The organism is Pseudomonas sp. PS01299 (assembly GCF_029960145.1).
Taxonomy (GTDB): domain Bacteria; phylum Pseudomonadota; class Gammaproteobacteria; order Pseudomonadales; family Pseudomonadaceae; genus Aquipseudomonas; species Aquipseudomonas putida_A.
The window spans coordinates 1-54,217 of record NZ_JASCPO010000008.1 but is presented as its reverse complement, the minus strand read 5'-3'; the positions used below and the strand labels follow the sequence as shown (position 1 = coordinate 54,217).

The 54,217-nt window shown below is 58.5% G+C and carries 68 protein-coding genes (1 of these 68 cut by a window edge); 18 read left to right on the top strand and 50 right to left on the bottom strand.

The annotated features are described in order from the left end of the window. The 8 genes from QMX91_RS03705 to QMX91_RS03670 form a co-directional block, all read right to left on the bottom strand. Positions 1-26, bottom strand: the 5' portion of a protein-coding gene (locus QMX91_RS03705) for a phage tail protein (protein ID WP_282412263.1). Its footprint begins 2,818 nt before the window's first position; the window shows 26 of its 2,844 coding nt (coding positions 1-26); the start codon lies at positions 24-26; its stop codon lies off the left edge, out of view. Then, the gene (locus QMX91_RS03700; RefSeq protein ID WP_282412262.1) at positions 27-662 is read right to left on the bottom strand and encodes a phage tail protein I; all 636 of its coding nucleotides are present in this window, start codon (positions 660-662) and stop codon (positions 27-29) included. Next, entirely contained in the window at positions 659-1,654 is a 996-nt protein-coding gene (locus QMX91_RS03695) for a baseplate J/gp47 family protein (RefSeq protein ID WP_282412261.1), read from the bottom strand. Before QMX91_RS03695 ends, QMX91_RS03700 begins: the two co-directional genes overlap by 4 nt. Further along, on the bottom strand, positions 1,651-1,983 hold the full coding sequence (locus tag QMX91_RS03690; RefSeq protein WP_003222189.1) for a phage baseplate protein: 333 nt from the start codon (positions 1,981-1,983) through the stop codon (positions 1,651-1,653). Before QMX91_RS03690 ends, QMX91_RS03695 begins: the two co-directional genes overlap by 4 nt. 14 nt (positions 1,984-1,997) lie before the next feature. Continuing rightward, positions 1,998-2,606 (bottom strand): phage baseplate assembly protein V, encoded by a 609-nt coding sequence (locus tag QMX91_RS03685; RefSeq protein ID WP_282412260.1) that lies wholly within the window; start codon positions 2,604-2,606, stop codon positions 1,998-2,000. Between the two features lie 3 nt (positions 2,607-2,609). After that, complete coding sequence (locus QMX91_RS03680; protein WP_098967477.1) at positions 2,610-3,131, bottom strand: hypothetical protein; 522 nt, start codon at positions 3,129-3,131, stop codon at positions 2,610-2,612. Between the two features lie 74 nt (positions 3,132-3,205). Continuing rightward, a complete protein-coding gene (locus tag QMX91_RS03675) occupies positions 3,206-3,547 on the bottom strand; it encodes a phage holin family protein (RefSeq protein ID WP_003222183.1) in 342 nt (113 codons plus the stop codon). Between the two features lie 526 nt (positions 3,548-4,073). Beyond that, positions 4,074-4,808, bottom strand: coding sequence for an XRE family transcriptional regulator (locus QMX91_RS03670; RefSeq protein ID WP_027611049.1), 735 nt, complete (start codon positions 4,806-4,808; stop codon positions 4,074-4,076). 768 nt (positions 4,809-5,576) lie between these two features. Between QMX91_RS03670 and QMX91_RS03665 the strand changes: the two genes are divergently transcribed. Beyond that, positions 5,577-5,906 carry a hypothetical protein gene (locus QMX91_RS03665; RefSeq protein ID WP_282412259.1) on the top strand — a complete coding sequence of 110 codons (330 nt, stop codon included), beginning with the start codon at positions 5,577-5,579 and terminating at the stop codon, positions 5,904-5,906. Here QMX91_RS03665 and QMX91_RS03660 read toward each other — a convergent pair. Together QMX91_RS03660 and QMX91_RS03655 are read right to left on the bottom strand one after the other, a co-directional pair. Next, a complete protein-coding gene (locus tag QMX91_RS03660) occupies positions 5,898-6,380 on the bottom strand; it encodes a lysis system i-spanin subunit Rz (protein WP_282412258.1) in 483 nt (160 codons plus the stop codon). The two genes, QMX91_RS03665 and QMX91_RS03660, sit on opposite strands and share 9 nt — an antisense overlap. Before the next feature lie 35 nt (positions 6,381-6,415). Beyond that, complete coding sequence (locus tag QMX91_RS03655; RefSeq protein ID WP_282412257.1) at positions 6,416-6,949, bottom strand: glycoside hydrolase family 19 protein; 534 nt, start codon at positions 6,947-6,949, stop codon at positions 6,416-6,418. An 87-nt stretch (positions 6,950-7,036) separates the two neighbouring features. Here QMX91_RS03655 and QMX91_RS03650 point away from each other — a divergent pair, with 87 nt between their 5' ends. After that, a complete protein-coding gene (locus QMX91_RS03650; protein WP_282412256.1) occupies positions 7,037-8,995 on the top strand; it encodes a hypothetical protein in 1,959 nt (652 codons plus the stop codon). Here QMX91_RS03650 and QMX91_RS03645 read toward each other — a convergent pair. The 32 genes from QMX91_RS03645 to QMX91_RS03490 all read right to left on the bottom strand — a co-directional run bounded on the left by QMX91_RS03645 (position 8,992) and on the right by QMX91_RS03490 (position 34,695). Beyond that, positions 8,992-9,411 (bottom strand): hypothetical protein, encoded by a 420-nt coding sequence (locus QMX91_RS03645; RefSeq protein WP_282412255.1) that lies wholly within the window; start codon positions 9,409-9,411, stop codon positions 8,992-8,994. The two genes, QMX91_RS03650 and QMX91_RS03645, sit on opposite strands and share 4 nt — an antisense overlap. 12 nt (positions 9,412-9,423) lie before the next feature. After that, positions 9,424-10,773 carry a hypothetical protein gene (locus QMX91_RS03640; protein ID WP_282412254.1) on the bottom strand — a complete coding sequence of 450 codons (1,350 nt, stop codon included), beginning with the start codon at positions 10,771-10,773 and terminating at the stop codon, positions 9,424-9,426. Between the two features lie 11 nt (positions 10,774-10,784). Then, positions 10,785-11,384 carry a putative phage tail protein gene (locus QMX91_RS03635; RefSeq protein ID WP_282412253.1) on the bottom strand — a complete coding sequence of 200 codons (600 nt, stop codon included), beginning with the start codon at positions 11,382-11,384 and terminating at the stop codon, positions 10,785-10,787. Beyond that, positions 11,375-12,412, bottom strand: coding sequence for a baseplate J/gp47 family protein (locus tag QMX91_RS03630; protein WP_282412252.1), 1,038 nt, complete (start codon positions 12,410-12,412; stop codon positions 11,375-11,377). The genes QMX91_RS03635 and QMX91_RS03630 overlap by 10 nt, the downstream gene beginning before the upstream one ends. Then, on the bottom strand, positions 12,402-12,800 hold the full coding sequence (locus QMX91_RS03625; protein ID WP_282412251.1) for a phage GP46 family protein: 399 nt from the start codon (positions 12,798-12,800) through the stop codon (positions 12,402-12,404). Before QMX91_RS03625 ends, QMX91_RS03630 begins: the two co-directional genes overlap by 11 nt. Next, positions 12,800-13,306 carry a phage baseplate assembly protein V gene (locus QMX91_RS03620; protein ID WP_282412250.1) on the bottom strand — a complete coding sequence of 169 codons (507 nt, stop codon included), beginning with the start codon at positions 13,304-13,306 and terminating at the stop codon, positions 12,800-12,802. Before QMX91_RS03620 ends, QMX91_RS03625 begins: the two co-directional genes overlap by 1 nt. Further along, positions 13,303-14,418 carry a phage baseplate assembly protein gene (locus QMX91_RS03615; RefSeq protein ID WP_282412249.1) on the bottom strand — a complete coding sequence of 372 codons (1,116 nt, stop codon included), beginning with the start codon at positions 14,416-14,418 and terminating at the stop codon, positions 13,303-13,305. The genes QMX91_RS03620 and QMX91_RS03615 overlap by 4 nt, the downstream gene beginning before the upstream one ends. 2 nt (positions 14,419-14,420) lie before the next feature. After that, positions 14,421-15,689 (bottom strand): DNA circularization N-terminal domain-containing protein, encoded by a 1,269-nt coding sequence (locus QMX91_RS03610; RefSeq protein WP_282412248.1) that lies wholly within the window; start codon positions 15,687-15,689, stop codon positions 14,421-14,423. Next, entirely contained in the window at positions 15,686-17,749 is a 2,064-nt protein-coding gene (locus QMX91_RS03605; protein WP_282412247.1) for a phage tail tape measure protein, read from the bottom strand. The genes QMX91_RS03610 and QMX91_RS03605 overlap by 4 nt, the downstream gene beginning before the upstream one ends. Before the next feature lie 130 nt (positions 17,750-17,879). Next, positions 17,880-18,176: a phage tail assembly protein gene (locus tag QMX91_RS03600; protein ID WP_198131966.1), complete on the bottom strand. Its 297-nt coding sequence runs from the start codon at positions 18,174-18,176 to the stop codon at positions 17,880-17,882. Beyond that, entirely contained in the window at positions 18,173-18,520 is a 348-nt protein-coding gene (locus QMX91_RS03595) for a phage tail tube protein (protein ID WP_282412246.1), read from the bottom strand. The genes QMX91_RS03600 and QMX91_RS03595 overlap by 4 nt, the downstream gene beginning before the upstream one ends. 60 nt (positions 18,521-18,580) lie before the next feature. Then, positions 18,581-20,077 carry a phage tail sheath subtilisin-like domain-containing protein gene (locus tag QMX91_RS03590; protein WP_282412245.1) on the bottom strand — a complete coding sequence of 499 codons (1,497 nt, stop codon included), beginning with the start codon at positions 20,075-20,077 and terminating at the stop codon, positions 18,581-18,583. Beyond that, a complete protein-coding gene (locus QMX91_RS03585) occupies positions 20,077-20,283 on the bottom strand; it encodes a DUF2635 domain-containing protein (protein WP_198131969.1) in 207 nt (68 codons plus the stop codon). The genes QMX91_RS03590 and QMX91_RS03585 overlap by 1 nt, the downstream gene beginning before the upstream one ends. Beyond that, positions 20,280-20,870 carry a hypothetical protein gene (locus QMX91_RS03580; RefSeq protein WP_282412244.1) on the bottom strand — a complete coding sequence of 197 codons (591 nt, stop codon included), beginning with the start codon at positions 20,868-20,870 and terminating at the stop codon, positions 20,280-20,282. The genes QMX91_RS03585 and QMX91_RS03580 overlap by 4 nt, the downstream gene beginning before the upstream one ends. A gap of 24 nt (positions 20,871-20,894) precedes the next feature. Further along, complete coding sequence (locus QMX91_RS03575; protein WP_282412243.1) at positions 20,895-21,416, bottom strand: hypothetical protein; 522 nt, start codon at positions 21,414-21,416, stop codon at positions 20,895-20,897. Beyond that, entirely contained in the window at positions 21,409-21,771 is a 363-nt protein-coding gene (locus QMX91_RS03570; RefSeq protein WP_282412242.1) for a phage head closure protein, read from the bottom strand. Before QMX91_RS03570 ends, QMX91_RS03575 begins: the two co-directional genes overlap by 8 nt. Before the next feature lie 2 nt (positions 21,772-21,773). After that, the gene (locus tag QMX91_RS03565; RefSeq protein ID WP_282412241.1) at positions 21,774-22,325 is read right to left on the bottom strand and encodes a hypothetical protein; all 552 of its coding nucleotides are present in this window, start codon (positions 22,323-22,325) and stop codon (positions 21,774-21,776) included. 3 nt (positions 22,326-22,328) lie between these two features. Beyond that, positions 22,329-22,616, bottom strand: coding sequence for a hypothetical protein (locus QMX91_RS03560; RefSeq protein WP_282412240.1), 288 nt, complete (start codon positions 22,614-22,616; stop codon positions 22,329-22,331). 48 nt (positions 22,617-22,664) lie between these two features. Continuing rightward, positions 22,665-23,984 carry a phage major capsid protein gene (locus tag QMX91_RS03555; RefSeq protein ID WP_282412239.1) on the bottom strand — a complete coding sequence of 440 codons (1,320 nt, stop codon included), beginning with the start codon at positions 23,982-23,984 and terminating at the stop codon, positions 22,665-22,667. A gap of 63 nt (positions 23,985-24,047) precedes the next feature. Next, on the bottom strand, positions 24,048-24,992 hold the full coding sequence (locus tag QMX91_RS03550) for a S49 family peptidase (RefSeq protein WP_282412238.1): 945 nt from the start codon (positions 24,990-24,992) through the stop codon (positions 24,048-24,050). Then, a complete protein-coding gene (locus QMX91_RS03545) occupies positions 24,989-26,260 on the bottom strand; it encodes a phage portal protein (RefSeq protein WP_282412237.1) in 1,272 nt (423 codons plus the stop codon). Before QMX91_RS03545 ends, QMX91_RS03550 begins: the two co-directional genes overlap by 4 nt. 2 nt (positions 26,261-26,262) lie before the next feature. Continuing rightward, complete coding sequence (locus QMX91_RS03540; protein ID WP_102595644.1) at positions 26,263-26,448, bottom strand: hypothetical protein; 186 nt, start codon at positions 26,446-26,448, stop codon at positions 26,263-26,265. Further along, positions 26,445-28,259 carry a terminase TerL endonuclease subunit gene (locus tag QMX91_RS03535; protein ID WP_282412236.1) on the bottom strand — a complete coding sequence of 605 codons (1,815 nt, stop codon included), beginning with the start codon at positions 28,257-28,259 and terminating at the stop codon, positions 26,445-26,447. Before QMX91_RS03535 ends, QMX91_RS03540 begins: the two co-directional genes overlap by 4 nt. Next, positions 28,222-28,713, bottom strand: coding sequence for a phage terminase small subunit P27 family (locus tag QMX91_RS03530; RefSeq protein ID WP_282412235.1), 492 nt, complete (start codon positions 28,711-28,713; stop codon positions 28,222-28,224). The genes QMX91_RS03535 and QMX91_RS03530 overlap by 38 nt, the downstream gene beginning before the upstream one ends. A 195-nt stretch (positions 28,714-28,908) precedes the next feature. Continuing rightward, positions 28,909-29,277 (bottom strand): HNH endonuclease, encoded by a 369-nt coding sequence (locus QMX91_RS03525; protein WP_282412234.1) that lies wholly within the window; start codon positions 29,275-29,277, stop codon positions 28,909-28,911. Then, on the bottom strand, positions 29,277-29,567 hold the full coding sequence (locus QMX91_RS03520) for a phage holin family protein (RefSeq protein ID WP_282412233.1): 291 nt from the start codon (positions 29,565-29,567) through the stop codon (positions 29,277-29,279). The genes QMX91_RS03525 and QMX91_RS03520 overlap by 1 nt, the downstream gene beginning before the upstream one ends. Beyond that, entirely contained in the window at positions 29,560-29,913 is a 354-nt protein-coding gene (locus QMX91_RS03515) for a putative holin (RefSeq protein WP_223554861.1), read from the bottom strand. The genes QMX91_RS03520 and QMX91_RS03515 overlap by 8 nt, the downstream gene beginning before the upstream one ends. A gap of 189 nt (positions 29,914-30,102) precedes the next feature. Further along, the gene (locus tag QMX91_RS03510) at positions 30,103-30,585 is read right to left on the bottom strand and encodes a hypothetical protein (protein WP_282412232.1); all 483 of its coding nucleotides are present in this window, start codon (positions 30,583-30,585) and stop codon (positions 30,103-30,105) included. Positions 30,586-30,913: 328 nt separating this feature from the next. Then, positions 30,914-33,613, bottom strand: coding sequence for a bifunctional DNA primase/polymerase (locus tag QMX91_RS03505; RefSeq protein ID WP_282412231.1), 2,700 nt, complete (start codon positions 33,611-33,613; stop codon positions 30,914-30,916). Next, on the bottom strand, positions 33,610-33,816 hold the full coding sequence (locus QMX91_RS03500) for a TraR/DksA C4-type zinc finger protein (RefSeq protein ID WP_282412230.1): 207 nt from the start codon (positions 33,814-33,816) through the stop codon (positions 33,610-33,612). The genes QMX91_RS03505 and QMX91_RS03500 overlap by 4 nt, the downstream gene beginning before the upstream one ends. Continuing rightward, positions 33,809-34,297, bottom strand: a complete 489-nt coding sequence (locus QMX91_RS03495) for a phage regulatory CII family protein (RefSeq protein WP_282412229.1) — start codon at positions 34,295-34,297, stop codon at positions 33,809-33,811. Before QMX91_RS03495 ends, QMX91_RS03500 begins: the two co-directional genes overlap by 8 nt. 140 nt (positions 34,298-34,437) lie before the next feature. Further along, complete coding sequence (locus tag QMX91_RS03490) at positions 34,438-34,695, bottom strand: chaperone (protein ID WP_282412228.1); 258 nt, start codon at positions 34,693-34,695, stop codon at positions 34,438-34,440. Positions 34,696-34,801: 106 nt separating this feature from the next. On the opposite strand from QMX91_RS03490, the gene QMX91_RS03485 reads away from it, so the two are divergent. From QMX91_RS03485 to fdxA, 15 genes are all read left to right on the top strand, one after another. Beyond that, positions 34,802-35,551 (top strand): helix-turn-helix transcriptional regulator, encoded by a 750-nt coding sequence (locus QMX91_RS03485; RefSeq protein ID WP_282412269.1) that lies wholly within the window; start codon positions 34,802-34,804, stop codon positions 35,549-35,551. A 134-nt stretch (positions 35,552-35,685) separates the two neighbouring features. Then, positions 35,686-35,880, top strand: coding sequence for a hypothetical protein (locus QMX91_RS03480; protein WP_282412227.1), 195 nt, complete (start codon positions 35,686-35,688; stop codon positions 35,878-35,880). After that, positions 35,877-36,449 (top strand): deoxynucleotide monophosphate kinase, encoded by a 573-nt coding sequence (locus QMX91_RS03475; RefSeq protein WP_282412226.1) that lies wholly within the window; start codon positions 35,877-35,879, stop codon positions 36,447-36,449. Before QMX91_RS03480 ends, QMX91_RS03475 begins: the two co-directional genes overlap by 4 nt. 10 nt (positions 36,450-36,459) lie before the next feature. Next, complete coding sequence (locus QMX91_RS03470) at positions 36,460-36,735, top strand: hypothetical protein (RefSeq protein WP_282412225.1); 276 nt, start codon at positions 36,460-36,462, stop codon at positions 36,733-36,735. After that, positions 36,732-37,115, top strand: a complete 384-nt coding sequence (locus QMX91_RS03465; protein WP_282412224.1) for a hypothetical protein — start codon at positions 36,732-36,734, stop codon at positions 37,113-37,115. Before QMX91_RS03470 ends, QMX91_RS03465 begins: the two co-directional genes overlap by 4 nt. Next, positions 37,112-37,354 carry a pyocin activator PrtN family protein gene (locus QMX91_RS03460; protein WP_282412223.1) on the top strand — a complete coding sequence of 81 codons (243 nt, stop codon included), beginning with the start codon at positions 37,112-37,114 and terminating at the stop codon, positions 37,352-37,354. Before QMX91_RS03465 ends, QMX91_RS03460 begins: the two co-directional genes overlap by 4 nt. A 58-nt stretch (positions 37,355-37,412) precedes the next feature. After that, positions 37,413-37,757, top strand: a complete 345-nt coding sequence (locus tag QMX91_RS03455) for a hypothetical protein (protein ID WP_282412222.1) — start codon at positions 37,413-37,415, stop codon at positions 37,755-37,757. A gap of 30 nt (positions 37,758-37,787) precedes the next feature. Continuing rightward, positions 37,788-38,609, top strand: a complete 822-nt coding sequence (locus QMX91_RS03450) for a DUF2303 family protein (protein ID WP_282412221.1) — start codon at positions 37,788-37,790, stop codon at positions 38,607-38,609. Positions 38,610-38,686: 77 nt separating this feature from the next. After that, entirely contained in the window at positions 38,687-39,112 is a 426-nt protein-coding gene (locus QMX91_RS03445; protein WP_282412220.1) for a hypothetical protein, read from the top strand. Further along, complete coding sequence (locus QMX91_RS03440) at positions 39,109-39,654, top strand: phosphohydrolase (RefSeq protein WP_282412219.1); 546 nt, start codon at positions 39,109-39,111, stop codon at positions 39,652-39,654. Before QMX91_RS03445 ends, QMX91_RS03440 begins: the two co-directional genes overlap by 4 nt. Next, positions 39,651-40,574 carry a DNA cytosine methyltransferase gene (locus QMX91_RS03435; protein ID WP_282412218.1) on the top strand — a complete coding sequence of 308 codons (924 nt, stop codon included), beginning with the start codon at positions 39,651-39,653 and terminating at the stop codon, positions 40,572-40,574. The genes QMX91_RS03440 and QMX91_RS03435 overlap by 4 nt, the downstream gene beginning before the upstream one ends. Positions 40,575-40,740: 166 nt before the next feature. Further along, the gene (locus QMX91_RS03430; RefSeq protein ID WP_056856218.1) at positions 40,741-40,938 is read left to right on the top strand and encodes a hypothetical protein; all 198 of its coding nucleotides are present in this window, start codon (positions 40,741-40,743) and stop codon (positions 40,936-40,938) included. 8 nt (positions 40,939-40,946) lie between these two features. After that, positions 40,947-42,182, top strand: a complete 1,236-nt coding sequence (locus QMX91_RS03425; RefSeq protein WP_282412217.1) for a site-specific integrase — start codon at positions 40,947-40,949, stop codon at positions 42,180-42,182. A 25-nt stretch (positions 42,183-42,207) separates the two neighbouring features. Next, complete coding sequence (mutS, locus tag QMX91_RS03420) at positions 42,208-44,778, top strand: DNA mismatch repair protein MutS (RefSeq protein WP_282412268.1); 2,571 nt, start codon at positions 42,208-42,210, stop codon at positions 44,776-44,778. A gap of 163 nt (positions 44,779-44,941) precedes the next feature. Then, entirely contained in the window at positions 44,942-45,265 is a 324-nt protein-coding gene (fdxA, locus tag QMX91_RS03415; RefSeq protein WP_003222178.1) for a ferredoxin FdxA, read from the top strand. A gap of 612 nt (positions 45,266-45,877) precedes the next feature. On the opposite strand, the gene rpoS is transcribed toward fdxA, so the two are convergent. From rpoS to QMX91_RS03375, 8 genes are all read right to left on the bottom strand, one after another. After that, a complete protein-coding gene (gene rpoS / locus QMX91_RS03410; RefSeq protein WP_007964304.1) occupies positions 45,878-46,888 on the bottom strand; it encodes an RNA polymerase sigma factor RpoS in 1,011 nt (336 codons plus the stop codon). Positions 46,889-46,993: 105 nt separating this feature from the next. Beyond that, positions 46,994-47,875 (bottom strand): peptidoglycan DD-metalloendopeptidase family protein, encoded by an 882-nt coding sequence (locus QMX91_RS03405; protein ID WP_098967475.1) that lies wholly within the window; start codon positions 47,873-47,875, stop codon positions 46,994-46,996. A 212-nt stretch (positions 47,876-48,087) separates the two neighbouring features. Next, positions 48,088-48,723, bottom strand: coding sequence for a protein-L-isoaspartate(D-aspartate) O-methyltransferase (locus tag QMX91_RS03400; RefSeq protein WP_169841266.1), 636 nt, complete (start codon positions 48,721-48,723; stop codon positions 48,088-48,090). Positions 48,724-48,764: 41 nt separating this feature from the next. Next, the gene (gene surE / locus QMX91_RS03395; RefSeq protein ID WP_047601272.1) at positions 48,765-49,514 is read right to left on the bottom strand and encodes a 5'/3'-nucleotidase SurE; all 750 of its coding nucleotides are present in this window, start codon (positions 49,512-49,514) and stop codon (positions 48,765-48,767) included. Next, on the bottom strand, positions 49,502-50,560 hold the full coding sequence (gene truD / locus QMX91_RS03390) for a tRNA pseudouridine(13) synthase TruD (protein ID WP_098967473.1): 1,059 nt from the start codon (positions 50,558-50,560) through the stop codon (positions 49,502-49,504). The genes surE and truD overlap by 13 nt, the downstream gene beginning before the upstream one ends. Then, positions 50,557-51,030, bottom strand: a complete 474-nt coding sequence (ispF, locus tag QMX91_RS03385) for a 2-C-methyl-D-erythritol 2,4-cyclodiphosphate synthase (protein WP_007964300.1) — start codon at positions 51,028-51,030, stop codon at positions 50,557-50,559. The genes truD and ispF overlap by 4 nt, the downstream gene beginning before the upstream one ends. 43 nt (positions 51,031-51,073) lie before the next feature. Further along, the gene (fghA, locus tag QMX91_RS03380) at positions 51,074-51,919 is read right to left on the bottom strand and encodes an S-formylglutathione hydrolase (protein ID WP_134785548.1); all 846 of its coding nucleotides are present in this window, start codon (positions 51,917-51,919) and stop codon (positions 51,074-51,076) included. 65 nt (positions 51,920-51,984) lie between these two features. After that, on the bottom strand, positions 51,985-53,097 hold the full coding sequence (locus QMX91_RS03375; RefSeq protein ID WP_027611042.1) for an S-(hydroxymethyl)glutathione dehydrogenase/class III alcohol dehydrogenase: 1,113 nt from the start codon (positions 53,095-53,097) through the stop codon (positions 51,985-51,987). A gap of 115 nt (positions 53,098-53,212) precedes the next feature. Here QMX91_RS03375 and QMX91_RS03370 point away from each other — a divergent pair, with 115 nt between their 5' ends. Further along, a complete protein-coding gene (locus QMX91_RS03370; RefSeq protein WP_282412216.1) occupies positions 53,213-54,109 on the top strand; it encodes a LysR substrate-binding domain-containing protein in 897 nt (298 codons plus the stop codon). The last annotated feature ends 108 nt before the right edge of the window (positions 54,110-54,217 follow it).

Genomic DNA, 54,217 nt, shown 5'->3' with positions numbered 1-54,217 from the left:
GTGAGCAGGGTGTAATAGTCAGCCATTCAGGCCCCCTGAGGATAAATAGTGGATGTTTCGACGGTGTACATCGCGGCGGCCATGAACGCCTCGCCAGAGGTTTCAAGCCCTTCGATGAACACCGGATAAACCGTCGTCAGCTCACCGCAGAAAGTCGCGGCGGCGATGGAGTGGCTGCCGAATGCGCTCAAGCCAACCGTCACCGAAAGGATGTCCCGTTCGCTCTTGGCATCGGCCAGACGACGGTCGAGACGGGCGTCGATTTCTTCGCTGTAGGGTTGCTCGCTGAAGGCGCGCACGGAGAAGCTGTAAGGCACGCCGGGCGGCGTCTGTTCGTACCAGGCGCGAACTTCCGGGCGCAGTTGCAAACCCTTGGCTGCGTTTTCCAGCGCCTTGCGAGTGCCGGCCTGGCGCGCGGTGGGCCAGGCCAGTTCGACGGTCAGGCGCTTTTCCGCTTCCGGAGCGCTGGTGCTCCATTCGGCGACACCGCGATCCGCTGCCAGATACGGCAGGAATGCGACCGGCGTTTCGCTCGGGTTCATCAGTTCGGGGAACGGCGGCGCGATGCGATCAAGCAGTGCGCCGAAGCCCAGATCCAGCCCGCGCTCGAGTGCCGAGCTGTTGGCCGGCAGCAACGTCGGGCTATGCGTTGACTCACTCATAACGTCAGCACCTCGACCTCGACTGCCGTGCAGTACGGCGCCTGAAACGCCGCGGTGACGATCGGCGCCAGCGGTTCAAGAATCTGCAGTTGCACGGCGCCAGCGCTGTGCAGCGTGTAGTCGATCCAGCTCGGATCGACCCGCCCTTCGAGGCGATGGCAACTGTCGGCGTAGGCCTGCAATTGCTGCTGTGCGGCGACTTTGGTCAGGCCCGAGTCGGGGCCGGAATTGATCTTGGCCACCACACGAATCTTGTAGCGTTGAATGTCGGCAGGCTTGACCGTGACCAGGTCGGTTTCCGGTCGCACATCAGGGCGGGCGAAGTGCTGACGCACGCCATCGAGCAATGCGGCGGATGGCGTGCCATCGCCGTCTCGCGACAACACCGTGACCTGCACTTCGCCCGGCGCCGTGCGCCGACCATTGCCGTCCTTGACCTGTGCCGCCAAGCCGTCCGGGTTGAAGGTGTAGGTGACGTTCACCACACCGCCATCGCTGGATTCGACCTTCACCGTTGGCCGTTCACCGAGGGTGAATACCTCGCGGCGATACTGCATCCGCGATCCCGCAGCCGGCGCATGCGGCGCCAGGTAATAGCGCAGCCGGGCGTCGTCATCACTTTCATAAATCGGCGGTACAGGCGGAAATGCCGCCGGGTCGCCGGGGTCGAGCAACTGCCGCTCCAGGCCCATGTCCGCCAGCCGTGCGTCGAGGTTGCTGCCAGTGGCCCACCACGCCAGCATCTGCTTGATGCGAGCGTTGTATTTGCGTTCGTGGGTTTGCAGGCGCACGCAGAAAGCCTCAAGCGCCAGGGTCAGCAGTTCGCTCTCGTTGTCGAGGCTGGTCTTGAGTTTCGCCGCGCTTTCGGGCGCTCGGGCGCCGACGTACTCGACGACGAAGGTCTTGAACTCGGCGAGCAGGTCTTCGAAGGCGTCGACGGTGATCAGCGCCGGTTCGGCCAATTGGTTCTGGCCGGGGATCAACATGCTCATGTCACTACCTCGAAGGTCTGTTGACGGTTTTTCCAGGTGCCGGCGAAACGCAGCAGCAGACCGGCGCCCTGACGGCTGGCGACGATCACGCTCGGCTGAAAATCGCTGATCCCGTTCTGCGCGTTGTAGAACGCCTGAGCCGCGTGGCTCTGGGCCAGAAGCAGAACGTCGTCACCGAGGTTCTGCCCCAGCAGCGTGGGGATCAGCGAGCCATAAAGGGGCCTTTTTTGCCGGGTGCCCAGCGGCGTGGTCAGGGCCCGGGTCGCGCGCTGCACAAACTGCAGCCAGTCGTCGACCGTGGCCCCGGAGTCTCTATCGATTCCGATCATGGGAAGCTCTTGATTCAGGGGCTGATGACGCGGCCCTGGTGATCCACCAACGGGCCGCTGAAGTGCACGCCCGAGGCGTCAATGCTCAGGCCGACGGCGCCGAGTTGCAGGCTGATCAGCTGTGGCGTCATCGTCAGTTGCGCCGGGCCGATGCTCAGTGCAAGCGACTCGCGAGAACCGGTGAAAGCCGCCGGGCCGTTCTGCCAGTGCAGAATGTGTGTGGCGTCGTCGTAGCCGCTTTCACTGCCATCAACGTGCACCCGGCGCGTCAGCGTCGGTACCGTTGCCGTCGGTGGAAAGCGGTCACTGTTCAAACCAAACAACGCCACGCTTTGCGCGCCACTTTCACCGCTGCCGTAGTTGAGCAGCAGGCACTGCTCGCCCACGCTTGGAATCCGCGATTCGCTCTGCGCTCCGGCGCTGGGGTTGAAGAACTTGATCGCCGGCGTGAGCAATCCTCCGTGGCTGACTTGGCAAGTGTTGCTCGCCGCATCGACAGCCTGACAGACGCCGATGCGACAGAAACTCTCGGCGCGGCGGTGCAGGTCGTCGATTTCCGCTTCCATCTCGGCCAGCCGCTCGATGATCGGCCCCAGTTGCATGCGCAGTAATGCGTCGAACATCGGTCAGGCCTCCAGCGCGGTGTATTGGTCCGGGTCGTCGATATTGCTGACTTCCCAGGTACGGGCGAATTTCGGCGTGCCGAGCGGGTCGTCGAGCAAGGTCGGGCCGAGATAGAGGGTCTGGTTGAACGTCAGAGTCCAGGCTTTGTATTGCTGCTCGGCGCGTGTGAGCACTGACGGCAAACCATCAATGTTCATCGGCAGATCACATTGAGCGCCGGGCAGGCTCCAACGGTTGTCGGTGATCAGGTTTTTCAGTACGGCGATCAGATCGCAGGCGGCAAATGCGCTCGCAGAAAGTGCCGGAATGACTTGCAGCGATACCGTCATGACGTGGGCAATTCGCCCGTCAGCGGCACGTGCACCGGGTGCATTACGGTCGAAGTCGATCAATGCCCAAGCCTGAGCGCCGGGTGCCGTGAAGTCGTCGTGATTGCCAACTTGCAAATTAAGGCCGGCGCTGTTGCGCAGGGTAGTCGCCATCGCCGTGAACAGCTGCGAAGGCTGCTGGATCGGTGCGGGCATGCATGACCTCCTTTTCAATTGTCCACGCGCAGCCCCGCCGCATGAGTTGTGCAGCGAGGCAAGAAAGTGTTGAGTTACTGTGGATCGCGCGGCGGGGGAACTTCGCAGACGCCGATGCGCTTGGCGGCCCAGCGTTCGTACAGACCGATGGCCACGTCGGCCCCGGCCATGGCGGTCAGGCAACCGAAGGCACCAGCGGCCCAGATGGATAGCCCGGCGGCGTACAGCAGCATGATCGCCGAGACGCCGCAGATCATGCAGGCCCCGGAGCGCAGGGCCAGACGCCGCAGCAATGACCAGCCACGGGCGCCCTCCTTGTCGGCGCGCCACATTTCGCCGGACACCCCGCCCACCACGGCAAGGAGGATGACCAGCCAGATCGGCATGTCCGCCAACGCTTGTTGCTCGTTTGTCATGTCACGCCTCCTGGTTCTAGTTGATGAGTGTTGTGTGTTGGGTTCAAGCGATGTCTCTTCAGGTAGGCATTCCGAAAAGCCCGGCGTTGAGGCCGGGCTTTTCAGTAATGCACTCCTTCGCCTTCCTTCAAATCCTGTATCCGAGAAGGAAGCTGACTTTTCGGCGCTACTGGCGCGGTACGAGTCCATTCAAATTGTTTTTCCGACCGCGGTCCCTGCCCGCCGGATAACTGCTCTTGGTGCTTTACGCTGCACACCCGGGTCAGTTGCCAACCCTCTGAACCGTTGAGGCCGGTTCATCGCTGCCTGTTCTTGTGGAACTAAAGAGCTGTTGTTGCCAGCCGCTTTGTCGAGCGGCTTGGTGGCAAGAATATGCATGGATGCATATACAGTCAATGCGTAAATGCATTTATTTATGCGCGAGAAATGCACGGACGCATGCAGACCGCATAAATCAAGGCGCCGAGGGTTTTGTTCAGGCGAAAAAAAACCCGCCATGAGGCGGGTTTTATGCGAAGGGGAGTACTTATCGAGCGTACATGCCCCACCAGAAGACGTGACCAAGGATGACGATCTGCTCGTCCTGCATATCCTGGAAGCTGTAGTCCTCGTCCGGATGTTCATCGCGGTTGAAGCTGCGCAGACGGATGCCGGTCGGCAGACGATAGAGCTGCTTCACGCGCAACTGACCGTTGTGATTGATCGCGTACAGGTCGCCATCAATGATGTCGCCGATCCCGCACTTGCCGGCGTTCACCCCGACCGTGGCGCCATCACGCAACACCGGCATCATACTGTTACCGCGCACCGTCACGCATTTGGCCTGGTCGAACTGCACACCGTTGTGGCGCAGGCTGCGCTTGCCGAAGCGCAGGCTAGAGCGTTCGCTCTCTTCGATGACGAATCTTCCTGATCCAGCAGCCAATTCAACCTCACGAAGAAAGGGCACCGACACCTCGTCGTCATCGACAGGGGTATCGTCGTCCCACAGGCTTATGTCCTTGAGTTCCGCATGCACGTCATCGCGCGCGCCACCGGTCGCGATCGCGACATCGGCGCGGCCACGCAATTGATCGGTGCTCACATTGAAGTATTCGGCGATCTTCGAGATATGTTTATCCGAAGGATCGACGATCTTCCCGCTGAGAATCCGCGAGAGCGTTGATTGAGGCACGCCGGTGCGACGGTGGAGCTCCGTGGGGGAGATCCCGTGCTGGTCGAGCAGTGCTCTTAAGACGGAGGATACGTTGCGTTTTTGCATAACGCGCATAGTGCTTGAAGTTTTTTCCGAAGACAAATGCTGATTTGCATAAATCGTGCATAAATCACAATTAAACGCAAAAAGTGTCAGCCGGCCGTCATGCCTGCGTCGAGCCGACCGCCCATGGTAACCTTGCGCCCATCGCGGAAAAGCCCGGCGGTTGCCCTCGCTTTTGCCCTACATCATTTAACGAGTTACCTGACAATCCGATGAATAAAGCCGTCTCCGACCTGTCCTCCCACACCCCGATTGTGTTGGAGTACTAATGCAAAAAAGCCCTACACCCCCGAATAACAAGGGGAATAGGGCTTAATTGACAAATCAGGCTTATTGTTCATTTGGCATTAAATGGCATTGATTGGCGTACGGTTTGCCCCATTTTTGCCCCATCAAGATTTCTTGCCCTGGCCGGGTGACCCTCCTTGCAACGGCCGATTGGAACCATGGACTTTCTCTTTGAGCCTGGTGAACGGCGTCGATGAAGTCTGCCGCTTCGCTACCATCTTACTGCCCCGACTGGTACGCCTCAGAGCCTGCATCGTCACAGCCCTTCGTTCCTTAATGGCGCACAACGCATCCTCGAAAGAAATCCCCTGCTCATCAACAAGAACCTGCGCTCTCTCCCTGTGCTTAGATTCCCGATACGCTGAATTTTTCCCCATCACATGTCCTCCTGGTTAAATGTGAATGCAGTTCGTCGCATCACCATCGCTGTCATTATCCCTTATCGATTACTGTATATATAAACAGTACAGATAAAGCGTTACTGTGGATCCCTACGAAATCGAAGACACCTCTGACTGGCTCGGTAGTCCGACGCAGCTCGACACCGTTAAGCATTACGCGCACATGCTCGAGGACGAAATCCGGGAGCTCAAGCTACAGCTGCGTACAGCCAAGGAAAACATATCAGGACTGGTGGAGATGCACGCCGAAATTACACGGGATCGGGATGAGGCTATGAGAAATCTTAGGGAGCAGTCTGGCGCCCTAGCAGTGCTGCGCTTGAAAGAGCGTGATCTTCAGACAGTATCTCGCGGCAAGGATCGGCTCATTGAGGACTTGCGGCGCCAGGTGCGCAACAAAGGCTCAGCGTGATACTTCCCGCACGTATGCCTGGCATGCGGCTAGCGCAATCAGTCCCTGGTCGCCGGCATCGGTGATGGCGACAATTCGTTGAGCATGCGCTGGGTCAAGTCGGGCGCGTGTTCCTCCATAAACCACGCCGCCGGCTGCGGTACCCGCTGGCACTGAGCAACCACTGGCTGGATCCGTGGAGTCGAGAAGGACTGACAACCGCAGATCAGCAGTGGCAAGGCGATCACGCAGGCGAGCCTGGTTGTGTTGAGCATTGCTCAATTCCTTATAGTGAGTTTGTTCGCTGAACGACAGGCGCTGCTCGAGGGCCAGACGATGGTCCTGATCGACGCGCACTTGAGCTAAGGCCGCGTTGCTGATGGCGGTCAAATCGGCCTGGTGGGAGTTCGCCTGCTCGGCCAACTCCCGGCCGTAGATGTTCGCCTGCCATCTCCAGGCCGCCGTTGCGCTGCCAGCCATCAGCAGTAAGATCATCAACAGTGTTCCGCTTAGCCGCCAGACAGGAGGGATCATGCCAGTACCTCCAACGCCTTCGCCCACAACTTCAGCCGATCGGCCTGGCCATTGAGCCCGCCATTGATCCGACGGGTGATGGTTTCGAACTTATCGGCGTCGGCTAGGGTGTTCAGCCCCTTGGTCGCCCAGAACCATGCGGCCGACAGACAGGCATACTGCGGCTGCTCCAGCAGCTCCGGCTGGCTGATCAGATCCAACCCCAGCGCTTCGCCGCACGCCGCATAGTTGGCCCGACCGGTGACCTGTATCAGGCCCCTACCCCGGTACTTGAAGCCGTCGGCCGGAACGGTATTGCCGAGATTTAACCTGCCTTCGTACCTGGACTGAGCAGCGGTCGGCCCCCATATCTCGCGGACGTAGACCAACTGACCGGACTCATGTCCGATCTGGGCAATGAATGCGGCCACGCGCTTGGGGCCCACAATCTGGAACCGGCCCATGGCCACATTTAGAACAGGTGCAAAAACGCCGGCTTGTTTGCCGGCGTTCGGGAGGATCTGCAGCAGCTGCTGCTGGGTTATGGGCATGGGTTTCTCCAATATTCTTGCCAGAAATAACGATGTTGTTACACTGCACGCCACTTAAAGCTGGCAGTAATCGTAAGGGAATATCTTTTGAAAAATCAGAAGCTGCATATAGGTATATTGTTTTCACTAATAATTATATGTGTCGCTATGTTCATGCAGAATGCCCCGCATATTTGGGATATTCAACTTTGGGATGAAACCCTATACATGGCGACTGGCATATTCAATTGGGATAATCACTTCCGATTTTATGAAGTCTCACCATTATATTCGTACATTTACAAAACAGCATGGTCTTTTATGGGGGATCCAGCCACATTACACCTTTGGATGGGCGTATCAGTAGTTGCAGCGGCCATTGTTTCCACCGCTGTTGCGGTTTTTATAGTTAGTAGAAATACGGCCCTATCAGCAATTACCGTCGCAGTTATGATAGCTTCAGGGTACTCAGAGGCGTTTCCAAAACTTGTATATGCTGCAATCTCCATAATGAGCATTGGCTTTGCAGTATCAACACTTGCCCCTCGACTTCATACGAAGATGGCAATAATTGCGCTCACTGCCTTCACGGCAACATTTATTAGGCCTGAATTCGTAATAGCATTCTATGCCGCAACAACTATTTCTTTTATAGCAGCATTGGCCAGCATAAAGTCATTTCGAAAAGATCGACTATGGTTTGGCTTGACGATCGCAGCACTGTCTTTCATTGCCTTACTTTCGAAACTTTGGATATTTCCAGTATTGAGCGGTGGTGCACGGGCTCTTATGGCTTTTGGCCAGCACTACAGCCTTTATCTTTTTGATACAGGGAAAATTAATAACACTGACCCATTTTTAAACTACGAAAAAATACTCGCACAATTTCTTCCTGGCGCTACTTCAGAGGTAGATGCGTTTCAAAAATACCCAGGAGAAATAATCGCCTATTTCTTATTTAACGTAGCAAGTGCTTTTAAAGCCGGCTTCAGCGCGATTTGGGAGACAGCTACAAACCACCCTATTTTAATTGTTGCCATCGCCGCTCTTCTTATTTATTGCGCATCAAAAAGAAAACGCGGCAATTTTAATATAGGGGATGCCGCATCCTGGCTAATCTTGTGCGCACCAACAGCCATGTCTATTGTTCTTATATTCGCTAGAGAGCACTATCTAGTTGTTGCGGCCACTCTAATCATGTTGATCGCAGCGTTGGTATTTCGCTGGACAGGACCTCGCGACACGATAGTTGGTGCTGCGGGCATCTTGGTACTAGCTACCATAATTGTGAAACCGATCCCGCCGACAGATCAGTTGAATCTTCAAACAGCGTTATCATTGAAAGCCCAAAAGCCTTTCGGATCGCTACTTGAGTTAGATGGTGGCTGGTGCTATTACGCACCAACCACATGCCACCCAGTGTTTGCGCTTGATGTAAAGACAACTAACCTGGCCAGATACCTTGATGAGGGGCATATAAACGGCGTAATGGCTAGTCCAAAACTTTTGGAGTGGGCTAAAGATAACGATCAACCAGAGCTTGTGAAGTTTATCAACGATGGCGCTTACGGGTGGACAAAAACAACATTATCCAAGGATCATGTACTTATTAGAAGAGATAATCTTGACATGACTGACTGGGGAACTGTACTGACCTCTAACGCCATGAAGTATGTTAGTGTAAATCATATTGGAAAATTGCATGGGAATGTATCCAAACTAAATAAGACTACAATTTATGCCCACCCCGGCGCCAGCGACCCTACATCGTTTTCGATCGACCTAGGGCGCCTTGCAAAAGACGCTTCATGTTCCGGCGCGAAAGTTACTGCTAAAATTGATGAAAGAGTTCCACCAGAAGCTATAGCCAGAGGAGGCGCTGTAATTGGCGTCGCCTTTGATGGCGGCAAGAACGATGAGCAGAGAGGTATTGTTCGCAGCGAACATGCCATGACCTTGTCATATCAGGCAGCCCCCCCAGTTTTGAAAGTTATCATTGACGATCATGGGAATCCTGATACCGACTGGCTAAACATTGATATTCAGCCAATCGGTTGTGGCGGCTAAGTGCCCGCAGGGTATTCTGGTCTTGCTGGAAGCGACTTGATAGACCCGTTTGAGGTTGCGGTCACGATAGAGCGCAACCCCTTGCGATAATCAACCCAAGTTGAAGGCACAGCGACGGTGCCTTCATAGCAACGAAGGACTGTAATGTCAGAAGCATAGAGAGCCGCCCTTGCCGCAGCCTGTAGCGCCGCCCAGGCTGCGGCCGCCTCCTGCGCCAAAACTTGTTCATCATCTATCGGAGCTGGCGCGACTAGCACGCCATCGTTTACCGTAAAACCTGGCGTGCTGATGCACTGCTGCCACTCTTCGTCGGTGATCTCAATGAATGAGCAACCATCAGGTGGTGGGCTTTCGACAGAATCATAAAAGGCGACGATGCCGCCCTGCGTGTTGTATGCAGCGAGTTTTTGTCCCATTTTATTCTCCCGTTATTTCCCGAGGGCCATCCAGTAAATGGTCGTGTTGATGCGCGTATTCGCGGAGTTGTAGGTACTGGCCACGAACCCTGAAAGCGTTTGGGCATTGAGCGTCGTACCATATATCGCACCCGCTGTTGCGCCGACACTGGTCGTGATGGAGTAGAGTGATGTCGGGAACGCAATCGGAAAAGTTACAGCAGTGTCCGAGGAAGAGGACGTCGTTAGGCTGCCCCATTGCAAGATCAACCCCGAAGGCAGCTTCTGATATCCAGTTACCCCGCTGAGCGAAGAGGCAAACGCGGCGCATGACCCAAGCACCCCCGCGACGTTTTGGCCGCCATATCCCTGTACAAGAACCGGGGCTGTAGCCCAAGTCCCAGCAGCAGCCTCTGTGATTGTGATGTAACCGACAATCCGGAATGGAACACCAGTCAGCGCTGAGCCGCTGTAAATGATGCTCGCGCTGCTGGATGCAGCAGAAATCGCTGTAGCGTTGACGAGCGACGTCTCGTCGAGGTTGACGCTACCAGCCATATTTACGATGCCAAGCTGAGGCGTTCCGCCGTTGTTAAGGGCAAGAATGGCGAGCTGAGCCAGGGCACCGTTTGAAGCCCCCAAAGTAGCGCCGGAAGGAACTGTCAGGGAAAGCGTTCCGCTTACAGATACAGGAGTGACGGTTCCGTTGTTCAGTGTCGTACTGCGAAACACCAGCGGTTGGGCGCTCCAAGTCAACGTTAAAGCATTTGAAGAAACCGATGCCGCAACAGACTGAAGGGAGGACGGGAGCGCCTGGGCCTGACCCAGCTGCAGGGCATGCTGGCTTTTCGTGGCGGGTGCGACTTGGGAGGAGCCACCCAGTGACTCGATGACGATCCAGGCGCCATTCCCACCATTGACTCCGGCCTGCACCAGGTACATCAGAACAGCTACACCCACTGGAAGCTCGCCCCCTTGTAGGGGTTGCAATCCAAGGCCGTAGAGCGGCTTGGCCGCCAGCCCATCCGGTGCGTAGGTAGAAGCGCCGGTGTTGGCATGCGCAATCACCAAACGCTGAATGTAACCACTTGCTGGAAACGCGGACAATGCCGGGGCATTGATAGCAGAATAAGCGTTCGCAGCACCAGTATCGGCAATCAGGACAGGTTGCTTTTGAATCAACCGGATTGCGGATACGAGCTGCGTATTGTTCACTTCATCCGGCGTAAGGCCTGCCGCAAGGATGACGTTCAGAATTTCATCAGTTGTAGCGTTCCCCCATTGAGCCGGTATCAGCGACCCAGGAGTTCCTACAAGTGGATCCTCATCCACAAACCTCCCACCCGCCAACCCCACGCTGGGTACACTTTTCGGATAATCCACGTTTCTACCTCTCAGTCATAATTGATGTGCACTAGGGTGTGCGCCGGCGCAGGCCGACGGATCAGGCATTCGAGTGCATTGCCGGGATTGGTGCCAAAGCGTTCACCCCAATAGCTGACGCCGAAGCGTCTGCCTTTCTTCTGTCGGCTGCCGGTGTTCAGCGTCCACATGAACTGTGCGTTCCAGGTGCCGAAATGCGCCGCGCCAAAACGAGAACGCCCCATTCGAGGGGCGCGTAGTTCGGTGATGGTGGCGCCTGGGTAGCCCTGGCTTATGGCGATCTCAATGAAGTAGCTCCTACTCTGCCCTCCCACCTCCACCAACCGCCGGCGTACTGCCAGGCGACGGTCTTCAAATGCGGGGTTCGGACCAAGGCAGTCGTCTGGCAAACCCATGACCGACTCCCAGTCGGGCACCAGCTCGCTGACGCTCGAAGGATCCATCTCGTTCAGCAGATCCACGGCTCGGGCATCAAGCCGCGAAAACTCGACAGCCACGCCGCCCAACACCCGGGCCACCTCTGGCACAAGCTCCGGATCCCATGCTGGGCCAGACGGCAAAAGCCCTTGGAGTTGCAGCCGATACTCTTCGGCCGTTCTGATCACAGCCATGTGATACCCCCGAACGTCAGCAGTTGATTGGTGGCCGGGGCAACATCCGTCGCCGGCGCAATCAGGTCGTGATCGGTTTCGCCTGATGAACTGCTGATTGCTTCAGCGATATGGGTCAACAGCAGAGTCTCGCCCAGCCCAGCTTCACGCTGGTGCAAATCAATCAGCTGCGCCTGAATGGCAGCTCGCACCGCAGTGGTGTCCGGCACCGCGTGAATGCTGTACAGCACCGGCAATTCGACCGGGGCCAAAACAAACACCTCGGCCGTCACCGGACGCAACGGTTCGATATAGGCTTTCACCTCGGCAAGCTGCGTGGGATTCGGCACAGGATCTACATCACCATCGCGCATCACAAACAAACCGACGGTGCCGGGGCCCATGTAATTGCGACGACACCAGGCCCGTGTGATCCCAGGCACCTCAAGCGCCCAGGTCTCATAGTCGGCGGCAGAGCCGCCATGCGGGATCACTCGATATGACCGCACTACCCTGGCCCGTAACGACTCGACACTTTCCGCCGCAATGCCGCCCGTTAACCCTGGAGCCAGTACGGTGAAGGCATTGGTGACACCTGCCACTGGTTGTACCAGCGTCAAGGTCAGCCCTGCGTCAGCGTTTCCAAGGGTGCCAGCGTCCACAGCCTCTATCGTGGTGGTATTGAGTCCAGCCACCGTAGTGACGCCGGTCGTCACCTTGTAGGTGCGTCCATCACCAGCCTGCAACACCACATCCACGTCAAGCACAGCACCCGCTGCCGCTGTGAAACTGACTGGCCCTTCTGCTGGCTGCGCTGGATTGCGGGGCTGGTCAAGGCGCAACAACGCCACTCGCTCCAGCGTTTCCTCATCCGCCCGGTCGGGCAGGATTTGCTCTGCGATCCAATCGAGGTACCCATACAGACCATAGGCCGTGCCGCCCAGTGTTCGGGCCAGCACCTGCGCATCAGACCGACGCAGCGAGTCGCTGGCCAAGTCGCTTTGGGTGCGGCTAATCAGGACAGGCAATGAAGGCGTGTCAAACGGCATAGATCACCTGCCATGAAGAGGGTTGTTTGATTTCAAGCCGCGCGCCGCTGGCGATCGTCAGCGTCGGCATCAGGTTCAGGCGATTGATATCCACCTTCTCGCTGACGATATCGATGGCGATAACCTCGCCATCATCCAGTAGCCATTGCAGGGCCTCGCGGGCATATACCTCAGCATCGCGCTGGGTTTGCGGCGTTAGCTTTACCCGTCGCAGTAGGTAAAGACGGGAGCCGATACGGTCATCAGCGATAGATGGGTAGCTGTCACCCCACCAGCCGTAACGCTCTTCGTCGTCGATAGGGTCATCTGTTTCCGCTCGACGCCAGGTATAGAGGCTGATCGTGACCGCCCTGATCAGGCTGGCCTCAAGACTGTTTGAGATAATCATCAAGCCTCCGGAACAGGTGGGCCACTCTGGTCGTCGCCCATTTCGACCCCGTCGTGCAGGTGCGTGATTTGACTGACGCCACCGGCTACCTGATCCCCCTGGGACAAGATCTGCCCGGTCTGGGTGATAGTCGGGGTGTCGAAGTTCACTGAGTTGATCGCCTTGATGTTCAGCGTCCCGGTTTCGATATCGATGATCCGGCCGCGCTTGAAGTGGATCCTGTCCCCCTCATCGGTGTAGATAGCCACCTCACCCGGCTTCAATTCCTTGATCCGGTACCGGCGATCAACGGCCACCAGCACCACCGCGTGGGACCGGTCGCCGCCGAGGAACATAGTCAACACCTCGGCGCCTGCCAGCGGATTGCTGGTATAGCCGTAAGGTTCGAAATGCTCGGCGCCGTCCTTCAGTTCGCCAGCAGTCAGGCGCACTTGCAGCGTCTGCATCATTTTCCCGGCGGCAGCCAGAACCACGGTGCCGCGGGCCATCATGCTTTTCAGGCTCATTTTTTCGGCTCGTAGTCAGCGGGAATGAGATATTCGAAGTTGTCGCCCTTACCGCCCTTCTTAAGCTTCCTCTTGCCATGCGGATCCTTCGGCTCAGGCTCGAAACCTTCAGGCGGCCCCACCTCCAACTTGGTGAGCATCCCCTGCTCGCTCAGGGTGTAGGTGATGCGCGAGATCAACATGTCTCGATCCATGCCAATGATAGGATCGACTACCCGGGCGATCATGTTGTGCCGCCAAAGCTGGCCGTTGGTTTGCCGCCAGCCCTGCACCGTGTAAGACACAGTCAGGGCTTTGCCCATCCGGCTGCTGCTTTCCCAGCTTGCCCGGGCCTGCGCCAGTTCGTTGGTTACCTGGCCGGATTCCTGAATGATCAACACGCGTTTGCGGGTCGTGCGATCGTCAGTCAACGTGGCAGACACCTCCGCAGCATCAGCGCCATACTCATCGTCCGTCCCGCTCTTCTGTCCCAGCACCTGGTATTCAGAAAACACGCCCGAAAAATCCAGCGGTGCATCCCCGGTCTTAACGTTTTTGCCCACCTCGATTGCGTCAAAGGTACGGCCACCGCTGCCAGGGCTGGCAAGCACCGCCGCACCGCGGGCGTCGTCGGTGGAGAACACTCGAAACAATGTCAGCAGACGATCAATCGATGCGAAAGCTGTTTCGCCTGGCTCGATAGTGTGGTCGGAAAGCTTGCCGCCCTCGGGGATCTCGCTGTTTACCTTGATGCCATAGGGCGAAGCCAGCGCCTTGACGATGGACAGCACCGACTGATTGTTCCACTGCCCTGGCTTGTTCACCGCCGCACAGTCCACCAGGTCCGCCGTCAGTGATCGGCCGCTGACTGACTTCGTGATCTGCTTGTCGTCGTGACTGACCGGCGTGGCAAACACCCAAGCCGTCAGCACCAGGTCATCACCAATCCGGACTTGGCATTTGTCGCCCTGCCTGATCGGAACGTTTTGAATCTGGCCCGGCCACTTCCATGTCAGTGATAAAGTGAAAGATCGGGCCTGATCCTCAAGCCCGGCGGTGATCTCCACCGATTTCCAGCCGAAGTAGTCCAGGCCATCAACCGTAAGGCTGACCGCGTTTTGATCATCAGGCATGGCTACCTCTGTGCGATTTTAATTGGCACCGCCGGCACAAAACCCGGATGCCGAATGCGATTGCGCTGCACGACTTCGGGGGAACGTGTTGCATCGCCGAAGCGACGATATGCCAGCACTAGCGCCGACAGCGTTTCAGGCGGCGTGATATCAACCAACCGCACCCCAGACTGAGCCACGGCTGTCAGGTGTTTCACCACGGACTGACGAAAACTGTTGAGTACCAGGTAATGCTCGGGGTCTGCCTTGAGCGACGCTTCGTGGATCGCCTCATTGAGGTTGTCGCGCAGTTCAATCACATCATCAGCAACCGGCACATCCGGCCGAACAATAGGCTGGAGTGCCTGCTGATCAACTGACGGCATCAATTCAATCGACTCCGGCTGCGTGGCCACCGGCATTTCACTGACAATCAAACCGATCTGGACCAGAACCGAATCCTGCACCAGGTTCGCCGTTGCCTGCGATGCGGTCACCGTATCCGTACCACCGAGAGGGCTGACGGTGTTGATGCTGCTGACCGACTCAGCCTGCTGTGAAGCTTCGGCCACTGCCCCCTGATATCCCAAGCCAGAGCCACCGCCGGAACTGGAACCGAAGAAGTCGAAGCCAGAAAAACTGGAGAAGTAGCTGGAGAAGAGCGACGAGAGCGTACCCGGCGAATTCATCAGCGACTGCGCGAAACCGGTGACGTCGGTGAAGACGCTCAAGAATGGCGCGAACTGCTGCTGAATCACGGAGAACACGTTCGACAGGCTGTTGCGCATCTGCAACAGACCGAGTCGGGCTTTGTTCACCGTTGCCATGGCCGTCTTGTAGCGATTGAGCGATGAGGTCAATAGGCTTTCAGATGACTTCACCACCTGAGCCTGGGTGTTGACCCTGGCCGCAGGCGTTTTCAAAGGCGCGTCCGGGTAGAACGTCAGGTCAAAGATGACCATGCCACCGCCGACACGGTCGTGCGACATCTCACACTCGCCGGCCTTGACCTGCATTTTTCCAAGCCATGGATGGACCAGCTCCCCGCCGCCCGGTGTGTTCAGCGCCTCGATCAACTTGTCTCGACGCTCGAAGCAGTCATCGCCGATGACCCACGCCGTCATCTTGTGGACTTGGGATTGTTTACCGAGCTGCTCAAAGTACGGCGTATCCCGCTGCGGGAACTCATGCAGCTGGCCTTTCATGCCTACCGGAACCGACGCCTGGGGAATCAAGAAACTGATCCCCCGGAACGACGCCGGCAATAGCTTATCTCGCCACGTCACGGTCATTGGCCGGGCCTCATAATGCCGATGGTTCGGGTGCCAACACTGGGCTTGATGCTCAGTCCTGGCTGATTGGTTTTGGCTGGGTCAATCGTCGTGCCGGGCGGCGCCCCATTGAGATTGATGTTGAGTTCACCATTGAGTTTCGGCGCCTGACCCGCCGCCGCCTGCTGGACCAGGCCACCAGATTGCGCAGCCAGGTTAGGCCGGCTCAACAGTTTTTCCGTGCTCGGCACGCCCATGCCGTTGCGCATCATCCGCTGATAGCGCTGCGCGCCTTCGACAGCGCCGGCCTCAATGAACGAACCATCACCGCCACCCGGCCCCGCGTTGCGCGCCCGCTGTTCTTCAGCAAACTTGTTGGCCTTGTTAGTGGCGGTTTTGATGATTCCTTCACCACCCTCCCCACCGCCGAAGTACTTCATGATCGGCTCGATGATCGGCTTCAGCTTTTCCCAAAGATTTTTGAACCACGCCGAGATGGGCTCCCAGTTATTGATGATCATTCCGAGGGGTGACCAGTCAAACATCTTCCCCAGAAAATCCATTGCCGGAGTAGAAACCGCTACCAACACACCCCACAGCGCCGAGAAAAGCTCAGTCAACGGACCCCAGTTTTCCATGATCATTGGAATCGGTGTGTAGGCAAACGCCTGCTTGAACCAACCCCACAGGACCATCGCCGGGCCCCGGATCTTTTCCCAAATCGCCTGGAAGTAAGGCGCCACCGTTGACCAGTTCGCGATGAGCAGGCCAGCGGCAAGCGCAATGCCACGAACAATGATCCCGATTGGTGACATGGCCATAACTGCGCTCATGATTTTGGTCACCACAATGGCACCCATCACTGCGACCCGCAGCACACCAAAGGCAAACGCGGCGCCGAGCACGCCCCGGATCACCCCGGGATGCGCCTTGGCAAGTTCAGACATTTGCGTGATGGCCGGGCCTATTTGATCCATAAAGGCATTGAACGGAGGCAGGAGTGCGCCGCCGACCTCAACCCCCAGGCGGGTGACCTTGTTGGTCAGCAACTGCATGGCGTTGGCCGTGGTGGCCGACCGCGCGGTGTATTCACTTTCCATCGAGCCGGCAAACTTGCCCTCTTTCCCGACAGCAGTGAAGCTGGACTTCAAAAGGTCCAGGTTGGTCAGCAGTGGCGCAATGGCAGAAACCGACTCGGTACCGAACAGCTGGGTGAGCAATCCGGCCTGTTTCGCCGGATCGACCTTGGCGATGCGCTCCAGCACGTCCTCGATCGTACCCTGCGCATCCTTTTGCATGCCCTTCGAAACTTGCTTCACATCCAGGCGCAACGACTTAAACGCCTCCGACTGTTGCTTGGTGGCTGCGCTGCCCTTAGTCAGCGATAGCATAAAGTTCTTCATGCCCGTCGCAGCGACTTCACTTGGAACACCAACGCCCGCAAGCGTCGCGCCCATTGCCGCAACCTGCCCGGCGGATAGACCTGCGATACCGCCCAGCGAACCGATGCGGGTGACGATGTCGGAAATTTGTGCAGCCGACGAAGGGCCGATGTTGCTCAGGTAGTTAATCTTGTCAGCCAGCGTCACCACTTCAGGCTGGGTCATTTTGAACGAGGTCCGCCACTTGGCCATCATGTCGCCGGATTGATCGGCGGTTTGATCAAAGGCGATCCCCATCTTCACCGCGTCTTCAGCGAATTGCTTCAGCTCACCACGGGCGAAACCGGCCTGTCCGCCGGCAGCCACAATGGCTGCAATACCGCTCGCAGCCATCGGCATTTTCTCCGACATATCAAGCACGTCCTGCCCCATCTGCTTGAACTGCTCGGGCGTGTCGAAGGTGACCACCTTCTTCACGTCAGCCATGGACGTTTCAAATTCCATGGCCGCGCGGGCGCCCGCGATAAATGGCGCAGCGAAAGCGCCGCCCTGCAACATATCCTTGAACCCGATGTTGCCCAGGCCGCTGCTATTCATCTGCTTGCGGAAACCGGCAACGTTCTTACGGATCCCGGTCAGTGTCGGCGACAACTTGTCGACGCCAGTGATCAACGCCTTGAGCTGGAACTTATCCGCCATCACTACACCTGCTGGAGTTCGTTAATGCGTTGGGCGTGCTCCAGGCTTTCCGTGAGCAAGTCCAATGGCCTGGCCATCATCTGTTCGGGGTCAACCTTCCAGAACCAGGCCAGGTCGTAGGCGACTGAAATCAGGTCGTTGATGGAGCCGACGCCGCACTCATGAAAAAACCGGCGACCGCCCAGCTCAGCGCGTTCAGATCAGCGAGGTCCAGCTGGTTGACAGAGGACGGTGGGATGCCCGCACAGACCGCGATGTATTTCGCAGCGACGTCCATGTCGAGCCCGACCTCTTCGTTCTTGTCGATCCGGTACGGCAGCGCCTTAATGGCCCGTACTTCCTGCACGGTCGGCCGACGCAGAGTCAGCTCGGTCAAAGGCTCGCCGTGGGCCTCAATGGCCACTTGAAGTTTTATTGCACCGGTCATTGCCATACCCCTTTCACGCCGTCGAATTGCAGCTCAATGGTGCCGTCATCGCCTTTCGACGTAGGCTCATCGACCAGGTACGCGCCCGAAAGTACGTAGACCTTGCCGTTGTTGAATTCGCAGGTGACCGTCATGTCCGTGCCTTCGGTCAGCGTTTTGATCGGTAGATCCGGATCGTGGATGACGGTCATTTTCAAATAAGCCGCCAGCTCTTCTTCCTTGTAAAAACCCGGGTAAACCGTCTCCCGCTTTTTGTCCATCAACGGCGCCTCGGCGCCACCAGTGACGGTCAACTGCATACCGTCCACCTTGATGTAGGCCGTGCCCGCTACTTTTTTGCCCATGGGTTGTATCTCCAGAATGAAAAAGCCCGCTCGGGGCGGGCTTGGTGATCGTGGTCAGCGTTACGCAGCGGCGTCGTACTGGAGGCGGAACTGATTGAGCAGCGCGAAGATTCGCAGGCCGTTGATGTAGTCCGGCGGGAACAACACATTCACACGGCTAGGGTCATTGCTGTCGCGCTCCACCACCAGGTGCTCAGCGAACAGATCAGCGTTTTCTACATGACCTTCCGACTCAAGCTTGGCGTACTGTGCGATCAGCTCACCGCGAATCGTGCTCGGTGTGACGATCGGCTGACCGGCGCCAAACCGCGTGCCGTCGCTGGCCAACTTGTGGCGGCCGTACTTGCTGGTGATGACGCTCTGCATGCGCCGGATGATGTAGGCCGACTGGTGCATCGTCTCGCTGTCCAGGTACGAGTTATCGGCCTGGCCATAGGCATTCTTTTGGTAGGTGGTGATCGAGCGCTGAATGCGAACGTAGCCGCCTTCGTAGTAGGCCGTCGCCAAACCATAGGTCAGCAGCGACTGACGCTCGGTCAACGTGAACCGCTCACTGGCCGGCGCCGGATCGAGCCCGGGCAGCGAGCCGCTTTGCGTTGGCCGACTGGCGTCTGCCGAGATGAACACCGCCGTGCGCGCCGCCAGAGAAGCAGCCTGCACCCACACCGGTTGTGGTACACCCGGCTCCATGGCCTGAATGGTCATGTGCTGATCGTTGCGCGCCTGACCGGCCGCTACCAACGTTCCCAGCGTGCCGCGCTTCGCGCTGTAGACGTGACCAAACAATTGCTTTGCCCAGCTCCAGCGCCCGGTGTTGTCGTCCATCGCATCCCGCCACGCGTTCAGCGTGGTCGTGTCCGACCATGGCACACAGATGAACTCGAACGGCTCGTCGCCCAGCGCTGCGACTGCGTCAATCTGGTCTGGAGCCCCGACGCCACCCGTCATTTGGGTGGCAACAATAGTCAGGCCTGCCGGAGTCGCCTCGCCGTTTGATTTGCCCAGGCGATTCAGAATCAAGCCGATGTCGTTACCGCTCTCCCCCTTCCACTTGCAGGTGAGCGTGACAACGCCATCCGCGGCCACGGCGGTAACCGGCAGGTCTGGTGTGGCATTGATCTTCACAGCCAGGGCGGCAGCTGCGATTGCCGGAGTCGCCGCCGAGACGACTACCGATTGCACGCGAATACCGCCGACATACAGGTTCAGCAAACCCGGCTCGGTCGCCGCACCGGTGATAGTGACGGTCGCCGTTGCAGCGGTACCGGTTTCGCTCTGTAGTGGAAGACACCAGATCTCGCCGATAGGATCAGTCTTGCGCCAGGCTTCGTACATCGCAGCCAGCATTGAGCCTTGACCGCCGATATCCTTGGCCAGCCCAAGACTCGACGCCAGCACCAGTTTGCCAATGCTTTCGCTGGTGGCGTCTCCGTTGACCTGGGCGACGATCAGCCGGCGCATGGCCGACGATGCACTGTTGGCTGCCGAGTTATCCATCTCCGCATAGAACAGCGGCACACGGATATCGGCGGGAATGTTGCTGAATCCGATAGCCATTATTGCGCTTCCTCGGGTTTCGGCGTGGTAACGCCCTTGGTGGATTGGGCTTTATCAGCCTTGAGGGTTACATCCCCATCAGCCTTACGGCGGCGCCACCACGCGTTGTCGGGGACTTCCCGGCCTTCAACTGGCAACAAGTCGCCAGCCTCCGGGTCGGGCACAGAGCGGCCAGAGGCCGGCACCACAGTGATGCGATTGGTCATGGTGTTACGTCTCCTGAGAATTTCGCTTCTATGCGCCCATCCGGGCCAGGTCGTTGCAGGTTCGGATCTGCCGGGTCGATGCAGTCCATGTTGAAGGTCACGCCGGTGAAAGGCGCCAAACCATCGAGTTCGAGTTCGTGCCAGGTTTCAGCAGGCTCGCCTTGCCTGCTCCGCCCAAGCTGGAACTCGGCGGTGAACAGAAACTGGTACACCACGCGCGCCCTACTGGTGTGGAGCAGCGCACCCTTGCCGTATTCGATAGGCTCGTACTCGGGGGCTGGGCACCAACCGATAAGAGATCGCCAGAGTTCGGCGCGCAGGTCGTGCAACAAATCGTTGGCTTCCTGGCCGCGCTCATCGCCAGCATCGAGAACGATCACCACAGCGAACTGATCGGTTATGTCTTGAATGACTGCGTTTTGCGTTTTGTTCGGGCCGCCCGCATCCGCCGAAGCAATGACGTATGCCGCAGGAAGAGCAAGCTTTGCGCTATCCACAACGGCATCCCAATCAATTCCGCCGGTGACTCGCTCGGCGAAGACGGGGCATGTCGCTTTAAGGTGAGCGACAATCGGATTCAATTTCATGAGGAGGTCCAGAAGGATCAGCGATCAGCCCAAAGCAGCTGCGAACGCAGCAGAGAGGATTGATTGAACTTGTGAAGCCGAGTCCTGCAAGGCATCGGCCATGTAGTTGTCACGTGGCTTGATCCGCCATTCACCGGAAGCACGCTCGGCCAGCGCGGCGGCGCGAGCCCCTTTGGCTCGACGGTTCGATTTACCTTTGCCCATCCCGGGCGCCAGCTTTCCGAGTTTCTTTCCTCGCTTCACCCCGTAGTGCAGGTAGGCCGGATAGAAATCTTCCATTGCCGTGGTTTTGGTCGGAGAGATGCGAACGAGAAAGCCGGAGCGTGACACCTTGAAACTGATCGACTCCACCGTGGCACCGGTGCGAGTGACCGGGTAGCCATCCTGGCCACTGCCAAGCGCGAGATTCATCTGGGCTTTTTGTGTGATCAACAGGCCGATCTTGCGCATCCCCGCGCGGATCTTCCGTTTGTCGAAGGCATCGCGCTCGAACTTGTCGAAGCCTTCGACGTGCAAGTAACCATCAATCGAAGCTGAGTTAGACATAGATCCCTCCCCCAACCTGTTGCGGACCCAGCTCTTCCACTTCGAGCAGCGTGAACCGACGATTGCCGTTCATGTCCGCGACCCTGCGAACCCGATAGATCGTGTCACCATGAACAACTTCATGGGACTCGCTCATCCCCTTCAGGTAATAGAAGGTCACCCGATGGGTAATCTTCACATCGGTCTGAACACCGTTTGCGTAAACAGCGGTACCGACAGGTTCGATCTTTGCCCACCGTTTTTTTTGATCGGTGAACAACGAGTCAAGCCCTTGATCCGGCGCCGGAATGTCGGCCCTCAACCTCAGGGTGATACGCCGGTCCAACTCTCCAGCACTGGGTTCGCGCATGGCCATAATCAGAACCTCGGCGGGACGGTGATCTCAGCCACCAGGTGATCGAGAAATGCAGACGGCAGCTCAGCCAAAGCCTGTCCCACCAGAAACATCTCCGGATGGCGGTAGATTGTTGCCGCCGCCATCAGCAGCCAGTTGCGGACGCCGGGGTGCAGATCCAGATCGACACCAGCCTTGTAGCGAATGCGTAACGACCCAGAGGGTCTGCCCGATGGGAAAGAAAGGAAACTTTCGCGTTGATCTTGACGCAGCTCAATCGAGCCTGTGTGTGCAGCCCACGAACCATCAGGCTGCCGGACATCCACCGATACGACCTCTGTGGCCTGGCCAATGTCCAGCGCGTGCCCCGAGGCGAAGCCGGTTGGCCATTCCTCTTCGTAAACGGCACCGCGAATTGAGGCGCCGGTTTTCGACTCGCACTGAGTGGTGACGCCGGGAATGATGATCTGTTCAATCAGCGACGGTTCCATGTCCTCCGGCTCAACCCGACACTGGAAAGCCACCTGCGCCAGTGTCAGGACTGGCTCGCCGAAGTACTCGATTCGACGGGCCATGGCTTAAGGCTTCGCGTCGTCATCGGTACCCGTATTACCTTCGCCGCCCTCAGTACCGTTTGACGTTGCGCCTGGTGGCTCAGCCAGCGAGTTTGCCGCGCCCGTTTCACCAGCAGTTTTGGCACTACCTGTTTTCGCCGTTGCAGTCTTACCTGCTTTTGGCTTTTCGTAAGCTTCAGCAAAGCCCTTGGATTTCAGGCCCTCAGCAACCTCTACGTCAAACCCTGCCAACTCGTCAGCAGAGTAACCGCGCCAGGCTTTCAGAAACCGTACTACAACTTTATCGCTCATCGCTTCGACCTCAGATATGCAAAGCCCCGCCGAAGCGGGGCAAAAGGATTACATGCCGGCGCCCCACTTCACGGCGACGGCGACCACGATGCACTCCACGTGCCGTGGCCCAAAGTCGTGCTTGGCGATTACCTTGACCAGGGTCTGATCACGCTGGAAGGCGCTGACCATGTTGCCCTCGGAGTCCTTATACGAAGCCTCGTTGCTGAACGAGATCGTCAGGTCCATGTCTTCGCCGATCATCATGTCAGCGAAGTTGACGAAGTAGAATTCGGTCTCGTTGCCGCCGACGCCGAGGTTGACCGGGATCTGGTTGCTCAAACCAACCGGATACCCCTTGAACAGTCCCTGTTCAATTTCCGGATAGGCTTTGTTGCCGTTGCCATCACGCAGCGTCTGCAACCAGCGGAACACGCGCGGATGCATCAACCAACCGCAGTCCTTCATCATCACGTTGGCCGTTTCGATGCGAAGCATCATGCCGCCGCAGAACAGGTCGATTTGTTCCAGGGTGATGCCAGCGGTGTCGGGAGCTGGCAACACGTTGAACGCTTGTGCCCAATAGCGCATCCCCTTGGGCAGCGTGCCGGTGCCGTCGGCGCGAATGAAGTGCAGGTCTTCCGAGAGCCCCATCGACACCGCCAAATCGTTCACGACAATGTCGTCAATGCGAGGGCTGATACCGGCGTTGGCAATTAGGTCATTCGAGATAGGCACAATTGCTGCCGCTTTTTTCGCAGAAAGCTTCGTGTCAGCGAACGTCATGCCGGTGATCGGTATATCGGTTTCGGTACCGATGTAGGTCACGATGGTGTTGCCGGTGATTCGCGGCATGGTCAAGTTGCCATTATTCAATGGCAGACTCCGGGTACCCATCTTGCGCACAACCGACATTGGGCGCAGGGCTTCAATGATTTCGGTTGCGAAGTTTTGAGGAACCAACACACCACCGGCACCCGGCGTCACGGTGCTCAACGCCATGGCAACATCGGTGGAATAACCACCCTGCTCTGCCATTTGAGCGGCCTGATGCTGATTGCCACCGGCAGCGGCCAGCAAACGAACCATCTGAGCCATGCGCACACCTGGCGCATCAGCTGGACCCGAACCGGAAATGTAACCTGGTGGTGGACCGGTGCGGCCTTGCGCCGACTCACTGACCGGTACCGCACTGGCGGCGGCCATTCGCTCAGCCTGTTCGGCGCGGCTGATTTTGTCAGTCAGCGCATTGAACTGAGCCTCCAGACTGGTGAACTGAGTCAGCTGCTCAGCCGACAGGGTTTCACCGCCAGACTCAAGCTTTGCCAGAGCCTGAAGCGACTCATTGAGTTTGGCGCGTTCGCTACGCAATTGAAGTACAAGGGACATGGTGCCTCCTGGGCATTAAAAAACCCGCACAAGGCGGGCTTCGAACGACTGCCGCGAACGCGGTCAGATCTTGGTTTGAAAATCCATTGCAGCTGCACGGACGGAAAGACGGCCTTGCTGCCGGCTGGCTCGGCTCAATGCCACTGAGTTGGATAAATCATCGACAGCTTGTTGCGGGCTTTGCATGCGGTCGGCGAGGCCCGCCGCGATACCGGCCTGCCCTCGATACAAGCCCGCCTCAGTGGCAATGACCTGCTGTACCGAGAGCCCGCGGTAGTCGGCAATCGCATTGACGAAGAGCTGATAGCTCTCCTGCACGACGTCGTTGAGGTACTTGAGCGACTGGTCGCTCAGTGGCTCGTGAGGACTGAGGTCGTTTTTGTGAGCGCCGGCAAACACGGTTGTCACCTTGACGCCCATGCCTTCCTCTTGCTTGGATCGATCCATGTGACTGGCGATGACACCGATGGAGCCAACACCGCTGGTCTGGCTCACCACCAGTTCGCTACAGGCCGCACCGATCAGGTAGCCGCCGCTGTAAGCCATGAAGTTGACGATGCCAGTGATTGGCTTCTGCTGCACCATGGCGCGAATGTCGGCCGCCAGCTCGAACGCGCCGACGGCAGAACCGCCGGGGCTGTCGATGTCCAACACGATGCGCTCAACCATCGGATCCGCAACAGCGTTGCGAATCTGAGCCCGCAGCGTTTCATAGCTGGTCATCGTCTCGCACATGCTGACGTGGCTGCCGCGACTGACCAACACGCCGCTGACCGGAATCACTTCGATACCGGTGCGGGCAATGGCTGTACGGCGTTCTTCTTCGCGCTGGGCGATGCGGTCCAGGCCATCATCCGACCAAAGACCGGCGCCTGCTACAGCCCCGATGTTTACGATGTTCAAGCTCATTGCCTGGTTGGCCCAGCGAACGCCGAGGTCCAACATGTCAGGCGTCACCAACAACGGCTGATTGAACAGCAGGCTGGAGGCTCTAAGGTAGTGTTTCATTGCGCCAACATCCTCTCGATTTCAACGTGCTGCAATTCGAGCTGCGCTCGCACGTTGGGGTTAGTCAGATCGGGGGCACCTTTGCCGGCGTCCACCATGTTCAGCGGCTGCAGGTAGATCTCGCCGCCTGGTACCGGAGGCATGTTCTCCAGCCGGCGGATGTCGTTGACGCTAAGCCAGCCCCACTGACGCCCGATGGCGTAGGCCTCATACCGACTTTTCTGATCGCCCCGCAGCAGGCCGGACAGGTTGAATTCAATGAAGTACTCACGCCGGTCAGCGGGCAACAGAAAGTCGCGCATCATCGACTGCTCGTGACGCTTGACCCAAGGCAACAACGCGAACACCACGAACTGAATCATCAGCTGCTCAAGCGTGTTGTAGTTGGACTTCTCCAGGTCGTTGACCATGGGCAGCGGGATCTTGTAGATCCGGGCGATGTCGGTACCGGTGGTTTTGAGAATCCCCAACACTTCAGCGTCAACGTTGTTCATAGAGACGGGTTTGAAGGTCATGCCCTCCTGCAGCAGCGCAACCTTCTTGGCGTTGTCCATGCCGCCAAACTTCTGCCCCCACTGATCGACAATCTTGTCGATGCTGCCTTGATCCTTAATAGCCGGGGCCTCACGCGGCCGCTCGATCACACCGGAGACGGTCACACCATTGGCGAAGCTTTTGCCCGTGTATTGCCGCACCGCCTGAGCCAAGCCCAACGATTCGGCATGGACCTCAATCGGCGACAGCCCTACGTAATGGTTGGTGCTAAACCACCGCACGTGGTGGATCATGCGCATCGGCAGAGTTTCGCCACCGCTGATCCGGTAGTACGGCAGCATGTCTCCGCCTTTCAGTACCTGCACTTTGTCGTTGCACAACGGCCAGAGCGCTGCGACATTTCCGTCATCCCGCCGGTCAATAAAGCTGTAAGCGTTACCCCGCAAACCGGCAGCACCTTGAGTGCACTCCCGGTATTCATAAGGCGTCTGAAATCCGTTTGGCTGGTACCGAAGGACGTCATACGCCGGATGGTTGATGGCCGCTTCGCGCTGGCCTTTGTCCAGCCGGCGGTACATCTCGCAGGGCAGTTGCCCCATGGTCTCGGCCAGGAGCGTGACGCAGTTTTGCAGGATCGGCAGGCCCAACGCCGACTCGGGCGTGACCCTCACGCCCGTGCTGTTGCGGCCGCCACCCAGAAGACCACGCCAAAATCCGTCGCTCGTTTCTGTCAGATTTCCGCGCCCCTCGCCGAGCACGCTTGAAAAGAACATGCTCAACCTCCTGGTGGTTTGGTTTTGGCTTTCAGTGCAGCGGATGCGCGATCGGCAAGGAATGACCAGGCCATCAAGCCGAGGCCGGCAACAATGCAGGCAGCCGGCGTGCTGATCATTGCCACGCCGTACACCAGCAGACTGAAGCCCAGCAGCCCAGCCACCCATGACAGGATGCCCAATTTCATATACCAGCCCCTTCGTCGTAGATGGATTTGCCACTCGGCCCAGCAGCCTTGCTGCTGATTCCGACGGCCATGATGGATGCGACGATGCCGTCGATCCGGCCGGTCGCCTTGGCCTTGTCGGCCTTCCGGTTGTTGGCTGGATCAGAAACGATCACCGCGTTGCCGGCGCACCAGGTCATTACCGGGTTACCGTCGTGACGCAGGGTTTCAACTGTCTCGCTTTCGATGACCTCCCAGTCAGCGGGATCAAGATCGATCACGTCCTGCTCAGGGGCTAGGCCCAGCAGACGGCGCTCGAACTCATCGACTGCCGGCCCCATGTCCTTGTACCCCTGGCCGAACCCCACCATTTCTGGCAGTGAGATGTCGTACTCGGACATCAGCTGCAGCAGGTCTTCAATGCGCCACCGGTCATAGGCGATGCGCTCGACGTCGAAGTACGCACAGATCGTGACCAGGCGACGCAGCACATGCAGCTTACTGATGGCCCGGCCCGGGGTCGTTTCAAGGTGCCCATCTTTAACCCACATGGCGTAGGGCACCTTGTCGCGATCCTCGCGCCCTTGAAGGTCATCGTCCGGGATCCAGAAGTACGGCAGCAGCCGCCAGTGCGGATCATGTGGGGCGGGCCAGAAGATCAGGACAAATGCAGTCAAGTCCGTGGTGCTGGCTAGATCGAGCCCGCCGACGCATCGGCGGTTGCGCAGTAGCCGCATTGGCACACGTTCTTCGGCCTGCTTCCAAACACCCCAAGAAATCCATGGGGCATCAGCTTGTGTCCATTCGCAGAAGTTGAGACGACGCACCACCGACTCCTGAGCCGGTAGCCCTCGGGCCGATTGGACCTGTTCACGCAAGTACTTGCGACCGGGGATGCCATCGCTTTGCCCTTCGGCGATGTAGTCCAGCGAGGGGTTGACCTTGGGCCAGCAGGCTTCGTCCTTGAACGGGTCGTCGCCTTCATCCAGCGAGCAGATGAACGCGAAAAAACTATCGTCATCTTCGATGGCCGCACAGATCCGGACGCCCAGATCATGGTACTGGCCGCAGACCGTCTTCTTGTCGGAGCCACTGTTGGTGATCATCACCACCATGGCTTTGCGGCGGTTCTTGGTACCGGCGCGCATCATGTTTACAGTGGCGGCGCTCTTGTGTTCGTGCACCTCATCAAGCAAGCCGATGTGTGGCCGAGGACCTGACTTGCCTTCGTCAGCGCTGATGGGCCGAAAGAAGGAGTTGGTCTTTTCGTAAAACAGGTTCCAAACTTTTTCGTCGCGACCAGACTGCACCAGGCGCGAGCGAAGGTTGCGAGACATGTCGACCATCGACACGGCATCACGAAACAAGATCATTGCCTGATCGCGCTTGGTCGCCGCCGCGTAGATTTCGGCGCGCTGCTCACCGTCGGCGACCAACCCGTAAAGGCCGATCCCGGCGACCAACGGGCTTTTGCCAGAGCCTTTTCCTGTCTCGATGTAGCCCAATCGGAAGCGGCGATAACCATCAACGGTCATCCAGCCAAACAAACTACCAACGACAAAGGCTTGCCACGGAGCCAGCAGAAACGGCATGCCTTCGTAGTCACCGCCGTTGAGGCAAAGCACATCCTCGAAAAAACCAATTGCGCGGTTGGCATTATCCAAATCCCAAATCAAACCACGTGAAGGCCCATGCTCCAGGTCGCGAAGGTGGCGTTTACAGGCGTTACGAACATTGGGACCGGCGACGATATCGCCAGCCAATACGGCAAGGGCAAAGGCAGTGACGCGATCGTCAGCGGAAATACTTGTCTGCGGCGTCTCGTTGTTCATTAGGGAAGAGCTCACCTTGCGGCGGCGGTGCCGTTTTCAGATTGCGCCGGGACATCGGCGAAAGGCCGAACTGCGCACCAGCTGCGTTGGCACGCTTTTCCGCATCGTTCGCCAGCTGCCGAAGGACGTGCATCTGCTGCGCGCCGGTTTTGAAGGTCTGGATGTCGCCGCCCAATTCATCAGCGGACTCAACATTCCGCTTAGCAATCAGCCGCTGGTAGCGCCGCCAGTCCGCCGTCGCCTGGCAATAAGTTGCCAGCGCCATCGAATCCAGCTGCGAAACGATACCGAGGGAGATCAATGCGGGAACCAACTGCTCCCATTCCGCAACTGCCTCTATCGAAAGGACATCCGGCATTGGCGGTGCCCCCACGGGTACCGCCGGCGTTGTGGCCTCTGCAATCAGGTCATCAAGATTTTCCCGGCCCCGATTCCCCTGCAAAAGTTTGAGCACCGCTGGTTTTCCAGGGCGACCCGAGTTTCCGTTTCCGGCCATAAATACCCCTGCCTGTTGATACCCCCCTCCCCTCATTTTTCCCGACTTTGCGAAGCGAGGGGGGCGAGCGGTCTAGAAGGAAGTCCGAATGAAGTTTTTCACCCCCCCTACCCTCGGGGTTGTGCCATTTTTTGGTGCGCCGATGGCAGCTGGTCACCGGTTCCAGTGGTGGCCCGGGTCGGCGGGACGGCCATCTGCACCGCAGCCAGGGAGCCGACCACTCTTCTCCAGCCGCTGCTTGGTCGAGTCATGGCAGAACTTGCACAGGCTCGCCCAGTTCTTCGGGTTCCAGAACAGCTTCCATGCGGCCTTGATACGCACCGGATCGCCACTATCCTTGGCGTCCTTCAGCTTCGGCGCGATCTTGTGGTCAACGATGGTCGCTGCCACTGGCCGTTGATCTGTCGAACACATGGTGCAATAGGGATGCTGACGCAGGTGGCCATCGCGAGACTTCTGCCACTTGTACCCATAACCACGCTCGGTACTACTGCCACGTCGGTCATCCGAAACCTTGCTCATCAGCCCATCTTCCATACACGTGCCAGGTTGCCCGAGCTTTTGCAGACAGACCCAACGAACACCGCGAGCAGGACCACCAACGGCCAAGAGTTATGCGGCATGACCAACTGCCCTTTGCCGATGTACCCCGCAGCAGAGCCAGCCGCGACCATCACCAGCCAAGCGAGGCAACTCATGTTCCGACGGAACCGAGCACCTTGCCGCTTGAACGTGAACAGTCGAACGAACAACGCGACACACAACCAGAACGTCACCTGCGTGAGGACCTGCTGCAATAGTTGACTATCCATCCTGCCTCCCTTGCTGTTCAGCAATGAGGCCGCGCCGCTTGATGACGGCCAGTGCAACGGTGACAACCACAACCGAAGCACCGAACGCCGCTGGCCCGGTGTACTTGAATGGCCTGGTGCCGAACATCTCAACCTCGGCCATGCCAGGGGCGAACATGTAACCCATCACGAAAGAAACGAGCAGGAACAGAACGCGCTTCCATACGGGCAATTCCTCGGTCGTGGTGAAGAAGACCAACGAGCCAGCCAGCGCGCCGATCACTGCGAGCATGTCAACGCCCGCTAGCAGGCCAGTAGCAGCCAATCCCACACCACCGGCCACGACAATAGTTGCCGGCTCGCTCATGCTGATTCTCCATTGCAGACACCCATCGGGCCGAAAATAAAAACCCCGCCGAAGCGGGGTTAGGTGACCGGCTCAGGGAGGGCCGGGTGAAGCTGCACAGCACGTGCGAGGTCAGCGCCAAGGCGCAAATTCCATATCGTGGTGACTTTTTACCCCCTCAGTACGGAACCGAAAAGAGGGCATTTTCGGTTAACCAACTCGACGCAACTTTGACGCAACCTTGAGGAGACTTTGAGGCATTCCGCCCCGACCAGTGGCAAGCCACTTGCGCGCCTCGGCGCGATCAGTCAGCACCTGCACCAGTCGCTGATGCAGATCGTGCACCTGGTCGTAGTAAGTCTGTTTCGCGCTGGACGCTAGACCCAACAGATGCATTTGCATCAGCCAGGTCGGCGCCGGATCATCGCCATACCGCACGCCTGCCAACCGCTGCAACCGCTCACCCCGCTCGTCCTGTCGAGCGATCTCTGACAGAGCTGCACCGATTTCTTGAGCAACCGCATCTGGACCAGCTCCTGCACCAAGGATGATCCGAGAGCCGGGTGTGCCGCGAGGTGCGCAGCCGCCCCACTCCATGATCGTTGCCATCGGACTGCCCATCCCGCCGGCCTCACCATTGCCCCGGCATTGCTCGCCCCAGTGCTTCAACAGTACTTCCATTTCTTCGATCATCGCCCTTCCCCCCGAAAAACCGAACCCGACACAAAAAAACCACAACCCAACACAAACCCAACACAAATAAATCTCTTTAAAATCAATACCTTTATTAGCTTTGAGTTGAGTGTGTTGGGTTTGTTGGGTTTATCTGTCCTCGCATAAGAAAATTTTCTTACCCTTACTTTCGGTTCAAATAACGTCATGCATGCGCGTGCGCGACACCAAACCCAACACACCCCGCACAGCAGCCGCAAACCCGCGTAATTCAAGGCCCGAAATTGTGTGGGGTTCCAAAAACCAACCCAACACACGCCCGACACACCCAACACACTTTTATGCGCACTCATGCTGCAGCCGCCTTGACGTGTTCCCAGTTGTCCACGTTCCACCCAGCCAACTTCGCCTGTGCGCGCCAGTTGCAGACTGTCTTGCCCAGATCGGCCGCCTTCAATGATGGGGGCTGGGAAGCGTCAGGATCATTAGGGAAGAAGAACGCGCCAAACCGCCTGTTACTACCTTCAGTCCAGGGGATAGAGCGGGTCTTATCGACTTCAGAGCCGAGGAACAACGAGAACTTGGTCTGGCTCATCACGTGCTCTTTGTTGCGGTGACACCACTCAAGAAATAGCGAATAGAGGTCAGTCGAAAGGCACACACCCCACAAATCGCGACCCAGCTCGCCGAACTTCCAGAGGTTCAGGAACGTTTGCCACCCAGCCCGACTCAAAGCCACCAGTCGTTCACGTGCCGCCGTGCTCGGTGGCCGAGTGCGCTCGTCAAAGTCACCAAGGTCAACCGACAACAACCAGCCGTAGAGCGCCGCAACCCCGCCATTTTTCAACTCATGGCCGATAGCTTTCTGCCGGACTTCGGGCAGGGTCTGTTCGGGCCACATCACCAACATCCGCCGATCACTCTCGCTGATGGGCCACGGCATGATCTCGTTGCTTAGGAACACCGCATTCATATGGTTGGCCTCTTCCCAGCCATTGATGAACTTCGATTCCATGCGCACCGTCTTGCCGGTGATCAAATGCTTGATCTTGCCCACCTGGTTGTAACGCTGGTCACGACTGACAACCTCTTCAAACACCGACCAGAGCTTTCGGCTTTGCCAGGCGTTGAAGTTACTTTCGAGCTGCGTCTGCCCAACCGTGGCCGCGTACTGACCGTAAAGCATCCCCAATGCATCAGCGAACAGCAGGCTTTTACCGGAGCCTTCCATGATGGAATGCATCAAAACAGCCGTGTCCATCTTGGCGCCGAGGTGCTGAAGCGGGTATGCCATCCACCGCGTCAACCAACGCGCTGCGTCCTCATCGTGGTTGCACAGGAACGAAATCAGCCAGCGCAGGTTTGCGCAGGCTTCATCATCATTGACCGGCTCAAGCGGCAGACCATCGAACGTGTTGATGTAGATGCTCGGGTCTTTGGTCATCGTCGGGTCAAACACAATGTGGTCAACATCGACCACCCGCCGCTCACTGCTGTTCAACCACAATGGGTACGTGTCGCCCAGGGCCATCTTCACTGCACCCTCTGCAACACGCCGCTTCTTCTCTCTGTCCCATACGTCTTTAGTGCCGTCGATGTACACGTAACGCTCTGTCGGAGGCATACCGAAGGCGCCGCCCTTTTTGCCCGCCATTCGCCGCGACTGCTCGATATCACGGACATGGTCATCCGAAATCAGCTTGCGACGCTCGGTGTCCTCTAACCACTGTTTGGCCAATGGCTTACCGACCCGAGCTTCGAATGCGGACTTTTTCATAACTCGCGATTGGTCGAAGTCCCACACGTGGGTTGTGCCTTCCACCAATGCAAATCGCCGAAGGATGTGCTCAAGCGTCAACACGTCCCCCGCACCCCCATCAGGAGCCGGAGCGGCCTCGCTGTCTGCGGTCACCCCCGAGCTCGGCTCGTTCAGGTCATCAGATGGGGTCGGGGGAAGATCCCGCGGATCAGGCCGCGTTGAATGCTGCATACCCAGCATGCGCGCAGCATCCTTCACCGCCTTCGACTGATCACCGCCGTGCTCGAGCAAACAGAACACCTCAAAGGCATCGTTCTGATGACCATTCGCGAGCGGATCGGCCCCATGGTGCGAGTAAACCTTGCCCTCGCTGATTGTCACACCCGGTAGGCCGGTGCTGCTTTGTGGATACAACCACTTGCTGCCCCGCTTGATATACGCGTTGGCCCGCAGCAACTCTTCAACGTCGTGACAGCGATTGAACTCGTCAATCACCGATGGCGACTTACCCGCCGCCGGCGCCGAGCGCTTGACGGCCTTCGGCGCCGGAGCTGCGGGTTTAATTGCCCAGGGGCATGCTGCTTCAGCATCGCGCTTGAAGATGTCCCAGTTTTGCCAGATGGCCAGCAGATCGTTGGTCAGCGTTGGCAAACCGTCCGTGCCGTTGGGCGGGGTTTTCCAGATGTAAGGCTTGCCGGTACCAGGATGAATCGACGGCGGGAACACGTCCTGCACCAGGCCGGCACGAAGTTCAAACACCGTGAAACGTTTGTACTCTTCAGCTTCGGCGCGGGCAGCAGCCTCGCCGGCGACATCGCCCTGCTCTTTCGCGGCCTTCGCCGTGTCCATCAGGCCTTTGTGAATCGAGCCATCCGGGTCCTTTTCATTTGGCCAGGAAAGAGAATGCCGGGTCAGCTCAATGCCGTCCGGCAACTTGAACAAAACTCGAAACCGCAGGGGGTTACCAACGATGGTCGGATACACGACAGCCATGGCATCCAGATCCACGCCCAACAGCTCGTAAAGCACGTGGCGCGTCCACTGCACATCGTCAACATCCAACGAGCAGACGCGACTCGGCCCGAGCACGACGCCCAGATTGTGGTTCGGATTTCTTTGCCAGAATGCTTCGGCTGCCGCAGGGTCGGTGATGAACCCGCCCGGCTTGTTCCAGCCAATGCCTTTCGGCGCCTTTTCACCAGGTTCAATGGCGACCAAGGCAAGACCGAAGGTGTTGATGTAACGCTTTGCCCACGTGGCGATGGCTATTCCTTTGGCCGGTTCACTCATCGCCGAGCCTCCCGCAACCCCTGACAGTGGACGCAGGTCTCGCAACCCTCAATCGTCTGCTGTCGAAGCAACGGGATAGGATCGTCACAATCCTCGCAGAACTGAGCACTGACACGGCTCGATGGCACGCGACGACTGCGATGAAGGGCAACGTCGAGCAGGTATTGCGCCTGGTCGTTGGCGCGATCGATATCGTCAGCCATTGACGCGGTCCTCCATCGCCTGACGAGCACCCGCCATGATGCCGAGGATTTCGCGGATAACGTCCATGCCCTGCTTTTCGAGGTCCAAGACTTCGTGAAGCTCCCAGATATTGTCGGCAGCACCATCGTGCATCGCAGCCACAAACTCACCGGTCTCGCCGAGCAACTTGCCTACAGCTTTAAGAGCATCACGCGTTGCCGGTACCGGTACCGGGCGATACCAGACCGCACCCGCCGGACGCATCAACGCGTCAAGCAAGCGCGGGTCAGCAGTCAACCTGATCACATCTTCAAGCTCATCAGGGTTCAGCCAGCGGCGCTCTTCGTCGAGCTTAAGTTTCTTTTGAAGGGTGTCGTTATCCAACACCATCTCAAAGGCAAGGGCGGTGATTCCGCCCTTGAAGTCACGACCAGCGCGATAGATCGCCTGACGTAGAGGAAGAACCGGACCAGCGTCCGGCAAAAGATCTGTGCGACTCATAACCGTAAATCCCCTGTTTACGGTGTAGCCATAGTCCAGGGTTAACCCTATCCTACAACCACGACCGATGTGCATGTGCTGTGTGTCGTCGTAGCTGAGCTGGGGGATCTTTGGTGAGAGGCCCCAGCTCGGCACCTTAATTAAGCAGCCTTTGATTCCTGAAGGTCTTGCGGCACACAGAAAACATCAGGTCGAAGTCGAAACCGAGAAACACCGGTCATCAACTCGGCCCGCACCACAAGCTCCGCGGGCAAATATCCCCGCTTCAGCCAATACGAGACGATCTGCTGCGAAACCACACGTCCCGGGCTCGACATGACCTGCGCGAAGGCGACCTGACCTTTGGCCGCCTCGACAGCTTCAACCAGCGCTAAGCGCATCTCATCAGAGTGGTTCATGGGGACCTCAGAGCAGAAAGTACAAACAGAAATTACAGCTAAATTTGTATTTACGCAACAAATTAGCGTGTTGGATGGAGTACAAAATCATTTGTATTATTCAGGGATGACTAAAGCCTCCAAGAATCCGTCGGCCGTAGCAGCCTTGTTCAAGGCACGCCGCAAAAAACTAAAGCTCAGCCAGGTCGCACTCGCCGAAAAAGTGAGAGCACTCTTGGGTCCCGAAGAAACGTTCAGTCAGCAGACGTACGCAGCATTCGAGGCGGGCGACACCAAAAATACCCGCTTCTCTATCCAGATCGCTCAGGTGCTCGGCATCTCGATTGAAGAAGTGGCCGCCCTGACCGGCGATCAAAAAAAATCAACCGTCCCTGAGGCGGTCATGCTCGGCCCAATTGAAGTGTGGGATGACGAGACCCCACTGGATGACGATGAAATCGAGGTTCCATTGCTCAAGGAAGTACAGCTTTCGGCAGGAAATGGCAGGGCTGTAACGCACGACCACGTAAGGTCCAAGCTGAGATTTGGAAAGATCACCCTACGCAGGCAAGGGGTCGAACCGGACAATGCCGTCTGCGTCACCGTCTCAGGCAACAGCATGGAACCAGTACTTCCAAACGGCAGCACCGTCGGCGTTGACCAGGGGAAAAAGGAATTTAAGGACGGGGATATTTACGCGCTTAGCCACAATGACGAGCTCCGCGTAAAAATGCTCTATCGCCTACCACTCGGCGGGATCAGGATGCGCAGCTTCAATAGAGACGAGTACCCCGACGAGGAATACACACTGGAAAGAATCCACTCGGAGTCGATAGTCATCATCGGCCGGGTGTTCTGGTACTCCGTTCTACGCTGAAAACAAACAAATTGAAGCCCGCCTTGAGCGGGTTTTTTTTCGGCCTCAAATCAAATACAAATTTGCCTGTTGACCTAAATACAAATTGAATTGTAGTCTTGTTCTCGTACCCCTCTCACCAAAGAGTACGAGCCATGCAAACCACACAGCACAGCAATACCCGCTGCCCCGTCTATCTGCATCCAGCGGCCGCCACCAGCCGTGCAGCAGTGATCGCCATTCAGCAAACCACCGGACTGTTGGTCATCACCAATGCACGTTGCAAGACCCGCACAGCCCAGCTGATCGACGCCAAAGACACTTCCCCATGGGGAGGTGACGCAGCATGAAGCAACTTTTGATCGGTCTCGCCGGCCGCGCACGCACCGGCAAAAGCACCGCCGCCACTCACCTAGTGAACGTTCACGGCTTTCAGGCTTACGCATTCGCAGATCCGTTACGCGAAGGACTGATGAACATCTTCAACCTGAGCCCATGCGACTTCGACGGCGCCCGCAAAGAGCAGCCCATTGGCTGGCTCGGCCGCTCGGCGCGCGAACTGATGCAGTCATTAGGGACTGAATGGGGCCGCAACCTGGTTCACCCAGAACTCTGGCTGCTGCTGGCTGAGCAGAACCTCGAATTCCTCGGGCAGACCCATGACACCGCGACCGGTTTCGTGATCAGCGATCTGCGATTCGAGAACGAAGCCGACTTTGTTCGCCAGCGCGGCGGGATCGTTGTCCACGTCGTCCGTCCTGATGCAACAGAGGTGAACCCACACGTCAGCGAATCGGGCATTGGCATTCAGGACAACGACCTGGTGCTGCACAACGACGGCGCACTCGACAACCTTTTTGGCCAGCTCGACGAGCTCTTCACCGCCTTGACCGCCCGCGTCGATAGCGACGCAGCCTGAGGACAGCGCCATGAACCGCACCCTGGACGAAACCGCCGCAGTGCTCGGCCTCAAACCCCGCGCCTTCCGCACCAGGTTGCGGGAGCTCGGCATTTTGAACACCAGCGGCGACCTTGCCAGCCAGCACCGTGAACGTGGCTACCTGTACTCGGACCCACGCAGCACCTTGATCCCTTCCATCAACAAATACCGGCACTACGCCGTAGTCATGGTGAAAGAGGAAGGGGTTGATTGGCTGGCTAAGAAGCTGGGAATCACCATCACGAACAAGGACGCCGCAGCATGAAAACCAATTACTTCAATGCATACACCCAAGCTCTCGGCGCCCTGCGACTGATCCCAATCTATCTGGACAGCCCGGGTGTGGTCAGCCGCGCCACGCTCATTGGCGCAGCGAGCGAAGCCATTGACCTGCTGGCCAGCATTCCTTGCCGCACGCTGGAACTGGCCGAAGTTTTCCGCTGCGTTAACGGCGTGATCCAAGAAGGCCAAGTCGCTTACGTCACCCCAACCAATTCACCCGAGCATCCATTCGGCGCCGTGGTCGCTGACGAAAAAGGCCAGATATGCGCCGCCGCCATAGGCAAAAGCAAAGAAGGCCTCGCCGAAATGATTCGCCTGAAGTTGGTGCCCCGATTGGAGGGGCACGGGGAGGACGCAGCGTGAGTAACACACTCGATCAACTTCGCCGCCAGTTCGCCACGCCATGCCCGACCTTGTCGGCGGTACGCGAACAGTACTTCACACACATCCGGACCGACCGTTACCTGCTGACCGAAATCAAGGCAGGCCGCATTGCGCTGGTCGTGAAGCGCCTGCACGGATCGGCTCGCGCTCAACGGGTGGTTTATCTGCACGACCTGGCCGACTTCCTCGATGCCCAAGCAACGAAGGAAGCGGCCTGAACCAACGGCGCCCCTGCCGTTCAGGGGCAAACAACTCGCACTCAATGAGGCACAGCACATGAGCAAAGCACGCCCCTTCATCGACACGCTACGGGACATCGAGGCCGGCGGCCTTCTCGATGAACTGAGCGAGGCCCAGTACAGCCTCATCGACGCCATTCGTCTGTCCGGCAAAGCCGGCAAGCTGGTGATCGAACTGAACTACAAGCCTGACGGGCGCGGCCAGATGAACATCAAGGCCGACGTCAAGGTGAAAGAACCGGTTCTGTCCCGCGGTACTTCCCTGTTCTTCCTGACACCTGAAGGCAACCTCACCCGTCGCGACCCACGCCAGCAAGATTTGCAGCTCCGCCCCGTGATTGAAGAAGAGAACCCCGCAAGCCTCCGCAACGTTTCGCAGTAAAGCCTCTCACCAAAAAATGGAGCACATCCAATGCAGCAAGCAATTCAACATCTTGTGACCCTAGCTCAAGCCCTGGGCAAACCGATTGACCATGATGATCTGGCCGCGCCATTTGCCCTGATTCCCGATGGCGTCGACATCAAATCGCTGGAACATCTGCAACACGCACCAACGCGCGTCCGCCAGAAGATTACTGTGCTTGATGCCGACAGCTTCATTGCCTACGTAAACCGTTTTGCTACCACAGCGACTGCTGTGTTCTGCAACGGCCCCGAAGGTCGCACCTTCTCGGCAGTGATCGATTACCACCAGCCCGATCTGCCTGCCTGGAGTGATCACACTGCAACGTACTGCTGCCCCATCACTGTCGAGTGGGGCCGCTGGAAAGCTGGCGATCGCAAGCGCATGGACCAGGCTACCTTCGCCGAGTTCGTCGAAGAGAACGTGAAAGACATCGTCGCACCAGACGACACCCCGACAGCACCAAGCGCCGCCGACATGCTGGAGATCAGCAGAACACTGGAAGCGAAGAAGAACATTTCATTTCGCCAAGGCACTCGCCTCGACAACGGCCAGGTTCAGCTGACCTACAACGAAGAGATCGACGGCCGCGCCGGCGAAACAGGGCAGCTCAACATCCCCGAACAGTTTTTCATCGGGGTTAAACCTTTCCTCGGTGGTGACGCCTTCTGCGTCCCTGCTCGCTTCCGCTACCGGATTGTCGATAGTCGCCTGCAAATGTGGTTCGAGCTGGTGCGCCCAGAGAAAGTACTGGAAGAGGCCTACAACGCGGTTCGCACGAAGATCAAAGGCGCGATCAACGAAGTACCTCTGTACGAAGCAACCCGGTAACTAAACCCGAAGCAACACCCCGCCGCCGTCCTCTCACCAACGATCCCGGCGGCGGGCTCTACTGAGGTACACAGCACATGCAAAATGAAACCTACATCATCCTTTTTGGCCTGCTGGCCGGCTGGGCGCTGACATCCTTCTACTTCCTCAAAGCGATGAAGCGAGTCAATCGCCTTCGCCATAGCGATCTCAAGCAGTATCAAACCGATCTCAACGAGGCTAAGCAACGCTACCTCGGGCTGTATCGTCAGACTTTGTCGTTCGGAACCTTCTTATCCCGCGAGGATGCCCATTTGCTTCTCAACACGGCAGATAGCCTTCGCCTCGCACAGGAAACGTGGAAGGCATTCCCTGGTACCGAGCCAGTAAGCGCAAAAGCAAATGCCCAGCAAGTCCAAATCAAACAGCTCGCGGACCGAGCCCTAACAACACTTGGAATGGCGTCCAAGCTGACGGCAGATTTCAACCGGCCGGAATGGACTGTCGGGCGAGGTGCAGCATGAGCTGGATCCTCACCCACAGCGGCATCCAGTTCAATCTGCTCAACCCTACCGCAGCTATGATCAGCCCTCGCGATATCGCCCACGCCTTGGCCAACCTGTGCAGATTCAACGGCCACACACGCGAGCACTACAGCGTTGCCCAACACAGCTTAATCGTGTGTGACCTGGTGCCGACAAAGCACCAGCTATCGGCTCTGATCCACGACGCCACCGAGGCATACCTCGGCGACATGACACGACCGCTCAAAGCGCTGATGCCCGAATACCGCGATGTCGAGCAACGGGTGTGGCACGCCATCTGCGACCGATTCAACATTCCCCTAGGCCTGCCAGACAGCGTCCTCCGCGCCGACATGGTGGCCCTTGCGACCGAGCGCCGCGACCTGATGCCTCACCACCCCGGCGAATGGCAATGCCTGAAGGGCATCCCGGCAATGCCCGAGCGAATCACCCCGCTGCCTGCCCAAGTCGCAAGCATGCAGTACTTCAGCCGCCTGATGGAGCTGATGCAAAGCGATCACCGTCGGGGTATGACGGCATGATCGAAGCCATTGACCTATTTGCCGGCCTCGGGGGCTTGACCCAAGGCGCCACGGATGCGGGCGTATCCGTCGTGTACGCCGCGAACCATTGGCCGGAGGCTGTCCATTGGCACAGCGCCAACCACCCAAATGCACAACACGCATGCCAGGACTTGAGGCAGGCGCGATGGGCCGACATGCCGAAACACGACCTCGGTCTGGCCGCGCCTTGCTGCCAAGGCCATACCAGAGCCCGAGGCAAAGGTGCGGACAATCCGGAACACGACGACTCACGTTCGACCGCCTGGGCAGTTGTGGACTGTGCAGAAAGCCGTCGACAAGAAGCCTGGGTGATCGAGAATGTTCCCGAGTTTATGAGCTGGACGCTTTACCCTGCCTGGGCCCAGGCGATGAAAGCGCTCGGCTACCAGCTCGCCCCCCATATCGTTGACTGCGCGGACCTAGGCGTGCCACAGCACCGCGTCAGACTGTTCATGATTGCTACCAAAAGCAAAGCACCTCTGCACCTCCAGCTTCCACGCTACGAGCATGTGCCGGCCAGCTCGTTTATCGACTTCGACTCTGGCAACTGGTCATCAATAGAAAAACCCGGCCGCGCTGAATCAACGTTGACTCGGGTAAAAAACGGCCGCGAAAAATTTGGGGAGCGGTTCCTGATGCCCTACTACGGCTCCGGATCTGGACTTACCGGCCGCAGTCTTGACCGACCGATCGGCACAATCACAACCCGCGATCGGTGGGCGGTAGTCGATGGGGACAAGATGCGGATGATCACCGCAGACGAAGTCCTGGCCGCTCAGACGTTTCCGGGCAGCACTCTCCGGCCGGACAGCCATCGACTGACCGTGCACATGGCGGGGAACGCGGTTCCACCTCTGGCAGGGAAGCGGATTATCCAAGCCCTCAAGGAGGCCGCATGACAGCCCTTCGCCGAACAGTCCGCATACGCCGCGGGCAAATGCCGCCCCTAGACCTCCAAACCATCTGCGACAAATGCGACAAGTCGCGGGCACACGGCAACCACCAACAATGCAGCAAGCAGCGCCAGGCCGAGGGCATCGCGCGCCGTGCAGGGGAGCAACAAAAATGAGCCTTCCACGCTGGGTAATGATCAACCGCGCATCCGAACTCACCGGCTATAGCGAAGACGCCATTCGCCACAAAGTGAAGAACGGAACCTGGGCACAGGGCCGCATCTGGCGCAAAACGCCAGACGGCCGCATCGCAATTAACATGACGGAGTACGACAAGTGGGCCGAGAGCGCACCGCAGGAAGCGGCCTAGAAGCCGAGTTGGCCAAACACAAAGGGATCGAGTTACACGGCGGCAACATTCGCGTCGTGTTCATGTGGCGGCGAGTCCGCTGCCGCGAATCCCTCGGCCTTCCAGTTACCAAAGCCAACATCAAACATGCCGCCCTACTCAGGGCGGCAATCATTCATGAGATCAAAACAGGGCACTTCGATTACACGCGCCACTTCCCCAACTCGAAGAACGCGACCAACTACAGCAACGTAAAGGACGAACGCTTGGCCGCGCTGATGGCCCGCTACAAACCGCTGAAAGCCGTCGACATTACCCCGATGACCGAAGAGAAATACGGTTACGCGCTGGATATCTGCACCGAACTATTGGGGCCAGATCGGTTGGCAGGCATCCTTTTGCCTGAAGATATCCAACTGCTTAGAACGCAACTGATCGCCACCCGGGCACCTTCGACCGCGAACCATTACCTGGCTACGTTCGCCGGCTTCCTGGCCTGGTGCGAGAACAACAGCTACTGCCGCAAAGGCCTGTCCACCGCCTGCATACGATTCGCAATGATCGGACGCGAACCAGATCCGCTGACAAAGGGCGAGTTTGAACAGTTGCTCGCCAAAGGATGCCTCCACCCGCAGGACTCAGCCGCAATCACACTTGCGGTCTACACCGGCCTTCGCCCGGGAGAGATGTGCGCGCTGGCTGTCGAAGACATCGACCTGGTCGCGGGACAGATCAACATCACCCGGGCCATCACTGCGGACGGCACGTTCAAAGTACCCAAGACCGGCAAACCGCGCGCCGTACTTCTGATGCCGCCAGCTGTCGAGGCCTGCAAAATTCTGATGGGGTTGGTGGCCGACCACGCACCGCGTGAGATAGAGGTGTACATGAACCGCCACGAAAGCCGCGTTGAAACAGTCACCCCGCTGCTGTCCCCAACAACGCAAGCCCGGAAGAAAATCATCAACCACTGGTTTATCCCCACATCGTGGAACACTAAGTGGGCAGCCATCCAAAAGCGTTCAGGGATTCGCCCACGCCGGCCGTACCAGACTCGGCACACCTACGCCTGCTGGTGCCTGACTGCCCGTGGTAACCTTGCGTTCATTGCAAAGCAAATGGGCCACAAGGACTTCACCATGCTGGTCGAGGTGTATGCCAAGTGGATGGACGACGAGTCGCCGACCGAGCTTCTACACATCTGGTCAGGCATTCAAAAGCAAACCAAAAAGCCCCATTTTTGCCCCACACTTTTGAACGAATAACGCTAAGCCACTGATGAATAAAGCAATTTCAGATTTATCCAGTCACACCCCGATGATGCAGCAGTACTGGCGTCTGAAGAACCAGCACCCGGATCAGCTGATGTTCTATCGCATGGGCGACTTCTACGAGATCTTCTATGAAGACGCGAAGAAGGCGGCCAAGTTGCTCGACATCACTCTGACCGCGCGCGGCCAGTCGGCGGGGCAAGCGATCCCGATGTGCGGGATTCCTTACCACGCGGCGGAAGGTTACCTGGCGAAACTGGTCAAGCTCGGTGAGTCGGTGGTGATCTGCGAGCAGGTCGGCGATCCGGCCACCAGCAAGGGCCCGGTAGAACGTCAGGTGGTACGGATCATTACCCCGGGCACGGTCAGCGACGAAGCGCTGCTCGATGAACGCCGCGACAACCTGATTGCCGCCGTGCTAGGCGACGAGCGCCTGTTCGGTCTGGCAGTGCTGGACATCACCAGCGGCAACTTCACTGTGCTCGAGATCAAGGGCTGGGAAAACCTGCTGGCGGAGCTGGAGCGAGTCAACCCGGTGGAACTGCTGATCCCGGACGATTGGCCGAAAGACCTGCCGGCGGAAAAGCGCCGTGGTGTGCGTCGTCGTGCGCCGTGGGATTTCGAGCGTGATTCGGCGCTGAAAAGTCTCTGCCAGCAGTTTTCCACACAAGACCTGAAAGGCTTCGGTTGTGAAACCCTGACCCTGGCCATCGGCGCCGCCGGTTGCCTGCTGGCCTACGCCAAGGAAACCCAGCGCACCGCCCTGCCCCATCTGCGCAGCCTGCGCCATGAGCGTCTGGACGACACCGTGGTGCTCGACGGCGCGAGCCGCCGCAACCTCGAACTCGACACTAACCTGGCTGGTGGTCGCGACAACACCCTGCAATCGGTGGTTGATCGCTGCCAGACCGCCATGGGCAGCCGCTTGCTGACCCGTTGGCTGAACCGTCCGCTGCGCGATCTGACCGTGCTGCTGGCGCGCCAGACCTCGATCACTTGTTTGCTCGACGGCTATCGCTTCGAAAAGCTGCAGCCGCAGCTCAAGGAAATCGGCGACATCGAGCGGATTCTCGCGCGTATCGGCCTGCGCAATGCGCGTCCCCGTGACCTCGCTCGCCTGCGCGATGCCCTCGGTGCCCTGCCGCAACTGCAAGTGGCGATGACCGACCTCGAAGCACCGCACCTGCAACGCCTGGCGACCACCACCAGCACCTACCCGGAACTGGCGGCGCTGCTGGAAAAAGCCATCATCGACAACCCGCCAGCAGTGATCCGCGACGGCGGCGTGCTGAAAACCGGTTACGACAGCGAACTCGACGAGCTTCAATCGCTGAGCGAAAACGCCGGCCAGTTCCTCATCGACCTCGAAGCCCGGGAAAAGGCCCGCACCGGTCTGGCCAACCTGAAAGTCGGCTACAACCGCATTCACGGCTACTTCATCGAACTGCCGAGCAAGCAAGCCGAATCGGCTCCAGCCGATTACATCCGTCGTCAAACCCTCAAGGGCGCCGAGCGTTTCATCACGCCCGAGCTGAAAGAATTTGAAGACAAAGCGCTCTCGGCCAAGAGCCGTGCCCTCGCTCGCGAGAAAATGCTCTACGAGGCGCTGCTGGAAGACCTGATCAGCCAGTTGCCACCGCTGCAGGACACTGCCGGCGCATTGGCCGAGCTGGACGTGCTGAGCAACCTTGCCGAGCGTGCGCTGAACCTTGATCTGAACTGCCCGCGCTTCGTCAGCGAGCCGTGCATGCGCATCACCCAGGGCCGTCACCCGGTGGTCGAGCAGGTGCTGACCACGCCGTTCGTGGCCAACGACCTGAGCCTGGATGACAACACCCGGATGCTGGTGATCACCGGCCCGAACATGGGTGGTAAATCCACCTACATGCGCCAGACCGCGTTGATCGTACTGTTGGCGCATATCGGCAGCTTCGTGCCGGCGGCCAGTTGCGAACTGTCGCTGGTGGACCGGATCTTCACCCGGATCGGCTCCAGCGACGACCTGGCCGGCGGCCGTTCGACCTTCATGGTCGAGATGAGTGAAACCGCCAACATTCTGCACAATGCCACCGAGCGCAGCCTGGTGCTGATGGACGAAGTCGGTCGCGGCACCAGCACCTTCGACGGTCTGTCCCTGGCATGGGCAGCGGCTGAGCGTCTGGCGCATCTGCGTGCCTATACTCTATTTGCCACGCACTATTTCGAACTGACCGTGTTGCCGGAAGCCGAGCCGCTGGTGGCCAACGTGCACCTCAACGCCACTGAGCACAACGAGCGCATCGTATTCCTGCACCACGTGTTGCCGGGGCCTGCCAGCCAGAGCTACGGCCTGGCGGTGGCGCAACTGGCCGGCGTGCCGAGTGAAGTGATCGTGCGTGCCCGGGAGCACCTGAGCCGACTGGAAGACACCGCTTTGCCGCATGAAGCGCCCAAGCCTGCCGTCAAAGGCAAACCGGCGGTCCCGCAGCAGAGCGACATGTTTGCCAGCCTGCCGCACCCAGTGCTCGATGAGTTGGCGAAAGTGGATCTCGATGACCTGACCCCGCGTCGAGCGCTCGAATTGTTATATGCACTTAAGAACCGGATCTAAGCAGCGAAGAACCGGATATAACGCAAACGGCTTCAAGCTGTTAGAATCTCGCGCGGTTTGGGATGCTGCTGGCTAATAGCCTGGCTGGCAGACATCGCTCCCGAACCTGGCGACCCCAACCGTGAAGGGGCTACGCTGCCGCCGCCTGAGGAGAAAATTAGAAATGACCTTCGTCGTCACCGACAACTGCATCAAGTGCAAGTACACCGACTGCGTAGAAGTCTGTCCGGTGGACTGCTTTTACGAAGGCCCGAACTTCCTGGTGATTCACCCGGACGAGTGCATCGACTGCGCCCTGTGCGAACCGGAATGCCCGGCCGTCGCGATTTTCTCTGAGGACGAAGTTCCGGAGGATATGCAGGAGTTCATTCAACTGAACGTTGAATTGGCTGAAATCTGGCCGAACATCACCGAGAAGAAAGAATCGCTGCCGGATGCCGAAGAGTGGGATGGCGTCAAAGGCAAGATCAAAGACCTCGAACGCTGATCTGTCGCGCGTTACCAAAAGGCCCCTTGCGGGCCTTTTTGCTTTTTCGGATTTTACTTTTCTACAGGCAAAAAAAGGGGCGGTTTGACCCGCCCACATTTTTTCCCTATTCCCTGTATTCCTTTACATCGTCCTGATGAATCGCGTCCTGCGATGTCCATTCCCCTCTTCCTTGAAGGGCGTGTCTGTCCGTCGACACAGTGCTGATACTAGAGAGTTCCCTGCCGAGAGCAATCGGCCCCGCAGGGTGAAAGTCGCTGTAATAAGCACTTCATATTAAAAAATAAACATATAAATCAATTGGTTAAACACGACTCTCGGCAGAAGTCGACGTCTACCGTCCTGCAAAAATGGGGAACGCTTACGAAAGAGTAAGCCAAGGCTTACACCGCGAGACTACAAACGATGGAAATGCTGACCATTTGTCCGGCAATGAACTTTGTGGCGAGGGAGCTTGCTCCCGCTTGAGTGCGCAGCGCTCATGAACCTTTAGGGTTGCTGCGCAACCCGGCGGGAGCAAGCTCCCTCGCCACAGACAGTCATCAGCCAATATCCGAGCAATAAAAAAGCCCCGAACCAGTCGGGGCTTCTTGCGGCAGGCGTGTGAGGCGCTTACTGAAACAGCGACTCGCTCGACAGGCCATTCTTCTCGAGGATTTCGCGAAGGCGCTTGAGGCCTTCCACCTGGATCTGCCGCACCCGTTCCCGGGTCAGGCCGATCTCCAGGCCTACGTCTTCCAGCGTGCTGCTCTCATGGCCGCGCAGGCCGAAGCGGCGTACGACCACCTCGCGCTGCTTGTCGGTCAGTTCCGAGAGCCATTGATCGATGCTCTGCGACAGGTCGTCATCCTGCAGCAGTTCACATGGATCGGTCGGACGGTCATCCGTCAGGGTGTCCAGCAGGGTTTTATCCGAATCCGGACCCAGCGAGACGTCGACCGAAGAAACCCGCTCGTTCAGGCCGAGCATGCGCTTGACCTCGCCCACCGGTTTTTCCAGCAGGTTGGCGATTTCTTCGGGTGAGGGTTCGTGATCGAGCTTTTGCGTCAGCTCCCGTGCCGCCCGCAGGTACACGTTGAGCTCCTTGACCACATGGATCGGCAACCGGATGGTCCGGGTCTGATTCATGATCGCGCGCTCGATGGTCTGACGGATCCACCAGGTCGCGTAGGTCGAGAAGCGGAAGCCACGCTCGGGATCGAACTTTTCCACTGCGCGGATCAGGCCGAGATTACCCTCTTCGATCAGATCCAGCAGCGACAGCCCCCGATTGACGTAACGCCGGGCGATCTTCACGACCAGCCGCAGGTTACTTTCAATCATGCGCTTGCGCCCGGCAGGGTCGCCACTTTGCGACAGACGCGCAAAATGAACTTCTTCCTCCGGGGAGAGCAGTGGTGAAAAGCCGATTTCGTTGAGATACAGCTGCGTGGCATCGAGTGCCCGAGTGTAGTCGATGTACTTGTGTTGTTTAAGTGAAGCGGATTGTCTGGATTTGGAACGAACGGAAGGTGGAGCAGCCCCTTCATCATTCGACATCGAAGATTCCGAATCGATGCCGGCCTCCATAAGGAGAACCTCATCGTCGATGTCAAACTCCGGCACTTCTTTACTGAGAGCCATTGTTATAGTCCTTTGGTGAGTTCGACCCCAAGCTCAAGCGACGCCTTTATCCTTGGCAGCGCTGGAGCCTGTCCCCTCTACGCGACGGAACAGGCTGGCCTCAAATCAACGTTTGGGCAGGAACTGCAGCGGATCTACAGGTTTACCTTGGCGGCGAATCTCAAAATGCAGTTTCACCCGGTCTGTACCCGTGGACCCCATTTCGGCAATTGTCTGTCCGACCTTGACCTGCTGCCCCTCCCGAACCAACAGCCTGCGGTTATGTCCGTAGGCACTGACGTAGGTTTCGCTGTGTTTGATGATGACTAATTCGCCGTAGCCCCTTAAGCCACTCCCGGCGTAAACCACCGTCCCATCAGACGCAGCTAAAACAGGCTGTCCCAAATCTCCGGCGATATCAATTCCTTTATTCAAACTACCGTTTGAAGAGAATTTTCCAATCAGAATGCCATTAGATGGCCATCCCCAGCCGGTCGGGGCCGGGCCCGGTGGAGGCATCGGAGCCGGAGTCGATTTGTTCGCGACGGACGGTGCAGCCCCCGCAGCAGCGGCTCCGGAGCCGGTCACGGTGGTGGTCGTCGTGCCATTCGCCTGGCGCCGGATTACCGTGGTTTTGCTCGACGATGATGGCGCGGAACTGCCGTTGCTCACCACCGCTGTCGGTGTTGAACCGGTGCGGCCGTCAAAGCGAATTGTCTGACCCGGGTGGATCGTATACGGCGTAGGAATATTGTTGCGGGCCGCGAGGGCTTTGTAGTCCCAGCCATAGCGAAAAGCGATGGAAAACAGCGTATCGCCCGGACGGACTACATACTGCCCGGTCGTGACGGCCGGACGCTGGGCCGCCGCGCTGTTGCGATCGACCACCCGCACGTTGCTCGATTTGGTGCTGGAGCAACCGACCAGCAAGGTGCTCAATACAAGGCCAGTCACCAGGCGCTGAAAGCTCGTGTTACCCATACGCTGCGCAATGACTGTGAGACTCACCCGCCGCTCCCTTTGTGGTGGCTGAAATATGTTGAATGCCGAATCGCGGCAAGTAGTGTCGCAAGTATAACGGGCCGAACCGGCTTTACCGTTAAAGATGCGAAAACGCTTCACGCACACGTTTGCCCGTGGACAGTTCGTAGCGTTTAAACCATCACTGCCGGTGTAAGACACAGGCCAGCGCAAGGAATTCAGCGCCCACAAATAAATGCTCAGGCCAGCGGGCCATTGAGCAATGGCACGAAGCGCACAGCTCCCAATACGTGACGGGAAAAGCCGTGTTCTTCACGCACGATCAGCATCAGTTGCTGCACTTCCCCCGAGCCGACCGGAATCACCATCCGCCCACCCGGTGCCAGTTGATCGAGCAAGGCCTGCGGCACGTCGGTCGCGACCGCGGTGACGATAATGCCGTTGTAAGGCGCCAGCGCCGGCCAGCCTTCCCAGCCATCGCCCCAGCGGAACACCACGTTGCGCAAGTTAAGCTCGACCAGGCGTTCCTTGGCCCGATCCTGCAGGACCTTGATGCGTTCGACCGAAAATACCCGCTCAACCAGTTGCGACAGCACGGCTGTCTGATATCCCGAACCGGTCCCGATCTCCAGCACCTTGTCCAGCGGCCCCGCCTCCAGCAGCAGCTCGCTCATGCGCGCCACCATATAAGGCTGGGAGATGGTCTGGTTGTGGCCGATCGGCAGTGCGGTGTCTTCGTACGCGCGGTGCGCCAGCGCTTCATCGACAAACAGATGACGCGGCGTACGGCGGATCACTTCCAGCACCTTGGCGTTGGACAGGCCTTCTTCATACAGCCGCTGGATCAGACGTTCACGGGTGCGCTGCGACGTCATGCCGATGCCGCTGCGCAGTCTGTCTTCGTGTTCACGAGCCATCAGCGCAGTTCCTCCAGCCAGCCGTCGAGACTTCTGAAGGCATCATTGAAAGTGCGATCGAGCTGCAACGGCGTGATCGACACATACCCCTGCATCACCGCATGAAAGTCAGTGCCCGGGCCGCCGTCTTCGGCATCACCGGCCGCAGCAATCCAGTAGCCGGCCTTGCCACGCGGGTCGACCACTTTCATCGGCGCCGCAGCACGGGCGCGATGGCCCAGACGGGTCAACTGAATGCCACGAATATGATCGATCGGCAGATTGGGAATGTTCACGTTCAGCACCGTGCGCGGCGGCAGGTCCAGCCCGGCGTGGGCCTCGACCAGTTTGCGCGCGAAATGTGCCGCTGTCGCCAGGTTGTCCACCTGTCGTGAGCACAGCGAGAACGCAAACGAAGGGCGCTCGAGAAAGCGTCCTTCGAGGGCTGCCGCCACAGTGCCGGAATACAGCACGTCATCGCCCAGATTGGCACCGAGATTGATCCCGGAAACCACCATGTCCGGCTCGCGCTCCAGCAGGCCGTTGAGGCCCAGGTGCACGCAGTCGGTCGGCGTACCGTTGAGACTGATGAAACCGTTGGCCAGGTATTGCGGGTGCAACGGACGGTCGAGCGTCAGCGAACTGCTGGCGCCGCTTTTGTCCTGCTCCGGGGCGATAACCACGCACTCGGTGTAATCCGCCAGCGCAGCATAAAGCGCGGCGAGACCGGGTGCGGTTACCCCATCGTCGTTAGAAATCAGAATACGCATGGGCTGTCCGTCTGCCCCACCGGCACCAGATCAACGAGTTCGCGCACCAATACGGTGGCGAAGCATCCGGCCGGGAGGACGAATTCCAGTTGCAGAATGTCAGGCTGGGGATAATGCCACGACAACCCGCCAATGGGCAGCCGCAGGATGCGACGTTCGTGGCTCATTCCGGCATTGATCAACCAATCGCGCAGATCCGCCTCACGCTCGGCAATCCCCTGCTCCAGATCATGGACAGCGCCGGCGGCCGGTGAGTCACCTTCGCCCCACTGCGGACCGGTCGGGTGCAGGTCGAGAATCGCCAGGCGCGGATCGCTGCATTCGGCCTCACCGGCCGGGAAAAAACTGCGGCTGTCGGTGAACGCCAGCAGATCGCCGACTTGCGCCTGCTGCCAGGTGCCATCGGCCACCCGGGCGGCCAGTACCTGATTGAACAGAAAACTGCGCGCCGTCGATAGCAGCCGCGAGCGCACATTGCGCTGCTCCGGTAGCGCCTTGCGCGCCGCCCAGGCACGCGCATCAACGACGTTACCGCCGTCATGGCCGAAACGCTGGGCGCCGAAATAATTGGGAATGCCTTGCCTGGCGATGAGTTGCAGACGCTGCTCGATCGCATCCTTGTCGCCGGCAAACTGGGTCAGGCGCAAGGTGAAGCCGTTCGCCGAATGCGCGCCGCGTTGCAGCTTGCGCTTGTGCCGCGTGGTTTTAAGGATCTTCAGCGTGTCGTTTTCCGCCGCCGACAGATCCGGATCAGCCTTGCCCGGCAGTTGCACGCTGAACCACTGACGGGTCAACGCCTGACGATCCTTGAGCCCGGCATAACTGACGGTGCGCAACGGCACGCCGGCGGCCTTGGCAATTCGGCGCGCTGCTTCTTCGGTATTCAGGCCACGTTTTTCGACCCAGATCCACAGGTGCTCACCATCGCCGCTGAACGGGATGTCGAGCACTTCATCGACCTGAAAATCTTCGGCGATGGCTTTCAGAACCGCAGTGCCGAGTGGTTCGCCATAGGCCCGCGGGCCAAGCAATTGCAGTTCGTTCATGCGCGCAGCAACAAGGCAACGGAATGCACGGCGATGCCTTCTTCGCGACCGACAAAGCCGAGCTTTTCGGTGGTGGTAGCTTTCACGTTCACTTGATCCAGTTCAACTTGCAGATCGGCGGCGATCAACGCGCGCATCGCTTCGATATGCGGGGCCATTTTCGGTGCCTGAGCGACGATGGTGTTGTCGACGTTGCCGACTTTCCAACCCTTGGCGTGGATCAGCGCGACCACATGCCGCAGCAGCACACGGCTGTCGGCGCCCTTGAATTGCGGGTCGGTGTCCGGAAAGTGCTTGCCGATATCGCCCAGCGCGGCCGCGCCGAGCAAGGCATCGCTCAAGGCATGCAGCAGGACGTCACCGTCGGAATGAGCGAGCAGCCCGAAGCTGTGTGCAATGCGCACGCCGCCCAGAGTAATGAAATCGCCTTCAGCGAAACGGTGAACATCGTAGCCGTGGCCAATACGCATAAAAAAACGCCCCGATTTTTGTCAGGGCGTGATTCTACCTGCATTAACCGCGCAGGGCGCGTGCGTGATGCTGCAAGTGGTCGTCAATGAAGCTTGAGATGAAGAAATAGCTGTGGTCGTAGCCCGGTTGCAGGCGCAGCGTCAGCGGATGACCCGCTTGTTTTGCAGCTTGTTGCAGGGCTTCGGGTTTGAGCTGCGTGGCGAGGAAGTCATCGCGATCCCCCTGATCGACCAGCAACGGCAGTTTCTCGTCGGCGTCAGCAATCAGCGCGCAGGCATCCCATTCTTTCCACTTGGAACGGTCTTCGCCCAGATAGCGGGAGAATGCTTTCTGCCCCCACGGACAATCCATCGGGTTGTTGATCGGCGAAAACGCCGACACCGACTGGTAACGCCCCGGATTGCGCAGCGCGCAGACCAGCGCACCGTGACCGCCCATGGAGTGGCCGCTGATGCTGCGTTTGTCCGACGCCGGGAAATGCGCTTCAACCAGTGCAGGCAATTCCTGCACGACATAGTCATGCATCCGATAGTGCCGCGACCATGGTTCCTGCGTGGCATTCAGATAGAACCCGGCGCCAAGGCCGAAATCCCAGGCGCCATCCGGATCACCCGGCACATCCGGGCCGCGCGGACTGGTGTCCGGCGCGACGATGATCAGACCGAGTTCGGCGGCCATGCGCATCGCCCCGGCCTTCTGCATGAAGTTCTCGTCGGTGCAGGTCAGACCGGACAGCCAGTACAGCACCGGCAGCTTGCCACCCTGCTCCGCTTGCGGCGGCAGGTACACGGCAAACACCATGTCGCAGCCGAGCACGTCGGAACGGTGGCGATAGCGCTTGTGCCAGCCGCCGAAACTTTTCTGACAGGAGATGTTTTCCAGACTCATGTAAAGACTCCTACGCGGCCCCGGCTATAAACCTTCAAGGCCTGTAGCCGTGGCGTCGCGATTGATCAGAAATGAATGACGGTGCGGATGCTCTTGCCTTCGTGCATCAGGTCGAAGGCCTTGTTGATGTCTTCCAGACCCATGGTGTGGGTAATGAAAGTATCGAGCGGGATCTCGCCGCTCTGCGCCATGTCAACGTAGCTTGGCAACTCGGTACGACCACGCACGCCGCCAAATGCCGAACCACGCCAGACGCGACCGGTCACCAACTGGAACGGACGGGTCGAAATTTCCTGACCGGCACCGGCGACACCGATGATTACCGATTCGCCCCAGCCCTTGTGGCAGCATTCCAGCGCAGCGCGCATCAGCTGCACATTGCCGATGCACTCGAAGGAGAAGTCGACGCCGCCGTCGGTCATGTCGACGATCACTTCCTGGATCGGACGATCGAAGTCTTTCGGGTTGACGCAATCGGTGGCGCCCAACTGCTTGGCGATCTCGAACTTGGCCGGGTTGATGTCGATGGCGATGATCCGCGCGGCCTTGGCCTTCACTGCACCGATGACGGCCGACAGACCGATGCCGCCCAGACCGAAGATCGCCACAGTGTCACCCGGCTTGACCTTGGCGGTGTTGATCACCGCACCGATACCGGTGGTTACGCCGCAACCGAGCAGGCAGACCTTTTCCAGCGGCGCATCCTTGGCGATTTTCGCCACGGAGATTTCCGGCAGTACCGTGTATTCCGAGAACGTCGAAGTACCCATGTAGTGGAAAATCGTTTGGCCCTTGTAGGAAAAGCGCGAAGTGCCGTCCGGCATCAGACCTTTGCCCTGAGTAGCGCGAATCGCCTGACACAGGTTGGTCTTGCCCGACTTGCAGAATTTGCACTGGCCGCATTCCGGGGTGTACAGCGGAATCACGTGGTCACCGACGGCGACCGAGGTGACGCCCTCGCCAATGGCTTCAACGATCGCGCCACCTTCGTGGCCAAGGATCGACGGGAAGATGCCTTCCGGATCCGCACCAGACAGGGTGTAGGCATCGGTGTGGCAAACCCCGGAAGCCACCACGCGCAGCAACACTTCACCGGCCTTGGGCATGGCCACATCGACTTCTACGATTTCCAGCGGCTTCTTGGCCTCGAAGGCAACGGCGGCGCGCGACTTGATCATGCTGACTCTCCAGTGAATCCAATGAATAAAAAACCAGACCGGCAGTGTAGTTCAGCGCCAACTGATTAATAATCCGGACAAATGCAAAATATTATTGCTGTACAGGGATAATCAAATGTCCGAAAACCGCTGGGAAGGTATCGACGAGTTCGTCGCCGTCGCCGAATGCAGCCAATTCACCGCTGCGGCCGAACGCCTTGGAGTTTCTTCCTCACACATCAGTCGACAAATCGTACGGCTGGAGGATCGATTACAGACGCGCCTGCTCTACCGCAGCACCCGTCGTGTGACCCTGACCGAAGCCGGTCAGACCTTTCTGCAGCATTGTCAGCGCCTGCAGGACGGTCGCGAAGAAGCTCTGCGCGCGGTCGGCGACCTGACCAGCGAACCGAAAGGCATGCTGCGCATGACCTGCGCCGTGGCCTATGGCGAGCGGTTTATCGTGCCGTTGGTGACGCGGTTCATGGGGCAATACCCGCAACTGCGCGTTGATATCGAGCTGAGTAACCGCCAACTCGACCTGGTGCATGAAGGGTTGGATCTGGCGATCCGCCTGGGTCGCCTGCAGGATTCTCGATTGGTCGCCACCCGCCTGGCGCCGCGTCGGATGTACCTGTGCGCGTCTCCGTCCTACGTGGAACGGTATGGCCGCCCACACAGCTTGTCGGAACTGAGCCGGCACAATTGCCTGATCGGCAGTTCGGACCTGTGGCAACTGGAACAGAACGGCCGGGAGTTTTCCCAGCGCGTACAGGGAAACTGGCGCTGCAACAGTGGGCAAGCGGTGCTGGATGCGGCGCTGCAAGGGGTCGGCTTGTGTCAGTTGCCGGACTATTACGTGCTGGAGCATTTGCACAGTGGTGCGCTGATTTCGCTGCTGGAGGCGCATCAGCCGCCGAATACGGCGGTGTGGGCGTTGTATCCACAGCAGCGGCATTTGTCGCCGAAGGTGCGCAATCTGGTGGATTACTTGAAGGAAGGATTGGCCGAGCGGCCGGAGTATCGGGGCTGAGTGATGGGATGTCTGTGCGACCGCCTTCGCGAGCAAGCCCGCTCCCACAGGGGATCCGCAGTGGATGCAGATTGGGTGTCAGGCGCGAATCAAATGTGGGAGCGAGCT

What these genes read in the sequence shown, in the direction of transcription:
- QMX91_RS03435 (WP_282412218.1), top strand. Translation starts at nt 39,651, where the DNA reads ATGATCGAAGCCATTGACCTATTTGCCGGCCTCGGGGGCTTGACCCAA.
- QMX91_RS03690 (WP_003222189.1), bottom strand. Translation starts at nt 1,983, where the DNA reads ATGATCGGAATCGATAGAGACTCCGGGGCCACGGTCGACGACTGGCTG.
- QMX91_RS03505 (WP_282412231.1), bottom strand. Translation starts at nt 33,613, where the DNA reads ATGAGTGAACCGGCCAAAGGAATAGCCATCGCCACGTGGGCAAAGCGT.
- QMX91_RS03670 (WP_027611049.1), bottom strand. Translation starts at nt 4,808, where the DNA reads ATGCAAAAACGCAACGTATCCTCCGTCTTAAGAGCACTGCTCGACCAG.
- QMX91_RS03440 (WP_282412219.1), top strand. Translation starts at nt 39,109, where the DNA reads ATGAGCTGGATCCTCACCCACAGCGGCATCCAGTTCAATCTGCTCAAC.
- QMX91_RS03455 (WP_282412222.1), top strand. Translation starts at nt 37,413, where the DNA reads ATGAGCAAAGCACGCCCCTTCATCGACACGCTACGGGACATCGAGGCC.
- QMX91_RS03685 (WP_282412260.1), bottom strand. Translation starts at nt 2,606, where the DNA reads ATGTTCGACGCATTACTGCGCATGCAACTGGGGCCGATCATCGAGCGG.
- QMX91_RS03490 (WP_282412228.1), bottom strand. Translation starts at nt 34,695, where the DNA reads ATGAACCACTCTGATGAGATGCGCTTAGCGCTGGTTGAAGCTGTCGAG.
- QMX91_RS03540 (WP_102595644.1), bottom strand. Translation starts at nt 26,448, where the DNA reads ATGAAATTGGGCATCCTGTCATGGGTGGCTGGGCTGCTGGGCTTCAGT.
- QMX91_RS03695 (WP_282412261.1), bottom strand. Translation starts at nt 1,654, where the DNA reads ATGAGCATGTTGATCCCCGGCCAGAACCAATTGGCCGAACCGGCGCTG.
- QMX91_RS03480 (WP_282412227.1), top strand. Translation starts at nt 35,686, where the DNA reads ATGCAAACCACACAGCACAGCAATACCCGCTGCCCCGTCTATCTGCAT.
- QMX91_RS03580 (WP_282412244.1), bottom strand. Translation starts at nt 20,870, where the DNA reads ATGAAATTGAATCCGATTGTCGCTCACCTTAAAGCGACATGCCCCGTC.
- QMX91_RS03525 (WP_282412234.1), bottom strand. Translation starts at nt 29,277, where the DNA reads ATGAGCAAGGTTTCGGATGACCGACGTGGCAGTAGTACCGAGCGTGGT.
- QMX91_RS03500 (WP_282412230.1), bottom strand. Translation starts at nt 33,816, where the DNA reads ATGGCTGACGATATCGATCGCGCCAACGACCAGGCGCAATACCTGCTC.
- QMX91_RS03605 (WP_282412247.1), bottom strand. Translation starts at nt 17,749, where the DNA reads ATGGCGGATAAGTTCCAGCTCAAGGCGTTGATCACTGGCGTCGACAAG.
- QMX91_RS03450 (WP_282412221.1), top strand. Translation starts at nt 37,788, where the DNA reads ATGCAGCAAGCAATTCAACATCTTGTGACCCTAGCTCAAGCCCTGGGC.
- QMX91_RS03520 (WP_282412233.1), bottom strand. Translation starts at nt 29,567, where the DNA reads ATGGATAGTCAACTATTGCAGCAGGTCCTCACGCAGGTGACGTTCTGG.
- QMX91_RS03465 (WP_282412224.1), top strand. Translation starts at nt 36,732, where the DNA reads ATGAAAACCAATTACTTCAATGCATACACCCAAGCTCTCGGCGCCCTG.
- QMX91_RS03495 (WP_282412229.1), bottom strand. Translation starts at nt 34,297, where the DNA reads ATGAGTCGCACAGATCTTTTGCCGGACGCTGGTCCGGTTCTTCCTCTA.
- QMX91_RS03585 (WP_198131969.1), bottom strand. Translation starts at nt 20,283, where the DNA reads ATGACCAATCGCATCACTGTGGTGCCGGCCTCTGGCCGCTCTGTGCCC.
- rpoS (WP_007964304.1), bottom strand. Translation starts at nt 46,888, where the DNA reads ATGGCTCTCAGTAAAGAAGTGCCGGAGTTTGACATCGACGATGAGGTT.
- QMX91_RS03590 (WP_282412245.1), bottom strand. Translation starts at nt 20,077, where the DNA reads ATGGCTATCGGATTCAGCAACATTCCCGCCGATATCCGTGTGCCGCTG.
- QMX91_RS03370 (WP_282412216.1), top strand. Translation starts at nt 53,213, where the DNA reads ATGTCCGAAAACCGCTGGGAAGGTATCGACGAGTTCGTCGCCGTCGCC.
- QMX91_RS03550 (WP_282412238.1), bottom strand. Translation starts at nt 24,992, where the DNA reads ATGAAACACTACCTTAGAGCCTCCAGCCTGCTGTTCAATCAGCCGTTG.
- QMX91_RS03400 (WP_169841266.1), bottom strand. Translation starts at nt 48,723, where the DNA reads ATGACGTCGCAGCGCACCCGTGAACGTCTGATCCAGCGGCTGTATGAA.
- QMX91_RS03595 (WP_282412246.1), bottom strand. Translation starts at nt 18,520, where the DNA reads ATGGGCAAAAAAGTAGCGGGCACGGCCTACATCAAGGTGGACGGTATG.
- QMX91_RS03615 (WP_282412249.1), bottom strand. Translation starts at nt 14,418, where the DNA reads ATGCCTGATGATCAAAACGCGGTCAGCCTTACGGTTGATGGCCTGGAC.
- QMX91_RS03535 (WP_282412236.1), bottom strand. Translation starts at nt 28,259, where the DNA reads ATGAACAACGAGACGCCGCAGACAAGTATTTCCGCTGACGATCGCGTC.
- QMX91_RS03600 (WP_198131966.1), bottom strand. Translation starts at nt 18,176, where the DNA reads ATGACCGGTGCAATAAAACTTCAAGTGGCCATTGAGGCCCACGGCGAG.
- QMX91_RS03565 (WP_282412241.1), bottom strand. Translation starts at nt 22,325, where the DNA reads ATGGCCCGTCGAATCGAGTACTTCGGCGAGCCAGTCCTGACACTGGCG.
- QMX91_RS03515 (WP_223554861.1), bottom strand. Translation starts at nt 29,913, where the DNA reads ATGAGCGAGCCGGCAACTATTGTCGTGGCCGGTGGTGTGGGATTGGCT.
- QMX91_RS03375 (WP_027611042.1), bottom strand. Translation starts at nt 53,097, where the DNA reads ATGATCAAGTCGCGCGCCGCCGTTGCCTTCGAGGCCAAGAAGCCGCTG.
- QMX91_RS03645 (WP_282412255.1), bottom strand. Translation starts at nt 9,411, where the DNA reads ATGGGACAAAAACTCGCTGCATACAACACGCAGGGCGGCATCGTCGCC.
- QMX91_RS03430 (WP_056856218.1), top strand. Translation starts at nt 40,741, where the DNA reads ATGAGCCTTCCACGCTGGGTAATGATCAACCGCGCATCCGAACTCACC.
- surE (WP_047601272.1), bottom strand. Translation starts at nt 49,514, where the DNA reads ATGCGTATTCTGATTTCTAACGACGATGGGGTAACCGCACCCGGTCTC.
- QMX91_RS03545 (WP_282412237.1), bottom strand. Translation starts at nt 26,260, where the DNA reads ATGTTCTTTTCAAGCGTGCTCGGCGAGGGGCGCGGAAATCTGACAGAA.
- QMX91_RS03470 (WP_282412225.1), top strand. Translation starts at nt 36,460, where the DNA reads ATGAACCGCACCCTGGACGAAACCGCCGCAGTGCTCGGCCTCAAACCC.
- QMX91_RS03560 (WP_282412240.1), bottom strand. Translation starts at nt 22,616, where the DNA reads ATGAGCGATAAAGTTGTAGTACGGTTTCTGAAAGCCTGGCGCGGTTAC.
- QMX91_RS03635 (WP_282412253.1), bottom strand. Translation starts at nt 11,384, where the DNA reads ATGGCTGTGATCAGAACGGCCGAAGAGTATCGGCTGCAACTCCAAGGG.
- QMX91_RS03485 (WP_282412269.1), top strand. Translation starts at nt 34,802, where the DNA reads ATGACTAAAGCCTCCAAGAATCCGTCGGCCGTAGCAGCCTTGTTCAAG.
- QMX91_RS03680 (WP_098967477.1), bottom strand. Translation starts at nt 3,131, where the DNA reads ATGCCCGCACCGATCCAGCAGCCTTCGCAGCTGTTCACGGCGATGGCG.
- QMX91_RS03630 (WP_282412252.1), bottom strand. Translation starts at nt 12,412, where the DNA reads ATGCCGTTTGACACGCCTTCATTGCCTGTCCTGATTAGCCGCACCCAA.
- QMX91_RS03700 (WP_282412262.1), bottom strand. Translation starts at nt 662, where the DNA reads ATGAGTGAGTCAACGCATAGCCCGACGTTGCTGCCGGCCAACAGCTCG.
- QMX91_RS03610 (WP_282412248.1), bottom strand. Translation starts at nt 15,689, where the DNA reads ATGACCGTGACGTGGCGAGATAAGCTATTGCCGGCGTCGTTCCGGGGG.
- QMX91_RS03510 (WP_282412232.1), bottom strand. Translation starts at nt 30,585, where the DNA reads ATGATCGAAGAAATGGAAGTACTGTTGAAGCACTGGGGCGAGCAATGC.
- QMX91_RS03655 (WP_282412257.1), bottom strand. Translation starts at nt 6,949, where the DNA reads ATGCCCATAACCCAGCAGCAGCTGCTGCAGATCCTCCCGAACGCCGGC.
- QMX91_RS03555 (WP_282412239.1), bottom strand. Translation starts at nt 23,984, where the DNA reads ATGTCCCTTGTACTTCAATTGCGTAGCGAACGCGCCAAACTCAATGAG.
- QMX91_RS03620 (WP_282412250.1), bottom strand. Translation starts at nt 13,306, where the DNA reads ATGAGCCTGAAAAGCATGATGGCCCGCGGCACCGTGGTTCTGGCTGCC.
- QMX91_RS03570 (WP_282412242.1), bottom strand. Translation starts at nt 21,771, where the DNA reads ATGGCCATGCGCGAACCCAGTGCTGGAGAGTTGGACCGGCGTATCACC.
- QMX91_RS03660 (WP_282412258.1), bottom strand. Translation starts at nt 6,380, where the DNA reads ATGATCTTACTGCTGATGGCTGGCAGCGCAACGGCGGCCTGGAGATGG.
- truD (WP_098967473.1), bottom strand. Translation starts at nt 50,560, where the DNA reads ATGAACGAACTGCAATTGCTTGGCCCGCGGGCCTATGGCGAACCACTC.
- QMX91_RS03445 (WP_282412220.1), top strand. Translation starts at nt 38,687, where the DNA reads ATGCAAAATGAAACCTACATCATCCTTTTTGGCCTGCTGGCCGGCTGG.
- ispF (WP_007964300.1), bottom strand. Translation starts at nt 51,030, where the DNA reads ATGCGTATTGGCCACGGCTACGATGTTCACCGTTTCGCTGAAGGCGAT.
- QMX91_RS03625 (WP_282412251.1), bottom strand. Translation starts at nt 12,800, where the DNA reads ATGATTATCTCAAACAGTCTTGAGGCCAGCCTGATCAGGGCGGTCACG.
- QMX91_RS03475 (WP_282412226.1), top strand. Translation starts at nt 35,877, where the DNA reads ATGAAGCAACTTTTGATCGGTCTCGCCGGCCGCGCACGCACCGGCAAA.
- fdxA (WP_003222178.1), top strand. Translation starts at nt 44,942, where the DNA reads ATGACCTTCGTCGTCACCGACAACTGCATCAAGTGCAAGTACACCGAC.
- fghA (WP_134785548.1), bottom strand. Translation starts at nt 51,919, where the DNA reads ATGAGTCTGGAAAACATCTCCTGTCAGAAAAGTTTCGGCGGCTGGCAC.
- QMX91_RS03575 (WP_282412243.1), bottom strand. Translation starts at nt 21,416, where the DNA reads ATGTCTAACTCAGCTTCGATTGATGGTTACTTGCACGTCGAAGGCTTC.
- QMX91_RS03675 (WP_003222183.1), bottom strand. Translation starts at nt 3,547, where the DNA reads ATGACAAACGAGCAACAAGCGTTGGCGGACATGCCGATCTGGCTGGTC.